Origin of the sequence: Stieleria bergensis, assembly GCA_007745635.1 — a bacterium.
GTDB classification, from domain to species: Bacteria; Planctomycetota; Planctomycetia; order Pirellulales; family Pirellulaceae; genus Stieleria; species Stieleria bergensis.
Genome location: CP036272.1, coordinates 2,696,458 through 2,754,128, shown reverse-complemented (window position 1 = coordinate 2,754,128; position 57,671 = coordinate 2,696,458). Strand labels below are relative to the sequence as shown.

Sequence of the window (57,671 nt, the reverse complement as noted above, 5' to 3'; positions counted from 1 at the left end):
TGACACGATTCGGCGTCGAACGGCCTGCTCACGCTCACCAGTCGCATTCAGGTCGTGGCACAGATCCCGTGCTCGCTCTCTGGCTTCCACTAATTCTGGGTCGAGGGCATCGTAAAGCTCTCCCGCCAACATCTTCTCTTTTTCTGTCATCATCGGGTGGATATCCCATGCCATGATTTCCGGTTGTCGGGTTACTGCTCCGACTTCAACAAGAGAAGCAGGCGAGGGTGATCTGTATAGATTCGTTCGACACCAGCGGCAAGCAGCCGCTTCATGGTGGCCCGGTCATTCACAGTCCATGCGCCGACCTCGATCCCTGCGGCATTGATCTTCTGCACCTTTTCGGTTGTGACGCCTTCATGTTGCACGACCAAAGCCTCGAAGCCATGCTTCTTGGCGATGGCAATGTCGGCATCGATGTTTGTGTCTTTGCCTCGGTCCCAGAACACGGGGATGTCAAGTGCAAGCCGTTTCACCTCGGTCATGTACTCAAGATTCCCGTCGTTGAATCCGACCCATCGCTCGGCTTTCATCTCTTTGAGTAACACCTCAGCATCGGCCACGCAGTCCATCTTGGGCTGGATGGATACTCGGGTGCGGTCCTGCTTCATGACCAACCGCAGAACATCTTTCAGCAGCGGAATTCGCTGTGGCGGACATTCTGCCACGGTCTTGCCGGTTCGTTGCCGAAAATCGGTGGCGACATCAACCTCTGCCAGTTCTTCGTATACGGCTTCTGCAACGACAATATCCTGATCTCCGACACGATTTGTCGTCCGATCATGTGTGACGACAAGCTGGCCATCCTTGGTGCGAAAGATGTCGAGTTCGATCCAGTCGGCTCCAACATCAATCCCGCTTTGGAATGCGGGCATCGTGTTCTCGGGATACTCGCCCGAATTGCCCCGATGTGCGGTGACGCCATTTGCAAGTAAAGCATGTCCAAGAACCTGACTGCGTTTCTTCTGAAACAACTCCAGCCAACTTAATGTGAGAGCCTCCGGGATCGTCTTTGCTGGGCGTATCTCGTCCGGTGTCTTGCCCCAGTAGAAGCCAATCCAGCCAGTAGCAAATGGACGTGATGCGTCGATAAATTCTTCCAGTTCGTCGGCACCGCATTTCAGGACGAAGGTTTCTTCAATGACGACCGGCTTGCCTACTGCCGCAAATCCTCTCACGGTCTCAATGGCATCAGCCACCTTCCCCTTTTCGGGATAGATGTGCATTGCGATAAAGTCGAGGTCGGCGGCGATCTTGTCAGGGACGAACCCAGAAGTCAGACCGGGCCGATCCAGACTCCACGGGACGAGGCCCACTGTTATGAGATGCCGTTTATCGTGCTTGCGGATCGCCATGACTAGGTTACGAATCCAATTCCGGGCAACGTCTGGCCGGTTCCTGTTTTTCCGGTCCAAAGCGATGAACTGCACGAAGTGCTTATCACCGAATCCCGGCCCGAGCCAATCGTCACGCTTCTTGTCTCCACCGGGAACAACCGGTTCGTTCATAAGGTCGTAGCAGAAGATGGCTGGACTGTCGGCGCATGTCTTGGCGACGGCTTCCCAGAAGACGGCCTGCGCTGCCCAGCGATCCTGCTCGGGCAGTTTGTCGTACCATTCCGGTACGTCCTGTTTGTGGTAGCAGCCGAGCCCGGTGAGATCGATGTACAACTCCGTTTGTTCGGCCAATCTCACGAGCCGGGCAAGTTGACTAAGAGAATGCTGCCGTGGTTCGGTCGGACTCTCCATGAACGTGCCGAACTGAAGATGAATGCGGACCACATTGGCCCCAAGCTCTTTCATCTCCCGAAATGCTGATTCAACCGTGGGCCATTTGTCGTCCCAATAGTCTTCGAGGAGTTGCCCGTCGCCTTCATGATCGTAGTTGAATCCCCATGGAATGAATGGTCTCCCCGAATCGCCAAGTACGAAGCCCCTGCCATCTTCCGAGACTCGGGCCCATTCCAAATCTGTCGCTGAGCTACGTACCGATGGTACGCAAGCAATGAGCGCAACAAAGGCAAGGGACTTCCACAGCGGGGACATTACCGCTTCTCCCTGAGTTCATTCACTTCATCACGCAGTCGCCCAACCTCGTGCCGAATCTCGTCCAGTTGTTTCATGATCGCATGGATCGGATCGCCGTCGTGATGGCGATGATGCTCGTGTAATTCTCGCTCTGTGGCCTCCGCTCTTTCTGCGACATGTTCTGCGATGTCGTGCAATCCAGCATGGTTGAGGTGCTCGACAGCGATCCGCATGTGTTCCAAACGGCGGGCAATATCTTCGGGCGAACTATCGTGTTCGTGGTGCTCATCATGGGAAATCTCATGTAATTCTCGTTCGACTCTTTCAGCTTCACGGCGAACGTCGCCAAGTCGTTCTTCCTTGCCGCCGATCCGGTCCAGTTCCCTCTCTTCCAATCGCAGCCTCTCCAGCCGTTCTTCCATTTCACGAATATCGGCTTCACGTTGATTCGGACGGTGACGCTCCAGATGTTCGGCTTCTTCGAGCAAAGCCATAGATTTGCGCTCAAGGTTCTCGGCTTCTTCTTTGTACCCACGTTCGGCGAGTTCGGCAGCTTCCCGCTGCATCGCTTTAGCCTTCGCTCGAATCCCTTCCGACTCCGAGGCCCAGACGAACGCTGTAACGGCAAAAAATGCGACGATTGTTGCAACGATTTTGATGTGTGTCATGTGGTTCCCTTTTGAAATCATTCTGAATCTGGATTTGATGTTTGAGGCGTCAACTGACTGGCCTTGATCCACTCGACTTCCAGCTTGAATGGTCCCGGCTTCTTGTCACTGAGTTGAATTCCCATTCCAGTTACGTTGCTGGGATCAAACTTCTCATTCGGAAACACTCGTCCTCGCCAAGTTGCCACAAACTTCTCCATTGGCAACGTCACTTCGATCCATTCGTCCTTCTTGGTTTTGAACGACTGTCGATAAGAAAGTCTCCCGATGCTCCTTGGCACATCGAGACGGAAGGTGTAATCACGACCGTCGCCACGAACTCGAATCACAATTGAATCGTCTTTTTCGAGCCCCAACTTGGCTTCTCTCGATCTCACCGATGCGAAGCCGCCGTTGTTCTCCAGCGACAGCGTTCCGAAGAACTCCATGTTCTTTTCATCGTTGATTTTGAAGCGGCCATCGGAGCGGCCACCCATCACGCCATCGTTGACGGTCTGCCATGCCTTGGCGGATTCTGGCTGGTCGAACTTAAACAAGATGCGATCCTCGGCCATGAGTGGCGAGCCCCCAAGAAAGACGATCAGCAGCAGCGTTCGTGGAATCATGTGTTATCTTCCTCTTGAAGTGGGTTCTTGCTCAGTTAATCGGCGATTCAGAAACTCCGAAAGCTGATCGGCGTCATCTGTTCCTACTCGTAGGATACCCTTTCGCAACCGCAGCACTACACAGTCTCGACCCCAGACATTCCAAACCCAGCCTCCTCGGAAACTCATGTGGATGCCCCAACCGTCGAGGATTGTTGTCCGCCCAATTTCGACGCTGGCGATGTTCTCGTACTTGATTGATCGTCGAAACAAAGGGATTGGCCCGAAACTGATCGTAAGTCGGTCTCCTTCGTCTTCGACCGTGAGATGATGCAACGAAGCGGCAAGAATGAGCATCAGCAAGCCAGTGAGTGGAAAAACCCATTGAATCACCGGCTCGTTGCGCAAGACGCAGCCCAACACGAGGAACATGACGGCTGTGCCGTAGACGAGCAAGCAGAGCGGCGCTCGCTGCGTATGTCGGTAGTTGCCATTCATGAAGTGATTGCCTTGGAGTAGACCTGCAACGCCGGTGTGCGGGAAGTTGGCGTTTCCCTGCCTGAGTAATCGATGCCAATGCGGAGGTCGAAGGTCATGATAACTTCGTAACAAATTTGATCGCCTTCTCAACGAATTCCGGTTCCACCCATCGTGGCGGACTTCGCTGGATTGAGACCCTGCCGCCGAAGGTGCCAAATACCTTTTGCATCTGTGGTGACAGCACCTTCAGCGGTTTTCCGGCTCGATCCTCCCCGACAGAACTGATTCGATGGGCCTTCTCCAGCAGGCGGCTTTCCGGGCCTCCTTTGACCAACACCAGATCATCATGCTGTTTTTCGAAGACGGTTGGGTAGCGAACATGGAAGTTCTTGCCAAACTCCTTCTTCAGTGTCGTCTTCGTGAAGTCCGCTGCCATGCCAGCCAGTTCAACCACGAAATAGCCAGCAAGGTATAGAGCAGGAGGCGTGTCAGTATGCCAGCCAGTTTCCTCGTCCCACTCCTGCAACCCGCAGTAAAAAATCAGGTAGTCACCTCTTTCCAGTTTTCGCAATGAGCGTTTCGGTGTAGTCGGGTCGCCGTAGGTGAAGGTCTCAAATTCCGGGTCAAGGTGAATACACTTCTTGGCAACCGATTCCTGCTTTCGGACTGGGAAATAGTCAGAATGAGGGCGACCGTTCTTTCCGACGAGGTTGCCGTACCTGTGGATGCTTACCTGCTTGTTGTCGGGAATACAGACAAATTCAAAGGAGCCGTCAGCGAACAGCGGACTCTGAATGCCGCCGCAGCCTGAATCAATCCCGACACGAAGAAGCACAGCCTTCCTGTTCATCTCGACGCCCTCAAATTGGAAACGAGTTCAGAGAATGACGACCATTTGTAAAAATTGCGGCAGTGGTTGCGTGCAAAGAAGATCAGCGGTTCGTCCCAAATGAAGGTCATGCTCGGATCAGCAACCAACAACGGCGGGTGTCTGTACCTGTCTGCGTGTCGATAGTTGATGTCGTTTCGCCAACCTCTGTCTCCTCGATGCTGGCGATGGGCATGTGCAGACGGTGTGATGTAACGATTGGGTGTGAATCGTGCGCTGCCCGTGGGCAGAGGCGATTTCGGCCTGAAGATATCACCAAGGAAGTGACGATCAGCGACCTTGGCATTACGAGTTCGAGCCTTCATCGCTTGCCATAGATCGGCGTGTGATTCGTGTGCTGAGTCGATCCTAGCGAGGTAGAACAGCCAGTGTTTCCCGTCGTAGATCGTGCGACTCGTGAAGCCAGCGATCCAGATACCCTGCCAATCGTCAGCGGATCGATTCGCTCGCATCTGGTGCTTACATGTGCAAAGTGTCAGCAATCCTCCCTGAAAGTTTGGTGCTGAACCGTGCTGCTCGAATCTGAGTTTGTCGTGGTCGGGTTTCACCGTGCTGAGAACATAGGAGTACGCTTTACCCGCTTCCATGCCGATCTGTTTTTCTAGTGTCGGGAGTGTCAATCCAAAATTCGTATAAATCTGGCCGCTAGTCGGAAAGGGTTGGACCGTTCGGAGGTCTTTGGTCGATGGGCAGCCAGTCACGGTCTTCGCCGTCGTACTTCCGCAGTGGCCTTTTCTCATCTGTACTGCCTCCATTCCGGCAATCCACGCCGCATGGTCTTGGTTGTTTCGCCAGCATCGAACTCTTTAGAATCGAAGTCGCCTGCCCATTCTACAAAATCATCATGCTGCTCGTGTTTCGGATTGGCGATGGCTTCAAGGAACTCGGCATAGCCCCAGACTCCACCAACATCTTCTGGTGGACAATTCCTTTCACCTTCAACACACACGGGATACCGACCACCTTTCTCGGCTTTCAAGCACCCCTCGAATAAGACTTCGTGTTCCCAACCGTCACCGAAGTCGTACTTGTAAAGGAATTGGAATCGATTGCCATCTTTGGGGATGATCTCGCTGATCTTCGTTACGGTCGAATCGACACACTCGAAGTCTTCGAACCCATCATCGAGTAGTTCAGGATCACCGTAGCGTTCGTTCTCGATCTCGAACCGATGAAGGTTTGAGTTCGTCCATCCCATTGCCGTCTGGATGCGTTCGTGGAACTTGTCCAACGTCGAGTCTTTGACCTGAATTCGTCGCCAGATTGGAGGTTGGGATTCAAGTAGCGTGATCTTGAATTGGTAGACACGCTCGGAGGCAGGAATCGAACCGATGCCTTCGACTTCTTCGAGGGCTTTGGTGACGGCATCGACGACATGCCGCAGAGAGTTTCGGATCATGCCGTTTTTGGCATGGGGGCGAGCAGCCGCAGCCTTATCTCGGATCGATTCAATTTCTTTTGAAGTGAAGGAGATCGTGCGAGGATTCTTCTCGTCGAGCTTCAGACGGTCGGAGAATTTCGGCAGAAGATCAGCAACGACTTTGCGCTGGGCTTGGGTGAGAAGGACGTTGATGGATGCCGGATCGCTCACTTAACTACTCCGGTGTCCAGTAAGTCGATTCATCGGAAAACACCTCAATTGAATGATCAATGGCTTGATACTGCGATTGCCGTACAGGTTGGGAACACGCAAGTCTTACCATCGTGGTGATACAACAAAGTCTCGAACCTACCGATTCGAATGAGTCCGTAATTGATCGAGCATTTCCCGATAGGCATCGAGGTAGTGATCGAAAACGTTTGGAACGAAACCTTGGACCAATTGATTGCCGTTCTCGTCGAACTTTGGCGTGCTCGATTCTTCAACAGAACGAAGAAGCTCTTGGAAATCCGCATGAGTCATCTCTTCAATGTACCCAGCCTCTTGTCCTGCGGCGGGAGAGTCTGGCCCTGTTGACATCAACAACATTTGTGATCGCTCGATGTCGTTGTCGTTCCATCGCACCATGTGTCCGAAGTGTTCATAGGGGCTGATCACACGAGTCACTGGGTCCATGTCATTCACGAAGAAAACATATTTGCCGCTTAGTTTCGGTCCAAGGTATCCCGCCAATTGGCTTCGAACAACTTTCGGTTGCCCAAAAGTCATCATGCCAGCAATTGGGTAAGTGGATTCTTCCAGCAATCGGTGAGCGCACACGACCGCCAATCCACCTCCCAAACTATGACCAGTCAGCCAAACACGCTTTGTCTGGTATCGCTTCAGAAGTTCGACCACTTGATCGTGCATCAAGTCGTAACCCTTGGCGAAGCCTCCGTGCATCGAGCCCTGTTCAGTATTCACTCCAATAAATCGGAGGTCTTGAACGATGTCATACTCGTGCCCCTCAGTGCCACGAAATGTCACGATGGAATCGTCACCAGCATCGATGACGTAACCTTGCATGGAACCAGCGTTGATCGACTCTGATTCCCATCCAAGTTCTTGAATTTTCGCTCTGGCTGTTGAAGGCGGAAGGTAGGCAATATCAGAAAGCTCAAGCATCAAGCTGGCGACGGGCCAATGGGCATTTAGATCGTATGACGACCAATCAAGTGCGAGTAGTTCTTGTGGACTCAATTCTTCTTTGGGCGGTTCCCAATCTGTTCTATCTTCGATGTCCACGCCGTCGTTTGAGGGGCTTGCGAACAAACCAGCCATGATCACCGCAGCCACACCCAGACATCCTCCGATGCCACCGACGAACATAACCCGTGATGTTTTTTCAGGAACGAATCGTATTAAAGAGACAAAAACTATGGCTGCGCAAAGTATGAGCACATAGGGCCACATGCCTGTGGCGTTGGCGATCAATCCGAAAAGAATCGCTCCTGCCACCAATGCCGCAAGATTTGATCGCCACCCTGTAAACGGCACTGATGAGTTTTCGCTTTCCATGAGTCTTCCTACTTTCCAGCCGCCTTCGCAGCAGCTTCGACCCACTCTGCCAACTTAGTCATGTTGTCGTATTTATAGACCTTTGCCCCTGCACTGGTCAGTTTTGCAGGAATCAGCCCTTCAGGATCGATGTTGCCGTCCTTGTCCTTCAGGTGATGAATTTTCAACCCGAGAATCCCATTTCCACGTTCAATCGACTTCTCGATCTCGTAATTGACATATTTCCTTCCCGCCGTCTTGTAGCCGATGCAGACAATCGTGACGCTTGTGTTCTTCAGCCCATCGTCAATCATTTTTTTGATCGCTGCATCACCTTTCTTCTTCGCCTCTTCCCAGAGTGACGCATCTGCCCATCCAGCAGCCGCAACGCCCGTTACGTTTGGAATGCTGCGAATCTGGTTTACTCGCCAAATATCACGTTGATAGTGAAAACTGAAAAATACACGTCGGGCCATTTGTCATTCCTCAAAAAAGTTTTGCTTCTGGATTCGTCTTCTGCTATCTGCCAGCAGCTTTTGCTGCTTGTTCGACCCATGTTCCTATGTTCCTGTAGCCGTCATTCAGTCCCCAATCATACAGGCTGTAATAGTCACTGAGATACCGCTGGTTCCCCTGAGCATCGTTGATCGTGAATGTCGCAAAAATGTTTTCACCGTTTGCGCTTGTGAGCCCCTGAAGGCTCTTTATTCCGTTGATCCGAATCGCCAGCATTCCATTTCCTCTTTTGTAGCTCTCTTCAAGCTCAAACCTCACCCAAGGACGCCGTGCTGTTTCAGAGCCGAGGAGAAAAACAGTCACAGAAGTACCGTCCAGACCGTTTTGAATCATTCGCCTAATGCCAGCATCACCATTCTTCTTAGCCGTCTCCCAGAGGGAAGCATCAAAGAATCCCGCCGACTCTCGATCTTTGTGAGTAAGCCAACTGTTGCGCACGACGTTCACACGGCTGATATCGTTTTGATAGTGGAATGCAAAGTAGACCCTGCGAGCCATATCGTCTCCCTCAACGAGAAATGCGTTTAAGAATTGCGATTACAGCGTCCACAATCTGCTCATCCGACTTGCGTTCATTGCCAATTGTGTCGAAATGGCCCGTAACTCCGCCGCCCGGAAAGTAGCTGTCTAAAGATGCGTGCATCCGTTCCCATAGTCGCTTTGCGGAGTGGCCGGTCGCCCCAATCGGAATTGGGAACTTCCCTTGTTTACAACAGATGTCAAACTCCTCGATCACGCCATCTGCCTCAACGACGTTGCCTGACGAGTCTTTCTTGTTGCCTGCAATGAAGACGCAACTGCCTGCGTTGGAAATCATACGATGACGATAGGCAGTCCAGTAATTAGCAAGAGACATGCCCGATGGTGGTTTCTGCGGGAACGGACGGAGTTGAAGACGGCTCTCGTCGTTATGTCCGAGGTTCTGCATAGCACCTTGAATGACTGATCCGCCTATCCCGAGGCCAAATCCTGAAACAATGTTGAATCCTTCACGGATTAGCTTCTCACCCAAGAGGTGGCTGAGGCGAGGTAATCGAACATCGCCAAACGGGGAGAAGTCCTCGGCACTTCCCGAGACAAACACTTCCTTCAAATGACTACGGCGATTCAATTCAGCAAGGATGCCCGTGATCTCGGAGTATTCGTCAATCATGACAGCTTGAATGGAATATCGCTTAAAATCCGCAATGCGGTGTTGCAGTTTATTGCACTCGTAATCGTAGCTCTCAGTCGCCTTTTTGCTGCGACCCGTGGGTTTCGCAACAGACTTCATGATGCAGTAGTGACGACGCTGGTTTTCGCCAAGCAAGTTGCGAATGCGACTCAAAATGTAGTCAATGTTTGGGTCTGTGAAGCTGAAGCCCAAGAACAGGAATGACTTGTCAACCAAATCGCCCCGAAGACTGGTTGAAAAAAGTGAACGCTTTGTGTCGTATGCCTCGTAGTCTTCTTTCGTTAGCACAGCATCTTCTGGCATCGTCTTGTCACCGTGCATCTTGTAGATGGTGACTTTCCTACCCGGAACAGTGACGGCAAGGTTCTCTTTGGTCAGGTTGACATCGATCTTTTTTCCCCCATCTGTATAGGCTCTCTCCAGCAAGTCGTCGTAATTGGTTGTCCAGACGGTATCGATGCTCAGAGAAGCCAAGAGGTGGTGGTTTTCTGTAAGCGTTGCGTCCTTTGTGAACTCGTCAATCAGAAGTTGATTCAGGTCTGATCGGGTGCCAACTTTGTTCAGGTGATACTGAGCGATTGCAACGAGATCCGTTTCCCGGTCAATGTCCAGTTTCAAGTCTTCCGCTATGTCTCGCAACAATTCACGCCAATCCACATAACCGGATGGCCTAGAAAGCCCAGCACCCACAAAGACCGCCGCAGTGTCATCTGCAATTGCCTTTGAATACTGTCGCAAAAACAGGTTTCGATCTACTCCTGTCATCTATTGTTCTCCATATTCACTCCACTCCCAACGCTTTAAACGCCACATCTCGTGGGTCGGAGTAGAAGCTGGTTTGAAACTTGGCAAACAGTTCTCCGGGGATGGTTGGAACGTCGGTCACGATTTCTTTTATTCGTTTCATGCTACAAGTCCATCCCCGCCCCATGAATCCTCAACCATTCCTTCCTGTCGCCGTAATCTGGGAGCACTTTGTCTACTTCGTTCCAAAATGCTTCGGTGTGATTGGCGTGGATTAGGTGGGCGAGTTCATGGACAACGATGTAATCAAGGACGGTTGGCGGGGCCATCATGCACTTCCAGTGGAAATTCAGCTTGCCTCCCGGCGTGCAGGAAGCCCAGCGGTTCTTTAACTCCATGACCGTGATGGATTTCGATTTGACGCCCATTCTTCGCTCAAAAAATGCGACCCGATCTGGAATTCGGTCCTTACCTTTGGTTCGATAGAACTCCTTGAATGCCGAATCTGCGTCTGGGACGGAACCGTTGTTCGACATCAAACAGAAGTAACCGTTCTTGAGCATCAACGGTTCATCCTGCTGATCGACCAGTTTCAACCGGTAGGTTCGACCGAGGTAGAGAAAGCCTTCGCCGTTGACGTACTCCCGTTGAACCCTCGTGGCATTCAGGTCGTGCCACTCAGCCTGATTGCGATAAATCCACTTGCGTTTGGATTCGAGCAGTTCTTCGATTCGAGCTTTGGAGAGTCCCTTCGGCACAAGAACAGACACCTGACCGTCCCGCTCGATATAGATACTGGCGGTCTTTCGGTCGCTGCGTTTCAGCGTGTACTCGATGTCCTTGAAGTTCCTCATGGCTTGAGAATGTCCCTTTCTCGGTTCTTCGCAAGCTGGGTGATCTCAGCCACGAGCTTGTCGGCGTTTTCAATCACCTGATCGACGCCTGTTGCCAGCATCAAATCGGACAACTCACCACGAAGACGACTGACTTCGGTGGGGCGATTCCAGAAATCGATTATGTCGATATTTGACTGCAAGTGGTCAATCACATCTGACACCAGTTGTTTCACTGTGTCCGCACAATCAGAAGGTACGGACTTCTCGGTGAAAGCCAGTTGACCAACCAAATCGTAGAACGGAGCCGCCTCAGCGCTCACGCCTTCGATCTCTTCCTTGCGTCCCGCCTCTGCTTCGCCTCGAAGACCGAACAAGTCGCCGACCAACTGATCCCAGTTGTCTTTGTGCTGTTTGATCAGGGCTTCCAGCTTTTCGCTTAGCTTTGCGTAAAAAGCCGGATCTTCGTCAAACTTCACTTTGCAGTGCTTGCGAATGGCGTGTTCCATTTCGCTCGCTTTGGCTTTCGGCGAAGTGTTCTTTTCCACTTCCTGAATGAACTGAGATGAAAACAATTCGACAGGCGGGATCTTCGGATTGATGCCGAGGCTGATCAGGTGCTCGTCGATCAGCTTCTTCACCTTCTCACCAGCGCCGGAAATCGTCAGAGTGTCATCTTTGTAGCGATCCCTGACCCTCACGAAGATATACCCGAACCGTTTGACCGGAATCTTGTAGGGATTCGCTGCGGCGTTTGGGAGAATGATATCCATGCTTTGCATGAATTTCTTGAAGTACACCTCAAAGTTCGACCGCTGCTTGATGTCCTCCATGCACTCGATGGCTTTTTCCAGAGCAGCGAACTCATCTGTGCGATTGCTGATCTTTTGCTCAACGAAATCCTCGATGTTCTTGACACCGTTGTCCACAAACAGATTGATCAGACGGCGGTAACGGTCCTGAAGAACGGGAAGTTCGACGCTGATGTTCTGGAGTGACTCTTCGAGGTCTTTCTGATCCTCGGACGCATAAATCGACAGGGCGTCCTTCAAGTGGTTCGACAATCCGATGTAGTCAACGATGAAGCCACGGCTCTTGCCTTTAGCGATCCGGTTCACTCGGGCAATGGTCTGTAGCAGATTGTGGTTCTTCACCTTCTTGTCGATGTACATGACCTGTTCGACCGGCGCATCGAAGCCGGTAAGCAGCATGTCACAGACAATCAGGAAGGCGATTCCCGTATTGGCCTTTTCGGGATCATCGTAGTTGAAGGCTCGCTTGAAGTTATCGACCGCACTCACTTCTCGGGCGTGTTTGCGAGCGGCAGTGATCACGGCAGCTTCATTGGTCCCGTCGCCGGAAATCACGACAACAGATTGCAACAATCGTATCTGCTTGCACAGTTCATCATCTCGACTGCCGAATTCGGATGAGGCGGGCGATTCGGCTGCGATCATCAAACCCTCAGTCGAACCTTCGGCATGAAGCGATGATTCGGGTTCACGGACGTAAACGCTCTTTGGTGGTTTCGCTTCCTCGAAAGCCAATCTTGCAGCCAGAGCCTTGTCGATGAACTCCTTGTACTTGATCGCCGCCATCTTGGACGTGCAAACGACCTGAGCCTTGAAGCCGTTGGGAAGGATGTTTTCGATGTAGTGATCCACGAGATCCTCGGCGATGGCTTCGATCCGCTCATCCGCTTCCAGAATGTCGCCCGTGGTTCCCCACTTCTGTTTCAGTGCCAGTATCTCTTCAGCCGTGCGTTCCTTGACCAGATCATCAAACGGCTTGGCGTCACGTTTAGCCATCCGCTTCAGGGCAGCGACATTCTCTGCCTTCCGAAGCTGCGACTCGATATGCTTTCGGGCGGCGTCATCGACCTTGGTATCGAACTCATGTTTCTTGTCGATGGCCGAATCGGCTGTCTTGCCTTCGTAGAGAATCTGAACCGTCGCACCATCATCGACGGCATCCTGCAACTTGTACTTGTCGATGTAGCCGCCGAATCGTTTGGCCGTCTTCTGTCCGACGATCTGACCATCTTTCACGGCAATGAGCGGTGTTCCCGTGAAGGCAAGGCGAGTCGCCTGTGGAAACGCCTCGAACAAGTTGTCGCCGAGATCACCAGCCTGAGACCGATGAGCCTCGTCAATCATCAGCAGAATTCGCTCGGACGAGTTCACCACACCGAAGTTCTCGTACTGAGGAATGTCCAAAGCGTCATCGAGGTAATCGGGAACATCCTTGTTCTGAGCCTCGTTGAACTTGTGAACCATGATCATGTTCAGATTGGACGTGTCGGTTGCAAGTTTCTCCTTCAGATCCTTCGTGCTGGTGATGTAGGTGACTTTCTCGCCGCTCAAAGTTGCCGTTTCACCGAGTTGCTGTTCGAGGTCACGGCGGTCATTGATCAGGCAAACCTTGAAATCCTTCAAGTCATCGCACATCCGCAGTTTGCGAATGACGAACACCATCGAAAGGGATTTCCCCGATCCTTGCGTATGCCAGATGACGCCTGACCGTTCCATCGGTGTATCGCCTTTGCGAAGACGGGCGATGATTTTCAACATGGCACGGTACTGCTGATAGCGGCAGACGATTTTGGCCCGTGTCTTGCCCACATCCATGAACACGGTGCAACTCCGCACGATGTCCAGCAAGGTTTCCTTGGGCAGCATCCCCTGAATCAGCAACTCCTGCTGCCGTTCTTTCCCAAGTGGCTTTTCGTAGGTGCGATATTTCTCGGGGTAGATGTCACGCCAAGGGTAGAAATACTCTTCTTCGGTGGAGGTGACAGTCCCGAACTCGCAGTGGTCCCCGCAAGTGCGAATAATGAACTGATTTGCATGGAACAGCTTCGGCTCACCCTCTCGCAGTCCAGCGTCGTGAGTGCCTTGTCGTTGCCCGCTGTACCGCATCAACTGGCGGAACGCTTCGTACATTGGGTTGGATTCGATCTGGTTGATGTCCTTGGCTTCCACCACCACCAACGGAATCCCGTTCACGAACAAAACAATGTCGGGAATGATGCACGACTTGACGCAACCCGGCGTGTCGATGCGAAACTGATTGATCGCCAGAAAGTTGTTGTTGAGTGGATTTTGGAAGTCGATCAGTTGGACGTTCGGGTATTGCTCGCCAGTCAGTTCGTTTTCGTCAACCTGAGTTCGATAGAGAAGCTGCTGAACGGCTTCATTGATCTCAATGAGGCTTCCGGTCGTCCTTCCAGAAACGTCCTCGTAAACTTCTTCAAGTTGCTTGTCCGTCAGCCAAGTTTGCCCGTCTTCCGTGGTGTTAATTTTGCGTACATACTCGAAGAACTTGTCTCGCAGGAAGATTTCCCGGAAATTGCTGCGCAGACTCTTCGCCGGATCAGTCGGGAACGCTGGCCCCTGATCAATGATGTCCCAATCCAGTTGCTTCAACTGATCGAGAAACGGCTTTTCGACGAAGTGGTATTCGGACATGCTTAAGAAACCTCAATCAACGATGTTTTCCACACATCCTTCACCAACTCGGCAAGCATCTCCTGTCGCTCATCGATACTTGCCGCCGTCCAATCAGCGAACGGCTTTAGTTTCTCGTTAATCCGTGTGATGCTGGAGTTCTTCCCGACCTCAGTAAGCTCAACGATGCTGCTGGTCAGGTAATGTTTGCACTTCCTGTATTCAGCCTTCTTGTCATCGAAAAACCCATTACTGGCCACAATGTTGATGGGCTTTTCAAGCAGCGTGAAGTTCCCAAGGCGAACCTTGTACTCGTCGTAGTCGCAATTCGGATTCTGAGAGGTGAACGATAGCCGAAGATCCGCCTCTGGATTGTTCGGCAGGATATGTTCCATTTCCAAAACCGTGTACTCGTGAAGACTGCCCGGCGTCTTCACACCCTTGTAAGCCATGTCCACATGCTGCGTGAGTTTGGCGAGCAAGTAACGAGTTCGGTACTGCTGCATCGAACGAATGGTGTACCGTTTGAGAGCATCGTGAAGCTCCTTTCCCTTCGAGGTCATGCTGGCTTGGAAACGGTTTTCAATAAACTCGTTCAGCTTTTGCCTTTGTTCTTTTTCATCCGTCAATTCAGCGACGGCCCGAAGTTCGTCGGCCCATTGGGAAAAGCTGCGTTCCAACTCCTTCGTCGGTGTCTTTGTGAAGATGTAATAGAACAGAAAGCTCTCTAGCTGCTGAACGAAATGATCAAACAGAGGTTTCGGTAGGTTCGAGACAGCAAGCAGCAGCACATAGTGCAAACTAAATGCACCACCGCACAGCTTCTTCAGGTTCTCCATTGGAGTGTTACTTTTGCCGTCGTTCCCACGACCTTCGGCAAAGTCGAGATACTGCTCAACATTGCGAATGATCTTTCTGACAAACACAAACGGCTCTTGCGTGTAGCCGCACAGCTTGGCGTTCTCTTTGTCAACGAACCAATCATAAATCTGGTCTTCACGAACAATCGAGTCCTTGTTCGTGATCTTGTAATTGGCCATCAGGAAGTAACGCAGGAATCGAAGCGGCTTTTCCTTGCCTTTTTCCAGCGGTCCCGTGATCTTCTTCCACTCATTCTTCAGCTTTGTGAACTCGCCCAGCTTTACATTTGTGAACAGCAAGTTCTTCAGCAAGTCCATTGGGTTCAGACCAACGCCACGCTCGTTGATCGTCTCGAAGATTTTCAGTGCGCTACTGACATCGGTTGAGATTTGGATGAAGACAACATTATTGGCAAGGAATCCCCACAGCTTCTTGAGTTCCTTTTCATCCTCGTAGTTGTCTTCCAGATACCGATAGATCGTCCCGTATGCGTTCAGCAAGTTGTCTAGCGAACCAAACCGTGGAATCCCGCTACTCTGAACTGCCGCACTGACCTTTTGCGGCACATCATCTTGCTCCACAAGGCACTTCATCAACTCGCTGGCGTTCTCGTAACGTGGGTCCAGCTTCAAACTCGTTTCGATGTCACCTGTCTTGGTGGCGTAACTGGTTGAGATCAGTTCGTTGACAAGCTGGTAGTGCTGCGGACTGCTCTTGAATCGATGCCGCATCGCACACAACAGCAGGAAAAATGTCGTGAGCCGCTGTTGACCATCGATGACCTCGAATTGATTCTTGCGAGCGCCCGGTGACACGAGAATCATGCCGACGAAGTATTCCATGTCGGAGCTAACATCGACCTGATCGTTGATGTCATCGAGAAGTTGCTGAACTTCCTTGTCGGACCAGACATATTCACGTTGGTAATCGGGGACGACGTAAAAGCACTCACGGAATGCTTCTTCGATGCTGTATTTGTGATTTTCGATTCTTGCCATTTGTCTATTCTTTTCCGACTTGATCCTGATTTTGTTTCGGTTTGGCCTCAGCCGTTTCGATTCGATCTTCTGTTCGTTTGCACCAGCTTTTGCCTGCCATTAGGCTCAATCGTCGTGTTTTCAATCGTTTCTTACCTTGGGCCGAACATGGGCCAGCATGGGCCAGCATGGGCCAATCACACGTCATGAGTCACTCTTTCTGGCTGGTAGACGCAACCGCTGATTCGGACTTCGAGGCGTTTCTGGGAGCGTGAATTCGATGAGCTTCACGTCGATGAGCCGATCAATCGCTCTTTTCATTGACCCCGCCCGGCTACTCACTCCCAGCCGATCCGCCAATTCACTTCGGCCAAGCTCGCCCGATTCCAGAATTTCCAGAATGTTCGATTCCATTGCCGATAGCGACAAAAGTTCATCAGACGAAGAATCAATCGAGAACTCTCGGTGCATCGGTAACACCACCAAGAAATGGCTGCGGATATCGTCGGTGCTGAAACTTGGCTCCGGCGACCCATTGGACACCATCACTCGCTTGATCTTCGGGATGCCCGTTCCACGCCCTTCGGTGAGTTCAAGCTCCTTAAAGAACTCGCCAATCCGCCGATTTCGATAACGCCGTGCGACCACCAAGCCGTCCCGTAAATGCTCGGGCCGAATCGACGGATCGGGGCCGGGGTAGCTGACGATCTCGATGCGATCAGGATTCACTCGCACTTCCACCGGTTCCGGTGTGTCATAGCCACGATGGTACATGGCGTTGACCAAAGCCTCCTCAATCGCAGCCAGAGGATAATTGAAAAACCGCTTCGCTTCAGGTCGATCCGGCAGCTTGATGACCTTTTCCACAACCACCTCATTTTGCACATATCGCAGCGCCGAACGAATCTGTTGATCAATCGGACCTTCAAACGTCTTCTCGATCAATTCATCGCCGCCAGCCCCATCGGGAAAGATCACGACATCAATCTGAGCACCGGGCAGGAACTTTGCAGGGTCATTGCTAAAAAACAGCACCCCGATATTCCGAGGCCGAACCACTTCGTCGCCGCCATCAACGATCTGCATCTGTCGGCAGATGTTCACCAGCGACAATTCATCCACTTCGCTCAATAGATCGCTTCCAACTTCATTCAAATACGAACGGATCAACGAAATCTTCAGATCGTCAATCGTCGCCCGTTGGCATTGCCGATCATCGAAGGGAACGGTAGCCGTCAGACTCAATAGTTCTCTTTGATCTTCGCTGTTCTCGACCACCTGCACCGTGCTCGAATACCGGCGGATGTAGTAGTGCTTTTCCTTGTGGCTTGCCGTCACATCTCGTGGCACCGAATAAGGACGATTCTGACCACCGGGTGCCCACAGCACGATTAGATTCCGATTCTCGACCGTTTGGATGCTCAGGATCGGGAAATAGGGTGGTTGGATTTGGTTACAGTAGCGCAGTAACTCCTGTTGAATACGATCCAGCGAATCCTCCGGCACACCAGCAGGAGGAAAAACCGGACGGCCTGATTCATCGCAGTCCTGACCAATGACAACATAGCCGCCACCGAGGTTCTCGAAATCGTTGGCGAAGGCACACAGCGTCCGCATGATCGGAGCCGGATTCCACCCAGTCTTGTACTCGATTCGCTCACCTTCGACCGTTCGCTGTCGCAGCAAGTCTTCGATGTTGATTGGCAATTCAGCCATCGCATTCGTCCTCGTTCGTCGATGCAGCCGACTGCAATGTTTTCAAACTCACACCATCCTTGTCTTTCCAATCATCCCGTCCATTTGCCGAACCGCCTTTAATCACCCCCGCTGCTGATGATGGCGAACTGAAGGCATAGCCTTCAATGAAAACGTATCGATCTGACCTCAACTCAACGACGCACTTCTCAATCAGATCCTTTCGCATCACCGACAGATAATTGTGAATCGAGTTGGTCTCATGCAGCACCATTTCGGAACCGGACATAACGACGAAACCTTTTGCATCTTCATAGCCAGTCGCTTTGATTCCCTTCGCTTCGATGTACAGCAAGTTCTTGGGCTTCTTTTTTGTTTCGGTCTTCTCAAAGACACCGAGCCCCAGCAGCGGGAAGATGCTGAGGATATCCAGCAAAAAACTCTCCATGTCGGCACGTTCGGCTTCCGACAACGTGGGTGGCAAGGAGGAGCCGGTGTTGTCGAGCTTGCACTGTTTGGCGGTTTTGGCGAGTTCCAGCAGTCGGGATTCGAGATGTTTGACGTGGGCTTTGTTCAAGCTGGTGTCTTTGGTGACAAAGAAGACCGCCCAGTCCCAGAAATCTTTCTTGCTGTAGTGTTGGTTGAGTCGCTCTTTGACCGGATCGCCTTCACCGATGTAGAGCGTGGGCAGCGCACTGTCTTCGCTGAACCCGACCAGCACATAGATGCCCGTGCGATCAAACTCGGGCCGACCGACCACCTGCTTGTAGCCGGTTCGTTTGAAGACGACACCGATGCCAGTCCAGTTCGATTTCTCGACCATTCGTAGACCATCGGGATCGCCGTCTGGCACGAAGATGCGGATGGAGAACGGTCGTTGTTGGAAGTCAGGCATGGGCAGCGACCTCCTCGGCTTCGCCTACTTTCACATGGACTTTGCCGGTGAGCAGGTCTTGCACGAGGCCGGATTTTACCGAACTCAGTTTATTGAGTTGCTTTTCTTCGGCTCGAATTAGACCCTGTATTTGCGAGAGCCGGGTAACGATCATCTGCTGCTCATCCGGCTTTGGTTTTGGAAAGTAAGTCGTTTTGAGGATGCCGTGATTGATGTTGACCTGTGCATCAGCCAATCCAATCTTGCGACCGTACCAGTCAGACTGAACAGCGTCCGAACCCAGTGCGAAGGGCACGAATGCTGGAAGGACATCTTTTTCGTTCTTGAGTCGAAGGCGGAACACTGTATCTGGAAACATGAGCTTCGGTCTTGTTTCGTGGACATGCACTACCACGCCCACTCGATCAAACGGTCCTTTGCGAGTAACCAGTATGTCGTCTTTCTGAACCTCTAAGTGCGGTCTGGGTTGAAAGTGACCTGGCAGACGTTTGTTTTCTGTTTCGTCGTAACCACTCCAAACGCAAACCGTGGTCTTCTGAATTGCCCATTGATCCTTTGTCGCTGGAACAGAATCGCAAAGCGGACTCCAACCACTTGTTATGGGACCGATCTCATCCGCAAGCCAACCTTCATCCCACTCCTTCGGAATCCATCCGAGCTCGGATTGCTTGTACAAGTCGGGGGCTTGTTCCTGGGTGGGGCGAAGTTGGCCGCTGGAGTCAACGCCTCGGCTGAACAGGTCGTGCATCATCCCCTGTTTGATCGCCTGATACTTGGCAATCAACGCTCCGGTCTTCTCAATCAAGTTGTCCAGCGTCGTCAGAATCCGAGCGATCTTCTTTCTCTCATTCGGACGTGGCCAAGGAACCTCAATGGCACGAAGCTGTTCGTAGTTCAAGCCTTCTCGGTTCCCGCCAGCGTTGAGTCGAAAAATCTGGTTCTGGCCAATGGGAGATGCCAAAGTTGAGGAAAGGAACTCGGCGTCTTGTGGCGTTGCTTCTTCTAGCCGAACGGTGCAGACATGTTGATTTACATTTGCTTCGCCCAACCCATCTGGAAGGACGCAACACCTGCCAATAGATGCCCCCGTAATGTTGAGCAGGACATCAAATGGCAACGCCTTGCTTCCGGCCATCGACCGATGAGTCTTTTGGTCGATGAATGCCACGTCCGAAAGATCGAGACCCTCAAATCGAACATTCTGGCTGCGAATAAAAAGCACACCCTCGGTTTGGTAAACGTCACTTCCACCACGAGGCGTGATTCCACTCCCGACTCTTGATGTCAAATCCCTCACCCGCTCAAGAGTCCATTCTGGAGGAATTTCGATGTCGTAACCGCTAAGTCGATTACTCATATCCCAACTCCTTCAAGAACTGATTGAGTTGGGCGGCTTCCTGATCTCGTTCTGCCAGAATCGCCGCAGTTGTTACAGCGTACTTCTCGCACAGGTTCTCAATTTCAGATGTCAAAACACGCTGATACTGACGCAGATACCCATCGAACCGTTCACTCAAAACTCGCTGGAACCGTTCCAAGATCAACTGCTTTGCTTCATCCACACTGATTTTGGAACGGGCGGCAGTAACCAGTTCGTCACGCTGTTTTCCGACTTCCTTGATGCCGCCCTTCAGCGTCTTTAGTTCGGTTTCCAACGCAGAGTGTCGTGCCAGTTGTTCGTCAATCTTCTCAATCTGCTCCTGAACGTCGATTCCTTCCGCTTCGTCGTCACTGGCTTCGGCAAGTTTTTCGTTGATCTCGGCTTTGGAATAATTGGCTGCCTCCATCCGCTTAGCGTCCTGACGCATGGACTTCACCTGCTTCTTGATCTGCTTGACTATGGCGGTTAGCTCCTTCTTGTCTGCCTTCAGTGATTTGACCAATTCCTTTGGCAGAACACCGTCCTCTGACTCTTCCGGTTCGTCACCCTCTTCACTCGCATCGGCAGCCGCAAACAACGCTTCGAGTTCAGCAATGCGAGCGTGATCCTGCTCGATCTTTTCCAACACTTCAGGAAACTGTGATTGCAGGATGTCTTCTTCAGGAATCAGTTCAGGCCCCCAACCGCTGGCCGCCACCGATTTGAAGTCTGCCGCCAGAGAGTTCATGTAAGCGGCCAAAGCACCATGAACCTGATGCAGATCGAGAATCCCTTGCGGCACCAACGCCTTGCCCAGACTGCCAAGAAACTGTCGCCGAAGATCAAACACGTTCTTGTTGTCGGGCAGTGCCTCGATCTCGCTAACGTGTTTCTTCCACCACTTATCGAGTGCCTGATGAAACTGTTTGTGCTTCTGCTGAACGCCATCTGCCGATTCGATCAACGGCTTGATGTCGTCCTTGCCTTGGATCGCCTCGGCAAAGTCGAGGTAGTTTTCGTCTCGTGGCTGAAACAGTAGTTCTCGCAGCCCAGCGTAGTTGTCAAAGTACGGGCCAAGTGCATCGACCTCGGACAACGGCACACCGCCATGCAGGTGTGCTCGCACGTCATGCGGTTCAGGTGACGGACTGTTATCGACGTAGCGACGAATGTTGAGGTTGAAATCTTCGTCCTCAAGTTCCTTGATCGGCACGTTGCGAGAATACTTCGTCACGTCCAGATGCTTGTGGTAGACGTGAGTAATCTTCTCGATGTCTTCGGGCCGCAACGAGTTCTGGTTCTTGCTCTCTTTGAATTCCAGATCGGCATTGATGAACAGCACGCTCTTCCGCTTGCTCGCTCCATCTTTGTTGATGACCAGCACGCAGGCCGGGATGCCCGTTCCATAGAACAGTCCGGCAGGCAAACCGATGACGGCTTCCAAGATGCCTTCCTTGATGAACCGCTTGCGGCAGTCTTTCTCTTCCCCGCTGCGAAACAAAACACCGTGCGGCATGACCACAGCCATCTTGCCATCGCTCTTCAGCGATGAAGCCATGTGCTGCACGAACATCAGATCGGCCTTCTTGCCTTTCGTGAACGTGTGATACCGTTCGGGGAATTCAACATCGGCCTTCTTGGGAGCGTTTTGAGCAAAAGGCGGATTGGCGATCACTCGATCAAACCGACGAATCTCACCCGTCGCTTTGTCTCGATGTTGAGGGTTCTTCAGCGTGCAACCCTGCCGGATGTCGGCACTGCGAATGCCGTGCAGGATCATGTTCATCTTGCAGACAGCCCAAGTCCCGCCATTCAATTCCTGACCGGCCAACGAGAGGTCTCGGGGATTGCCGCCGATCTCTTCGACATAATGCCGTGACTGGATCAACATACCGCCCGAACCGGCACAAGGATCGCAGACGCTCATGCCTTCCTGCGGTTCCAGCACATGCACCATCATGCGGACGACTTCGGCAGGCGTGTAGAATTCGCCACCCTTCTTCCCGGCACTGTCGGCAAAGTATTTGATCAGGTACTCGTAAGCCGCTCCTAGCAAATCGGGAAACTCGAAGTCGTCGTTGGACAGCGGGATCTCATCGAAGTGCTGGATGAACTCGATCAGAATGCTGTCGTCCATCGTCCGCTGGCCGACTTTGCGGTTGAAGTTAATCGCCTTCAACACATCTTGCAGCGTATCCGGGTTGGCATCCTCGATAGCCGCCAAAGCCTTGTTCAGCCCCGAACCAACGGACTGCTTCAGGTGCTTGATCTTGCTCCAGTGAGCTTTATCAGGAACGTAGAAGTCGTACTTGTCCGGGTTCTCAAGCTGCTTCGTGATCAGATCCTCACGCAGCTTGTCCTTCGTGTACTTCTGCCGCAGCTTCTCTCGGTCATGATCAAACTGGTCACTCAGCCGCTTCAGGAACAACATCCCAAAGATGTATTCCTTAAACTCCGAAGCATCCATGTTCCCACGAAGAATATCGCAAGCCTCAAACAGCCGCCGCTCCAACTTCGCCAGCGTCAGCTTTTCTGGCTTCTTGGTGCGCTGGGATGATGCTTTCCCATTGGCAGTCTTCTGAGTAGTGGCTTCGATGTCCGTCATGATCGCTTTCGCCCTAGATAAACCTGTGTCGCCGTCGTTTGTTTCATTTGCCATCGCTCAGATTGGTGCAAACCATTGGGTTATGAGGTTGCACAATTGTTCTTCCACCACTCTTCCATTCCCGTATTGATAACGTTCCCGCCCCGATAGCCCCACCCGTTCGTTGTCAGCAATGACTGATTGTGTTCATTGAGATTCTGGTAAAAGACATCTGAGACGCAGAGGTATGCAGTTTGCCAAGAAACCTCCTTTGCTTTTTTGCACATGTTCGCTCCGCCGTTGACAACGTCGCCCATCCACACCACTTCATTTACTCCGCTTCCCTTGTAGCCTGCCTTAATCATCAAGGCACGTCCCCAATCCGCTCCGATGCCAACGGAGATGCCTTCGATGCTTCGCTTTTGCAAGCGGCAGTTGAGAATCTTTACGAGGCTCGACAATTCTGCACACTTACTGAAAGCGGAGTCGAGATTTGACTTTGCTTTTCCTTCGTAGACCGCCCATACAGCATCGCCATGGATATTCACCTCTGCGCAAAGCGACGATCCATTCAATACAGCTACGGCCTCACTAATGAATGAGCGGTAGATTTTCGCCAACCTCGGTCGCTGGTGCTTGGCAGGCAACTCTGACGAGCCTTTTATATCCATGAAAATACAGGTGCAGTTCACATAGAATCCGTTGGTGAAGGTCAGGCTGTCACGGGACGGAATGGAATCTCGTTCTTCATAGTTGCCTGCCGGTGCGTCGAGGATTTCATCAATCCTCGTGACGCTGTCGAGATGGCTGTACGGCTTGTAGGAGCTTTGCATGTTATTGCCTCGTCAATTCATCAAGAACGAGCGTGACGAGAACCGATACTGTGCCGAAGCAAAAAGCCACTCTCAGCGCAAAGTCTGCAGTTCCCGCTGCCTTGTACTTGGCGACAGCAACTCGTGAAACGTTCCAGATTTGATCGACGAGATGTTGCAGTCGCTCTGCGCCTTTGAGACCGTGTGTGAAATCCCGCCACTTGTCTAAATCTGCAAATGCCGCCACTGACTGGAAGAAATACCAAGAATGGGTCTTGCTGTCTGGGGCTAACCGAGGCTTGACGACCTCTATGGATTTGTAGGCGGAGAATAATGATGAAGCGTAGAATGCGAGATGCGATGCAATCAGTATTGCGGGCACCCACCAGCTACTCGTCGAGACAAAATGCTGACAGACACGGACCAGAGCCGGGATTTCCGTCAGGGACGCACCGAGCATCGCAACGGCTATTGTCAGATAGAACGTGGCTTTGGAGTCGGCGTGGCTAACCCAGTTGATCACTAGATCGAGGTTGGCTTTGGCGACCTCAAGATCGAGTTCTGTTTCCTTTGTCGCCAAAAGCTCGACGCCTGTCTGTTGTTCAACAACGCCGTGATCGTCAGGCTTCTTTGTTGAGGTAAGGTCACTCATGGCTGGAAATGCTTTCCCTGAGAAGCGGCTGAATTGTTGCCATGACAAATTGATCCACACGGCGTGCCTGTACGAACACGTCGCAGTCCATCAGGTAGCCTCCCTTCGAGAACGTCCATGCTTTCAGGTTCTCTTCGCCAGTTGCATCCGGTGACTCCTCGTGAAAAGCCGTAAAAATGGTTGATGACTCGGGCACTCGCATGTTCCATCGTGCGGTGAGCTTCATCTGAGTTGCCGCATCATTCTGCACCGTCAATTGAACACGCAGCTTCTTCTCGGGTCTGTCCTCGTCGAACAGTCGCCTCTGATTCAGGCCACGACGTTCGCTCTCGGAATAGGCCATGCGAGCTTCGACATACAGAACCGGAGTGCAGAGTCGCCTCTGGCAGGCAAAAAGTGTCGATTGGAAACTGGCATAGGAGCAGAATGACTGCCGAACTGCGTCGATGGTCTCGAACGTCAGCAGCCCACGTTCCGCCAAATGCTGATTCAGCATGGGAGTGAACAACGATTCATAGAATCCGACGTGGCCCGCAATCTGATCCATCAGGCGTTCCAGCGGATCGTTGGTCGAACGAAAGACTTGTCGCTCACATTCCGGTTCAACCAGCAGGTGTGCAATTTCATGCCAGCGAGTGAAGAATCGTCGAGCGGCTTTGTCTCCCCGACAATCGATTACGGCGACGTGAGAACCATCTTTGAGCCGAACCATCGTGCCAAAAGTATCGGGAGTCAGGTCGTTTTCCACGATATGGGCGAAAACGATTTCGCCTTTCTCCACATACCGCTGCTTTAGTTCGTCAAGATCGGAGTCGTCGTTAATTTCTTCAAAGACGAGGGTCAGCCGAGTGGCGACCAACGCCTCTAATTCGCCGATGGACTTCACGCCACCGGCTTCTCGAACCCAAGTGTCTATTTGGTGCTGACAAAAATTGATAATTGCTGCGACAGGCGATCCAGAGAGCCCCAGTTTTTCAGCAAGATCAACAACATCTTGTTCCTGATCCAATGTGCTCATAGGAATTCCTTCACCGCTTCATAAAATTTTTGCCAATCGACCTTTTCAAGGTCGCCTTTCTTGGTGCTGCTGCGGTGAGCAATGATCTGGTTCTGCATTTCCAGCAAAGCAATCGCCTGCCGAAAACTCAGTCCCTCGTCGCCTGCAAATTCCGCCAGTGCCTTCGGTATCTGAACCTCTTTCTCGTTTTTTTTGGTCTCCGTGCTCTTGGCGTCTTTGCCTGTCATTAGGTAGTCGAGCGACAGACTCAGCGCACGGGCTATGTCAAGGAGCTTATCTGCTCCGACATTGCGTTTGCCGTTCTCAAGGTCTGACAGGAAGCTCTTGCTGATGCTGGCCTTGGTAGCCAAATCATCTTGAGTCCAGTCAAGCTCTTCTCGACGGGCTTTGATGCGTTCACCGACTGTCGTCATGGCGGCACAACCCTCTGCTGCAATTGCATAACCGTAAAACCACGCACATCCTACGGCTTTTCCCTGTCCGCTTCAAGCAGACGCATCGGCTTGCCGCCTCCTTGACTTCTTGCATAGCGAACAGATAGCATATAGCGACATTGACGATTGCGGAAAGTTTCCGCCCTGTGTTTCCTCGGTCTGCCACGGAGAAATCGAGATGGCTTGGAATGAAAAGCGTTCACGAGAGCGGGTTAAGAAGAATGATTTCGCTGATCTGGACCTGAATGTCAGAGACCTCGCCCGGTCAATGGACTTCTCAAACCTCGGAAGAAAAGACGTTCGGCGGGCTGAAGGCGTCCATCTATATGTTGATGTCCCCAACTTTCACCGTGCCGTAGCGGACGCCGGGAATGACAAACAAAAGCAGCGGAAGCTGGTGAGAGCATCCAGTGTCCTCCGACGTATTCAGGGCGAGCTGATGAAAGATGACGACGTTGGCGACATTCAGCGTCAGACCGTCCGAGCACACGGATTGGTCTTCAGACCATACGACGGCAAGGACAACCCAAATCACGGCGCTAGAACAAAGCAGGCTGTCATCCACGCCATCACACAAAACACTTACGTTCTTGACGTATTCAATGGTGTATTCAGCGATGTGCGGGACTTCAGTAGTGCCGTAGGCTTGGCCAGTGGAACGAGTTACATCTGCAACGTCGGTAAGACTGGAAAGCGAGAACTCATTTCACTCGGCACTTGTGCCAACCTCGCAGCGAAGATCATCGGTGGGCGGGATTCAATCACAATCACGGCTGAAATGTACGAAGCGTTGCCCGAGTGTCTTCAGGGCCACTTTGAGAAGAGCGAAGTCGTCGCTGACGTGCAAACTTATCGAGCCACCGGACTCCGCTGGAGTCGCAACTCTGGTTTGGCTGAAGAGCTTGGCGTCGAATGGAATGAAGAGAAGTTGAAGAAGGAAACCGAGAGGCATCGGGACAATCTCCCGCTCGACCAGATCAATATTTCTGAAGCGACGACACTGATCGATGTTTCAAAGCTGACTGAGCGCAACTGCAAACGAACCGAGGCGGTGACGTTTTACGCTGACCTCGATGGATTCACCCGATACGTCCAAGAGGCAGAGACCGACGACAAGGTTGTCAGCCTGATCCGACAGTTTCACATGATTCGGTCAGAGTTCCATTCTGTCGCCGGGACGGATTACGACGGATTGGTACTGCAACATCGTGGTGACTGCATCCTCGGGATCATGCACCTGCCTTCAGGGAGTGGCAAACACGATATTCGTTGCCAAGATGCTGTTGACCTTGCGATTGCCCTACAGTCATCGATGGAGCATGTGCTGAATGAACACCTTGCAGACCGTGAGGACATTCATGTTGCTGTCGGTGTGGATGTAGGAAAAGTCATTGTTTCACGACTGGGTAAACAGGGCGAACGTATTTCGATTTGCTTCGGACCGGAAGTCACCGAGGCCGAACGGCTCCAGATGATATCTGCGGCGAAGCAAATCCGTATTGCCAGTGAGATCTATTGCCAACTAGACGATGAAAATGTCACGGAGGAATTTACCAAACGAGGGTCGGCATACGTTGCCACTAATCTAACTTTTCCGAAGCTGGACGAAAAGAAAGAGGAGAAAGCGGCGGAAGAGGGATGTCTCGGTACGAGCTTTGAGAATAACCGAATGCAGGTGACGACGAAGTCGGCGGCTATCGCAGCCCAACCGTGGCAGACAAGCAAGCCATGGTTGTCGGAGTGAAACGGTGGTTTGGTACAAAGAAAACCCTCAGAGGTTGCTGCGAGAGCAGCAGATTGCTTCGGAGCTTCTAACGGCTTTCGAATCCAGCATTGATGGCAACGGAAATGCAAGTCTCTGCGGCGATCTTGAATTGTGTTCCGAGCATGGCCATGTCTACGAATCGGTACGCATCCGTCTCGTGTATCCTTCAAGGTTTCCGGCCCGAAATCAACCGCCATCCGTCTACCTTGAGAGCCATCGTGACCGCTGGAAAAAAGTCGCTAATAGCCACATTGAAAGCGACTGGAAGCTCTGCCTATTCGTGCCGGGTGACTCGGGGATTGCATTTGCCGACGATGACTCGCTCAGAAAATTGTTTGGCGTAATTCACACGTTCTTACTTAAGGAACGGATCTATCAGCGGCGACTTGCTAAAGCACAGCGGACTGGCGAAATCGCCGAATGGCCGGGGCCTGATCGGTCGCATGGGCTGGAGGGTATTCGTGAAGCAATTCGAGACATGGGCCGTGTTGGCAGAAACGATCCCTGCCCGTGCGGAAGTGGATTAAAGTTTAAGAAGTGTCATTTGGGAAAGCTGTAAATCAACGTGGGACGATTGGAGTCACCAGCGAATGATCGAACGATTTCAAGGCGACGATGGCAAGCGTCGGTTGCGTGACGCTTTCCTGAATCAAAAATTAGTCAATGGCGAACAGTTGATTGCTGAGCAGTTGATTGAGGTAGCGATACTAACGGAGTTGCCGACTGACACAGTGTTGATCTCGCAGGAGGGCGAGGATACCGACCTGTACTTTATCATCTCGGGAAGAATGCGGATCGAGGCGAATGGAAGGCCCGTGGCAATTCGGAATTATGGTACTCACGTCGGAGAAATGGCATTGATCGACTGCAAAGCTCGAAGAAGTGCAAGCGTGATCGCCGAAGAGACAACGCTCGTGGCTCAAATAACCGAGCCAGACTTTACTCGCATTGCTGATGAGTTCCCGGTCTTGTGGCGGCGAATTTCCATCGAACTTTGTGACCGGCTCCGTAACCGCAATGACATGATTCGCCGCCCTAATGAGTTGCCGAATGTCTTCATCTGCTCTTCAAGCGAAAGCCTGCATATTGCGGAGCAGATTCAACTCGGACTAGATCACCATGAGAGCATCGTCAGCAAATGGACAGACCAAGTGTTCGGTTTGACAAAGCAGACGATGGAAGACCTTGAGCGAGAAGTGATGTCTGCTGACTTTGCCATCGCCGTGGTCACTGGAGAAGATGTCGTCACCGCCCGAAAGAAGCGAAAGGTTGCCCCAAGGGACAATGTAGTTTTTGAACTTGGGTTGTTCATGGGGCAGCTTGGAAGGGAACGAACGGTGATGGTTACACCGAGAGGAATCGACCTGAAGCTCCCAAGCGACTTGCAGGGGTTGAATCCGCTTTCGTTTACAATGCCCTCCAACCCAGTCGACAAAGGGCAATGGGCTGCGGCAATTGGCCCTGTTTGTACCCAACTCAAAGCACTGTTCGATGACCGTGGGCCTCGATGACGAATTCGTATTTAGCGATTCTGAGTGGTTCTTTGTATCAAAGGATAACCGACCATCTCTACTAACAGTTTCCAAATCCGACAACTCGCCGACGAACTTCAGCCGCCTGAAACCGGCAAGCAGAGCATCGTGCTGACCGGCGACGACAATGCAAAAGTTGTATTGTTCGGTCTCAAAGAACATGTCGCACCGCTGCCAGCGATCATTCAAATCATCAATGGCGAGGCCGAACTGACTGTCGGCGAAGAGGCAGTGGCAGGCAAGCCGGGAACGTGGATTCAGATGGCAGCCAAAACGCCTCACAGCATCAAGGCAACGACGCCACTGGTCATGTTGCTCAAGCGACCTTAATTCTATTTAAGTCGAACCTGAATGGAGAACACAAGTGCCGTGCCAGCTATGCGGGAGCAACGAAGTTCACAGCGAACATCATTTGATCCCCCGACACTGCCATCGAAAGAATTGGTGGAAGCGGCACTTCACCAAGGAGCAGATGCAGCAAACGATCCTCCTTTGTAAGATGTGCCACGAGTCGGTGCATGAGTTGATTCCAGATGAGAAGGAGTTAGGACGGGATTTCTACACGATTGAGAAGTTACAATCGCATCCCGACATCGCCAAGTATTTGGACTGGAAGCGAAAACGCTTGAATTGATCAGGATTAACTTCGACTGGGCTATCTTGATTTCACGATCAATGGAGATCATCGACTCACTTTTATACGGTAAATTGACAGGACTGCGAACGATGAATGACGAGCCCACGAAATCCGATATTGCGAGCCTCCGACGCTGGAAATGGCAGTTGACGATGGTGGGCGTGCTACTCATTGGTGTCTGCGGTTACGTCTACGTCTCACAGGCTTGGTATTCGCTTTACAGGGCAAACCGGACTCCTGGCCGAGCATGGTCGGCGTGGGACGCCGCCGACCATAACGTAGACGGTAAGCTGACTCGTGAAGAAATGGACCTCTTTGGACGCCAACAGCCGCATCGCAATGTCGAGCAGCTTTTACGGAACTTTGATGCCGCTGACACAAATCAAGATGAAACCGTAACGCAGGCCGAAATCGACGACTACGGAACCGACATCGGAAGCAAAGACCCTCAGAACCATCGCAACGAAAGTTAGTTGTGAAGTCGGGGCTGACCACCATAGGTTGGCCGATCTTGAGCCACTGAAGGCGATGTTGGAAGCGTGCGAAAAACTGAAAAGTCAGAATCTCGTAACTGGAGAAAACGAATGAGCGAATCGACATGTCCAGATTGTGGAACAGCGATGGAGAAGGGCTTCGTTCCCGACTTTGCTTATGCAGCGATTGCACAAATGGTCTGGCACAGAGGAGAGCCGGAGCCATCACACTTGTTAGGAATGAAGACCGGCGTAAAGGTCGATAAGAAAGAGTTCGTCCCCATCACCGCCTACCGCTGCACTGGATGCGGGGTCTTGCGGTTTTACGCTCAGGTGCCTGACGATGAGTGACCGACGACTTCTCGCTGGTCACCGAGACGCTAATTGCAGTCGGCAACGATCACCGGTTGGCCGATAAAGAGCCGCTTGAGAAAATGCTGAATGCTTGCGAGAAATTAGCTTTGACAGCAAGCAAACAAAAGCATCTGTGAAGTGAATGGAGTGGGCACGAATAAATATTCAACCGACGATGCGATGTTCTTGTCCATCAGAACAAGACATGACGCTTATTGAGACAAAACCGAGCGACAGGATTTGCAGAAGTGAAGAGCATTCTTGATGATCCGGCAATCAGCGGACGCTACTTGTTTCCACAGGATCGAACCGTCGCCGATCCGTTCATCGTCAAATCTGATGCTGCTGAATTGGCGTGTTATCGGAAGATCCTCGATACCGAGGCTCTCACGATAATTCACTTCCACGGAAACGGAGAGGCAGTTGCGGACCACGTTCCATTCATGGCGGACGTGTTCGCTGACATGGGCCTGAATTCTCTGTTTGTTGAGTATCGAGAATACGGCGAATCGACCGGCGAAGCAAAGCTAGTTGCAATGCTCGGTGACGGTGAAGCAGCAATGACGGCTGCTGATGTTTCACCAGAGACAGCCATCGTCTTCGGTCGGTCCATCGGTTCGCTTTACGCCATCGAGTTGGCTCATCGTCAGCCGAACATCGCTGGCCTGATAATTGAAAGTGGCATCGCCGACCCCTCAGAACGATTCCTGACCTATGCGGATTTGGAGTCGGCAGGATTCGATGAAGCTGCCGTAAAGACGGAAGTGAAGCGATACTTCAATCACAAAAAAAAGTTGTCGGGGTACACGCATCCGTTGCTCACGCTTCACACCGAGAACGATGGCTTGATCGACATCTCGCACGCCGAACGCAGTCACAAATGGGCGGGCTCACGTCAAAAGCGGCTAGTTCGATTCCCGAGAGGCAACCACAACACGATCTTTCGAGCGAACGTGAGCGAGTATCTTGATGCGCTCAAGAAGTTCGTGGAGTCGATTCGGCCATGAGCACCGACGAGCAAGAATTTGACCAGAAGGCAACAGGCTTTCACTGTGCCACTTGCGGCATGTGGCACGACCTTCCGATGGAATTCGGCGCAAACGCTCCGACGATCTACAACAACATCCCGGAAGACGAACGAGAATCACGCTGCGAGTTGACTGAAGACCTGTGCGTGATCGATGATGAGTTCTTCTTCATTCGTGGTTGTTTGGAGTTGCCGGTCATTGGCAACGATGAGCCTTTCATCTGGGGTGTGTGGGCTTCGCTAAGCAATGACAGCCTGAAGCGTTGTCACGAAATTTGGGAGCAGGAAGGCCGTGAGTCCGAGCCGCCGTTCTTCGGCTGGCTGTCCACATCGCTGCCTCTTTACCCGGAGACGATGAGCTTAAAGACGCAAATTCATACTCGCCCCGTTGGGCAGCGACCGTTCGTTGAGTTGGAAGCAACGGATCACCCATTATCAATCGAACAACGTGATGGCGTTACAATGGATCGTGTGCGGGAAATCGCCGAGGAATTGCTCTACCCCTGATTGTGACCAAGGATTTCGACGATGACCGCTATTCAATCTGTGCTGTTTCTCTTACTGCTCGCCCCCGATCCACTTGGTCCCGGCGATCACACACGGACATTGACGGTTGGCAACATCGAACGCAGCTACATCGTTCACGTCCCGCCAAACTACGACCACGACAAGTCATCGCCGGTGGTGCTGGTCTTTCACGGCGGCGGCGCTAATCCACAGTCGATGATCCGCTTCAGTGGGATGAATGCGAAATCCGATGAAGCCGGTTTCATCGCCGTCTATCCCGCTGGGACCGGACGGTTTGAGAAGCTGCTCACGTTCAATGGTGGCAACTGCTGTGGCTACGCCATGCGTAACAAGGTGGACGACGTTGAATTCACGAGTCAGTTACTCGACGACCTCGCAACCGTGGTCAACGTCGATGAGAAACGGGTCTTTGCCACGGGGATGTCGAATGGAGGGATTATCACCTACCGACTTGCCTCGGAGCTTTCAGAACGGATCGCCGCCATTGCTCCAGTTGGTGGGCCGATGGGAACCCAGACCTGCAATCCGAAACGGCCAGTGCCAGTTATTCATTTCCATGGGACGGATGATGAGAACGCTCCGTTCAAGGGCGGCAAAGGTAAAGGTGTGTCGGGCACCGACTTTTACTCGGTTGAGCATTCGATCAACGCTTGGGTGAAGGCAAACGGATGCAATGAAGAACCCGTAGTCACGAAGCAGCAGCCAAAAATAGACGACGGCACATCAATCATTCGCAAGACATATGGCGACGGAAAGGATGGGGCCGAGGTCGTGCTAATCGAGATTGTTGGCGGCGGGCACACATGGCCGGGTGGACCCTCAAGGGTCCGTTTTCTTGGGAAGACAACAAAGAACATTTCTGCCAATGATGCCATGTGGAAGTTCTTTCAAAAGCACCCGATGAATTAGGCACAGGGAGTCTTGCCGATGAACCACCCAGCAACCATCCGAAATCCCGGCGAAGGCAGAAGGATCGGCATTGTCGGTGACGTTTACCGATTCCTTGCCACGGGGGAGGAGACGGACGGGAAATACACCACGTTCGAGGCCATCGTGCCTCCCGGTAGCGGTCCTCCACCGCACATCCACAGCCGGGAGGAAGAATCGTTCCTCGTCCTTGAGGGTGAGATGACATTCCAATTTGGTGACGATCGAATCGTTGCCGGTGAAGGAACCTTTCTCAACATGCCGGTCGGAAGCCTGCACAGTTTCAAGAACGAAAGCGACAAGACCGCTCGTTTGCTGATCTCACTCGCACCAGCCGGATTGGAGGAGATGTTCTTCGAGGTTGGAACGCAGCTTGATGACGATGCGACGACAGCGCCGCCGCCAAGTGAAGCTGAAATCAAGAAGCTGCTGAAAGCTGCACCCCGCTACGGCGTCGAGATCAAAGTGCCGTAAGAGAGTGTTATAAAATGCGAAAATGGCTTTCTAAACTTCTCGGCAAACCGAAGGCGACTGCGACCGACTCCAGTGGCGATTCTCTCGTGCCCGACGCAGAATACCAGTTCAAATTTGGTACGAAGCCAATGCTGCCTGATGGACTGCGAGAACTTCGCATCATACAACTTCGTAGCGGTCTGCTCATTCTCGAAAACTTCGATATCGATTTGACGGTGGATCAGCACTGGATGGATGACAGTCCTGAGAAGATTGCGGCGGCATCCCGCTGCCTTCGGTGGGCAAAGCAATACCATGATCTGGATGATCCACCGCAGCCTCCCGTAAGACTTCATTGTGGGAACGTGTTGATCTCCAGTTCCCACTACACCGCTCAGCAAAAGCCCGAAGATGACATTTCAGCGTGGCTTCAACATTTTGGCTGGGACGTGAATCGTCCCTTTTTCGCCCAGCAATCGATGACAGAAAAGCCGCTTGAAGACGGGTTTGTATCCTGCGTCAGAATATGCTGTGGGGAAACTTCAACTGAAGACAGTCTCTCACTCACATGGTCTGATCGTAGTTGCGATTCAAACGTTGTTGGCTGCTTAGCTGGGTTTGTTGAAGAAGAACTGAATCGGATCGGTCAGTTCTATTCTTGTGAAGGATTCCTTGAACACTGGTACGAACAGATTCCGAGAGAGGCACTGACCCATCCCGTATTCTCATTCCTTGATTTTCCTGTGTTCGACATGGGTACTATTAAGCTGACATTTTCAGGGTCGGTGTTGTCTGCGAATGAACTACGATTCTGGAGTCGCCCAACGTATTACCACAAGTGACCGCAATGGGCCTCAAGAACCCAAACTTGACTGAGAAAACCTGGGTGTTCTGTGAAAACAGGTTGCGTCATTGTCTCCCGTTTAACTCCATCCACACTTAATCCCTTACCCATGCCTGCCAAAATCTTCATCCACCTGCCCGTTGCCGATCTCCAGAAGTCCATTGAGTTCTTCACGGGCCTTGGTTACGCATTTGACACACGCTTTACGGACGAAACCGCCACCTGCATGATTGTCAGTGAAGAAATCTGCGTCATGCTTCTCACGCACAAGAAGTTTGAAGAGTTTGTTCCAAAGAAGATTGCCGACGCCAAAGAAAGCACCGAAGTTCTGCTGTGTCTCTCGCTTGACAGCCGAGAGCAAGTTGACGACATGGTCTCAAAGGCGGTCGAGTTGGGCGGTTCGACATACAAGGAACCGAAGGACCACGGCTTCATGTACGGGCACGGATTCCAAGACCTCGACGGACATGTCTGGGAATTGATTCATATGGCCAGTGGAGAAGATTGATTGGGTGCCAAAATCATGTCATTAGACTTACTATCCCGCAAATAGCAGCGGCGATCATCAAGCCGATGCAGATTAGACTGCCCCACATTGCAATGTCTGGAGTGCCACCAAGACCATCCTTGCTCTTTCGTCGTGCATGAATCACGGATCGGAGCACTTCGGTCAGGATCATTACGGAGATGGCAGCGAACACCAGAATTGCTGCGGCGGTCATCCAAGTGCTCAATCTGCTTTATCCCCTTTCCGAAGAGCACGATCACGGAACGCCCGATACTCCTCCACGCTCCGTACTGGCTCCTGCTCGAAATCGACAACTTCCCCGCTCTGGTGATCCACCATCCTGAGATCGAGCTTATCGCAGACGGCCCGAATGATGGGTACGCAATCCTCATTGCCATTGGAAACTACACCGATTGAATCAACGGTTCCGATTCCTTTTCGGTTCCCGTAGTTAAACCGAAGATAGGCGTGACCGTCTTGAACGACTGATTCATCTGCGTGATGCTGAGCGTCTGGGAAGATCGACGTAAGTGCTTCTCCAATCTCGGTGACTGATCCAATCGGTGGCACTTGCCAACTGTCGCCATATTGTTCGGCGATTTGACTGATGGTCATGCCTTTGGGAAGTCGCATCAGGCTCGCACCCCATGTCATTGCTTCGGTTCCTGGATTCAATCAAAAATTGTGGTCATCAACTCTCTCAGGCTTGCGAGAGAATCGGCGACAAGATGACCGAGTCAAGCTCTTAGGTCTGTTGGCGAAGATGGTTATTGGCGATTGACGCCAACAACGTTCTTCTTGGTACATCATGACTCGAAGCCTAGCCATCGATAATGGCACACCGGTCGAACCGCTGCGACTCAAAATCGTCGTCCGAAACGCTGAAATACAACTGATGTCCATCTGCCCAGCACCATTCCAGAATCTCTTCCGAAGCCACCGTCAGCAGATGCCTGAAACCGTCATCGACAGGATCGTCAGCGGCTACCTGTGGATGTGACCAACCTACAAGATGTGAGCGTTCTTCTCGCTCAGGCATCAGAGCATCGATCACAGCTTCGTATGCATCGCTGTGCTCTCGATTCAACCCCATTGCTTTTGCACGTCTGCACGACGTGAATTGGTCCCAATAATCTCGTTCTAGGTCATAAACGTTGATGTTGGGAAGATCAAGTGTTTCGCTGAACTTGATGACGCATTCGGGTGCGACTCGGTTGTATTCATCAAATGCCTTCGGCGGCTCAAGCCGAGTCAGACCTTCAGCGTCGGGTGAATAGACGACCTGCCAAGCGCCTTCTGCCCCTTCCGCAGCCGGTTGCCCTGTCTCTTCGGGATCATCGAATACGAAGAAGTAGAGCATGCCTTTGTCAGGAAGAGATTGTGCTGCCACGGTTCCTTTCATTTCTTCCAGCCGAATCTGCCCCAAAAACGTGTGGAGCTTTTCTTCATAGGAAGGCCACTCAAATCCATCGAGCACATCAGGCTTGCCGCCATATTTGCTCGTCCCGATTGGCATCTCACCGTCAGCCAATTCTGGTTCTATGATCAGCGCCGGCCGTGCCATCGCAATGATTGATGGTGCAACAGAATCCAGCTTTTGCTCACGGAGTTTTTGTAAAAACGTGATCCCACAAGTCTTCTGCCAGACCATGTCGATAGTCTCGTCGCTGGGCAATGCTCCTTCGCCTTGTTCCCACGCATCTACTACAGCAGCGAGAAACTTCCCCCGTGTTTCATCCACTGAGGTCAACCAGTCGGCGTACTTCCGCATACGTTTCTGATCGCTGAGGTTTGCCACAACTTCCGATAGTTGGTCGAGTTCGCCATCAAGTTTTGCAGCACGGGCTACAGATGATTGGTTTGGCATGGGGCTACTTGGTAATGAAGTTGAGATTTGCAAAGTGAGCAGTTTAGCAAATCCGATCACACGTAGTGCTCCCTCTTCCCAAACCTCCTCTCCATCGTCTTCTTTTCCGAATCCAAAGCCCGCTCAATCTGACCCAAAGCAACATCATCATCACGCTCAGCAAAAAACTCACGAGCCAATTGCTTGATGGCGATGACCATTTGCTTGATCCGGTACGAAGTTGGGCCTCCCAATTCCACGCTCCCGACCAAACCCTTCACTTCGTCACCGTCAAGCTTCGATTTCAATACAGCCGAACCCAACGGACCAAGTCTCGAATGAACGAACTTGGCGAACTCGTCAGTCAAACCCTGATCAACGGTCCCGACAGTCTGGCCAGCTATCTGACTCGAAGGAATGCCGACGCCCTCTTCATCAGAAATCGGGATCGAAGGAATTAGTCGCTGACGATTGTTCTGCTTAGCGACCACGTTTCTGATCGCATTTGCCACACTTACAGAGAATCGTTTTCCGAATGGGATGACCGCTGGATCAAATTCAAATAATGATCCAAGTAGAAGCTGAGAAACGAGGTCGTGCGTGATCTGATTCGCTTGCTGCTCATCCTTGAAGCCAGCAGAGCGAACAGATTTCAGAATGTACCGAGTGAATTGGAAGTTGTCGGCAAGGTCTTCAAGCTGAACCTTTGACTTCCTGTCATTGGTCTGCATGGCCAGCCGTTTGAGTTCAGTTGCGAAGAGTTGATCGTAGGCTTTGTGATTGAGGTCGTAGACGTTTTCGCCAAGAACAAAAAGTTGTTCTTCGAGTCGAAGATGGTGAATGTGATCGATGAATGTGTGCATGAAGGTATGTAGTCGAGACGGCTTGAATTCTTCGCCGGTTCTGAACGCTGAGAATTTCGGCAACTGGTAATTCGACTTACCAATTCGCCCTCCCCATTGCACCGATGGTTTGTTCCGGTACACCACGAAAGGAATGATCCATGAGAGCAACGCTTAAAGAACAATCCGACCGCATTCACGATGGCAGTCTGCTTTTCCACTGCTTCACAAAAAGCGGAGTTCATTACCTCGCATTTCGACGTGGTTCAGGAACCACTGTGATCGACACGAATGGAAACGATTACGGCTCCTGGCTGTCCCAGGAGAGTTTTCTGAAGCATCTCAAACAAGGCGACATCAAGCCAATTGGCGTTATGAGACGGATCAGCATTCGGAGCGAGAGTTCGTCGCAATAGAAATCCTTGAAAACTGAAGCAGTTTCAACTCACAAATCTGGCTTTGGTGGGTATTCAGTCCTTCAGGCCCACCTTTGCCGCTTTGCGGCAAAGGTGGGCTTTCCTCAATCGAGTCCTATTCACCGCCCTCCGTCTCAACCAAGTCGGTTCTTTCCAGCACCAACCAACAAAGGGAGAGAACGAAATGGGATTCACAATTAGGCAGGTCAAATCGAAGGCGGGCGACTGCAAATCAACTCACCGCTGGGCCAGGGTTCGCTGCGATGTGACCGGCGATCTATTTACCTACAGGATCGTCGGGATCGGAACCAAGTTTGTGCGCCTAATGCATCCCGGTCTTGGCACGATCTATCGTGAAAAGCCCAAGAACTTCACAAGAGTTTGGTGAGCTTCGTCCTTCTGCTCATGGCAGTTGTTCATTCGAGCAACACGGAGAACGCACATGATGTCAGAACAATTATTTGACCTTGGCCAGATTGTTGCCACACCCGGCGCATTGGCAGCGCTTGAAGGGACCGATGAAGCCCCAATGGACTTTATCAAGCGGCATGCGTCGGGAGATTGGGGATGCGCCCACGAAGACGACAAAGAACTGAACGACGATGCGATCTGGGACGGAACCAGAATCTTCTCGGTCTACGTCACGAAGAACGATGAGACGCTGTACTGCATCACTGAGGCGGATCGGTCATCGACGTGCCTGCTGCTTGCGGAGGAATACTGAACTTGCTCATTTTGGAGTGTTAAGCTCACAGAATTTCGACGAACTGGTATTCAGTGATTTCCCAGAGGATGGAGTTCGTTCGTGAATACCCGCCAACAGATCATAAACGAATACGTTGCTGCTCTGCAACGAAACGACCTGCCGCCGTGCTATCGAGCGTGGGACATAAAACCCTGGTTCACAGCCGACGATACGGCCAAAGACAGCTACTTCAAAACAGTCGAACCCGTGCCCATCGCTGATGCTCTAATCAAACAGACGGGAGCGAAAGTAGAAACTCGACGATGGGTTGGGCGATGGGAACCAGAGGTTGACACAGTGGTCATTCCAGAGCGATTCCGCTTTTACACAACCGGCCACTTCTACGAGACACTTTTCCGTCTGCTTTCGTATTGGGCTGAACAACGAGTTGGCATCTTTGAGCACCACGAAAATCGTGATTGCCCGTTTTGGAATTTGGTTGCCAGTCTGAATTCATCATTCGTGTGTAATGAGCTTAACATTCCCGCTGGTCAGCCACTTGAAGAGAAAGCGGCATGGCTCCAGAGCTTCTTGGAAGAACGCAGCACCGACACTGATTTGATCAACTACGCAGCCGAAAAAGCGAACGTCATCGCTGACTTCTTGTTGTCGTTTCGTTCACCAGAAAGCAATTCAAAAAGTGACAACTAATTTCGTCCTTCAGCGCATCACAGCAGTCCTTTCTTTCAGTCACGGTAAGCAACTCAAACACGAACTGGAAGAACGAAAGATGCCAACGCAAACCGAGATTCGCCAGGACATCACCAATCGAATCGTTGCCGCTCTTGAACAAGATTTGTTGCCTTGGCGAAAGCCTTGGTCAACGTCGCCGAATGTTGGTCGTGCTGCGAATTTCACTTCGGGCAATAACTACTCAGGCGTCAATCCTTTGTTGCTTGAGCTTCACCGCATGAAGTTCAACTTTCAATCTCGATGGTGGGGAACCTATCGCCAATGGGAAGCCAAAGGCTGCATGGTGAAGCGCCGTCCTGATGGCGTGAAGTCTGGTGAATGGGGTTGTCGGATCGTGTTCGCCAAGCCCGTCACGAAGAAGAAAGAGAAGGACGGCAAGCAACTTGAAGATAAGTTCTTCATGCTCCGCAACTTTACCGTGTTCTCTGCGGACCAAGTCGAAGGCGAGTTTGCTGAATCGCTTAAAGTTCAGGACGAAGAACCGACCGGTACTGTTCCTGATTTTGCTCCAGCAGATGAACTGATTGAAGGCACCGGCGCTGACATTCGGCACGGCGGTGAATCGGCATTCTATCGCCCATCTGATGACTACATCCAAATGCCTAACAAGCATCGTTTTGATCCAATCGGCAGCTACTACGAGTCGCTGTTTCACGAACTTGCGCACTGGAGTGAGTCACGTCTTGGCTGGACCGCATCCTACGCCATGAACGAGCTTGTAGCTGAGATGTCGGCGTCGTTTATTTCGACCGAACTAGGCGTGCCTCAAGGCGAGTCGTTCGAGAATCACGCCGCTTACATCAAGTCGTGGCTCAAAGCCATGAACGATGATCCGTCTTTCATTTTCAAAGCATCAACGCAGGCGTCCAAGGTCGCTGACTACTTGTTGGCGTTTTGTGATACCGCTGTTGTTGCTTCTGTTTGATCAAACCCGAAAGGAACCATTCTGATGGAAACCAATGTTGTGCCAACGCTCGATCATGTGATCGGGCAAAAGAGAGCGGTGGGCGTTTTGCGCACCGCCCTGGACGCTTACTTCAATGAGAGATTGAAGGGCGGTGAAGTCAAAGCATTCCCCCACCTGCTTCTGTCAGGTCCAGGGGGAACAGGGAAGACTTTGCTGAGCGAAATCGTCGCCAGAGAACTTTGTTGCAACTTGCATACGGAACTTGCTCAGAATCTTCATTCGCCACAACAGGTTCATGGATTGCTCATGTTGTTGGAAGCAGGCGACTGCCTGTTTCTCGATGAAATTCACGAACTCTCGCCAACGATTCAAGTTTGTCTGTACCGAGCGTTGGAGGACGGCAAGCTGTTTCTGGGCGGCAACAAGAAGGCCGTTCAACTGCCGCCGTTCTGCTTGATCGGCGCAACGACTCATGAATTCATGCTCGAAACGAGCATGCTGCATCGATTCAAGATTCACTGCCGGTTGACTCACTACGCATCAGACGAACTTGCAAAGGTGATCAGGCAACGTGGAATTCGTCTTGGGTGGTGCTTGTCAGATGAAGCAGCGCACCAGATCGCAAAACGAAGTAGGGGTGTACCCAGGTTGGCCGTTCGCCTTCTCGATTCTGCCCGTCGATGTTCACTTGCCGAAGACTGCGACGAGATCACATCCCGCCATGTCGAACGCATGTGCGAGATCGAGGGAGTTGATCGACTCGGCTTCGATGAAGTCGAGCAGCGTTACTTGCAGCTTCTTCGAGAAGGTCAGGGGCCAGTGCGACTCAATGTTCTGGCAACTCACCTTGGTTTACCCCGTCAAAGCATCGAATGCTTTGAAGCCGACTTCATGCGGCTTGGCTTGATCACCAAGAACGACAAAGGACGGATGCTGACCCCATCGGGTATTGAACACCTGAGTGCTTCTGCCGCTGTTTCGTGATTTCTTTTTGTCCGTACCTGTCCTATTCCTGAAGGATTGATTTTCGATGACCACATCAACTCAAAGTGCAAAGCAAATGAAAGCCGTCGTGTCACTGGCAGAGATGTGTCGCATGCTCGGAATGAGTCGCAGCCATTTTTACTGGCATCTGAAACGCAGCAACTTCCACCAGCCTTTGAAGCTGGCCTCCAACGGTCGCCCGTATTTCACCGCTGAGATGGCGCAGCAGAACATGGATGTCAAAGAGACTGGCATCAATGTCCAAGGCGATTTCGTCATCTTCTACGAGCGACGACCTGAGTCAGAGAAGCGACAAGTTGAATCGAAAACACGCCCACGTAAGCCGACGCCACAACCAACACCAGACTCGCCGTTGGCTGCTGGCCTTCAGTCGCTTGGCATGACTGTTAATTCGGATCAGATCGAATCAGCTTTGATCGCATGCTTTCCGAATGGGACCGACGAAGAAGACGAAGCAAACGTTCTTCGGACAGTGTTTCGCCATCTGAAGCGTGCTGAGATTGCTTGATCACTCAGTGATGATCGGGGCGTGATCGGATCAAGAGCGTTTATATCTGATCCAGAACTGATTGAGAGTTGATCAAGTGTTGCCTGAAGACACAGAAAAGACCGTTCCAGAACTGTCTGATTTCAATCAAAACCCCGTTACTAAGACCGTCAGAATTTACGAAGCATAAGGTGCGTTATGTTGCATTCAAGCGAATCTAAAACCGAACTGGTGGCGACCGAGCAGCCGCCTTCATCCCTCCGGCCACAACAGGCCGACAACGACGCCCATCTCGTTGAGCTTTGGTTGCATGGCCGTGGTGAGAACACGCTCGAAGCATACGAACGAGATGCGGCGCAATTCTTGGACCATGTTGCCAAGCCGCTGCATTCAATCACGCTGAGCGATCTCCAAGGCTTCGCCGACAACCTTTCCGCCCAAGACCTAAAGCCATCGTCGATCTACAGAAAATTGTCGGCAGTCAAGTCGCTGTTTGCCTTCGGCCACCGGCTTGGCTATCTGCTTTTCGACACCGCTCGCCCACTTGTCCTGCCATCGTTTCCCAACGAGTTGGCAGAGCGGATTCTTGAAGAGACTGAAGTGCTGCGGATGATCGCCTTGGAAAACAATCCTCGGAACAAGGCGATCCTGCTCACCTTCTATGCTGGTGGCTTTCGTGTGAGCGAAGTAGCTGCATTGAAATGGAAGCACCTGCAAAGCCGTGATGAAGCTGGTCAAATCACAGTCTTTGCCAAGGGCGGGAAGACCAATTCGGTTTTGATACCAGCGACAGTTTGGAGTCAGTTGGTAGCATTGCATGCTGATGAATCAGGAGAATCGCCCGTCTTCCGCAGCCGCAAGAAAGGCCATCTATCTGAGTGTCAGATTTGGCGGATCGTGCGTAAAGCTGCGGAACGTGCTGGGATCGAGAAGGCCGTTTCGTGTCACTGGCTGCGACATGCCCATGCTTCGCACTCGCTGGATCGTGGAGCACCGATTCATCTTGTTCAGCAAACACTCAACCACTCGTCTGTCGCTACCACATCGAAGTATCTGCATGCCCGCCCCAACGATTCGTCTGGCAACTATCTGCCGTTGGGCGGATCGTAAATGGTTCAAGGAGGAAACCCAATGTCTGCAAGTTCGGATGTACCCAAGAAGCGGTTCAAGATTCGATACAGCGACCTGCTAATTGACGGGATTCACATCGAATGCATTACGTGGCGGCTTCGGTTTGCGGTGCAGGTCGGCGAGCAGAATCGAGATGACAAGAGCATGACTCAGAGACAACTTGTGAAGCCAGACGATGAGTTGATCGATTCATTGTCTCAGATCGGAATTGAAGCGCATCCTGTTCGAGAGGGTCTGATGCTCGAAGCACTGGCCGAGTTGAAGCATGGTCCTGCGGGGCTAGGTTTACTATTGGATGCTCACTTGGAGTCGAATAGGATGACGGAGGACAAAGGCCCAGCACCAACCACAGTGCTTCAGAAGTCGATGGTGTTGTTCACTACAACTTGAGGATTCAACGGAAACCGATCAACAAATAGAACAGTGGTTTCTGTAAATCAAATGGTCATTAGCCGCTCAACGGCCTTTTCGCCCTTCTGATAAGGGCAGTCGAGCTTGAGGCCACTGTGATCGTCGGGCGCATGCACAATGCACAATGCACAATGCGCCAATGCGTTACCCGCTTCACTTTCTCCGGTAATGAACTGTCTCAGACGGCCAAGCCAATACCAATTCCTGTTCGTTTAAGGCGATGACTCGCACCACCAACGGCTCCGCATTGTCATGCATGAGGTTCAGGACCATTTCCTTGTGAAGGAATTCTCCCTTCGCCGTGAAGTTGTCGCTACGATGAACGCCAACGGAATCTTTTCCGCCACGAAAAGCTTGGTTGGGATCATCGGCGGTAATAAGCACGTCAGCATGATCTTCATCGGCTGCTTCCCAGCTTCCGCACAGCAATCGAATCCTCGCTTGCTCACGCAGTCCCCCCAGGCCGAGAGTCCAGTCCGCAGCCTGCTTTGCTGACTCAAGTACCTTTCTTTTATCGACGGAAGCCACTTTTCTGTAAACCGTCGTTCCCTGACTTGATTCAAGCACCAATTGCTTTGGCGTTAACGAAAGCACCTTCAACGTCCCTATTTCAGGATTACTGAGCATCGTGATTGTCAGTCCCTTTGGGTCGAATTCGCAAGCTCCCATAATCCCATCACTTTTAATTAGCGTGTACCGATTGCTTCGGAGACCAGGACTTTCGGCGACGAATTGCAGCGATGTAGCTCCATCATTCGCTTCCCAATTCCCACCTAGCCAGATCATCCGTTGCTGTTGCTCAATCTTGCCTGGGCCGACTCTCTCGCTTATCCAGCCGAGTGCCTTTTTGGCTCCACCCGCAGCTTGAGCGACGGACTTGGCGGCGTTGTTGCCAAGTTGGTCAACATTAACTGCTGGCTCGCCGGACAACCGATCAGGAAACAGTCCTTTCACTTTCGACGCTTTTGCCCACTCACTCATCCCTTCCTTCCAAACAAAATCAGTAGGTAATAGCTGGCCAGATTGAGCCAACTGTTTAAGTTGGTTCGACGTGACCGGACCTTGTTGCTGCCCATTTCGACCGTAGTACCATTCGCTTGCCATTATTTCACCTATTCAATACTCGCTGCCATAAACGCTCTGGTGGATTGTCCGTATCCAATGCAACTTCATTCCAGATTTGTCTTGCGGTCTCTGAAGAGAACGAAATCTTCAGGTTCCATTCACTTCTGGCCCGCAGGCACCAGTCTCGTGCTTCGCCAGGGTCACCGTATTCAGCTTCAAACTCAATGACTCGCCGATACGCCACGCCAAGCTCATCACCCAGGTAGCTACTTCCGTCCTGTTTCAAGATGAGTTTGTATCGGGCAACGGCTTCCGATGTCCTCTCTGCCGCCCACAACGAATGAGCTTCTTCGATTGCTTCTACATGGGGCGCAGCAGCTAGCTCATATTCTCGACGCTGCTTTTCCATGTGCTCATCCCAAGGATTTGCGTCATCCTTGTTGAAGAACGAATAAACACTGAGGATGATCACCGAGAGCACAAGCACGGCGACTACTGCGATTCGAGTGTCTCCCATTTCCTAATTCCCGCCCAAGTGTTTGATTGCTCGGTTTCGCAGGTAGACTGCTATCGGGAAGAACACAATAGAGAACAGGAACAATAGGAAGCGGGCCATGAAGTCGCCTTGGGATCGGGACGAATCACCAATGGCGAGCATGCCGACGAAAGTCAGGAGCAGTCCAGAAGCCCCGGCAATAGCGACTTGAAATCCGTAAACGCCAAGTGGAGACATCGTTCGGGATGCGCCACCAGAAAACGCTATCTTCAGCCCTTTTGCTGTAACCCAAAACCCGCATACAGTAAATGCAGGGACTAAGAACAGTGTGAGTCGAGGGACAATCAATCCAACAAGCACCATTACTGCTGCTGTAGACATCAGAACCAGCAAAGCCATTGGAATGGGTTTCACAACATCGTCATAGTTTTCGCTATTGGTCTCAACGGACAACGACGGAGCGTGACTTGGCATCGGAGGCGGTCCAGCGGGCTGGCTGGATGTGGGCATTGGGTTTCTTGGTGGTTGCCCAGGCATAGGCGGTGGCCCTGGCTTATCACTCATCGTTGTTTAGCTCCTGTTCAAGTAAGGATTGCAATTCAATTTCTTCGAGTCCGCTGACCTGATTCGCTGGCTTCAAGGTTTCATCAACCTCGTGGAAGATGGTTGCGACTTCGTTAAGTTCTTCATTACTGAGTTTGCCGTATTCGACTGTTCGCTCACGATCATCACGCCGCAGAATTGATTCCACACGGACGATTGCAGCGTCGAGAGAATCGACAGTTGCTTTCAATGACTTCTGTTCTTTGATGACCTGCTTCAGTTCTCTTGCATGAACTGTCCAATGAGGAATTGAACGCAAGTCATCGATTGATTCGATTCCGTCTGACCGGAGCCGATGCATGATCTGATTGCGCTCCTTTTCAAGGCGACTGATCGTTAAGACGATCTTGTCTCGCTTGAATTTCAGTTCTCCAAGTCGCTGCCGGTAGCTCGGTGGTGCATGAGATGGCTGTTTCGTTTCAGCCCCACCGCAACCGACAACTGACAGAAGAAGGACTCCCACCAGAATTCGCATCAATTCGCCCCAAGAATCGCATCGATCTCAGCGAGCTTGTCCTCAGTCCCTCTGGTCGCATTGATGAACGAGTCCACAGAATCGATTTGCTCCATCGCCGAAACTTCGTCCCACTTTTCATCTTCTGACAACAGGCTCGCCTCGACATCGGCGTATAGGTCAGCAACCTTGTCTTCGAGGTCTGCCACGTTGTCAGCAAGTGTGGCTTCGCTGTCGCCAATCGAGGAGGAAGCATCTTGCATGGCTTTGAGTGCCAAAGACTTCGCATCGATCTCTGCTAGAGTCGCCTCAAGCTCGGACAAGCTCTTTTGGTATCGCTGTTGCTTCTGAGCAAGGGTTGCTTCGACTTTTGCGAGGCTCGTCTTTGATGACTGGAAGCCTTTGACTTGCGTTTCAAGCGACTTTCGCCGTGAGAGAATTTCGGTGGCAAGTTCCTTTAGCTCGACGGGTGAATAGGACTTGCCTCCAGCGGCGTAGGCTTCACCGCTGGCCAACGGATCACGAATCTTGCTGAGCGTATCGTCGATCTCTGACATGCGATCTTCGATAGGCTGAATCTTGCGATCAATCTGATCAACTTTGACCTTTGCTTTAATCTTGGCCTGTCGAATTCCGTCGATGCCCTTCTTGAGAGCAGTTACGGACTGGTTGATTTCCTCTCGCTTGACATCCAGTTCACCGAGCATGGAGTCAATCTTTTCGAGGGCTTTTTTCTTTGCGACTTCGAGACGTGAGCCGCAGCCCACGATAGAAACGGCACACAGCAAAACGATCAGGTATCTCACAACGACATCTCCCAAAATGCAGGTTTGTTTTTGGTTCCACAAATCTCTCTCCGAGCAAAGAACCATTGAGGGGCCAACGAAAGTTGAAAATTATTCCTGGCCCCTGATTCGCCCGCTGATCGGATAGAGGAATGCACAGGAAACTCAGCATTTCATCGGAGACTTGCCTTGCTTTTTGAACAAAACGCTGCCGGTTACGATGGTGGTCATGAACCCTGGCCACACCACCAAGCTGAACGACTTGCTCACCTTGTTAAGGCAGGGAGACACGGATGCGGTGCGCACCGAACTGATCGAGCATTCGTGTCAGCGTCTTCGCCTGCTGGCCGCAAAGATGCTCAATCGATATCCGATGGTCCGTCGCTGGGAACAAACCGACGACGTGTTCGTGGAACTTGCCACTCGGCTGCATCAAACCCTGGAAGATGTAAGACCGGAATCAGCGAGGCACTTTTACAACTTGGCAGGACAGAAGGTCCGCTGGGTGCTCATCGAGATGGCTCGTCGGCACTACGGCCCGCTTGGTGTCGGTCGCAACCACGACACTGGCGAGCAAGCAGAAACGTCGTCCCAACCGAGGAACGTGTCCGAGTGGGTCGCTTTTCACGAAGCTGTAGAGAATCTTCCCGACGAAGCGAGAGAAGTATTCAACCTGACTTGGTACGAAGGTCTTTCGCAGGACGAGATCGGCGAAGTGCTTGGCTTGAGCGTGCGAACAGTCAAGCGTCGTTGGCAGGCTGCACGCTGCCAACTGTACGAAGCTCTTGATGGGGAGCCACCGTCATGAGCGTTGAAGATGAGACTCAGTTAGCTGAACTGCTTGATCTTTGGGAGTCAAAATACGAGGAAGGTACGGACGTATCTGTTGCCGAACTTGCCGCAAACTACCCACAATTGAAAGAGACGCTCGAAAAGAGAATCAAAGCACTCAAGGCAACTGCATGGCTCAATGAGCCTGTCGAAAAGGAAGATACACGTCAATGCCCAGAAGATTACGGACTGCCGGAGAAGCTTGGACGATACGAACTTCAGTCCCTCATTGGCTCAGGCGGTTTTGGTCAAGTCTGGAAAGCGTTTGACTCTGAGCTTCACCGATCAGTTGCGATCAAGGTTCCGCATCCTGATCGGATTGGCTCAGATCAAGACGCTGAGAGATTTGTTCAGGAAGCACGCAGAGTTGCGCAACTGAGTCATGTTGGCATTGTTCCGGTTCACGACGTTGGGCGACAAAACAACGTTGTTTTTATTGTCAGCGAATTCATTGACGGAAAGAGCCTTCTCGAACTGCTTCACGAAGGCAGTGCCTCAGAAGAAAAGGCAGTCAACATTGTCCGTAGTGTTGCCTTGGCGCTCGACCATGCCCATGAAAAAGGTTTCATCCACCGAGACATCAAACCAGCAAACATACTGATTGCGAATGATGGCACCCCGAAGCTCGCAGACTTCGGTATTTCCATTTCGACGGATGATGAGTCCAATCAGCTAGGAACTCTGGCATTCATGCCGCCAGAGCAACTCAGAGGGGAGAAAGTTGATTCACGATCTGACATCTACAGTCTGGGCGCCGTCCTTTGTCAATTGCTCACTGGCAAATTGCCCAGAACCGAGACAACGCCAAGCCAACTTCGTCAATCGTTTTCTGATGATCCAGTTGCGACCATTCCAGGCTCAGTGGCATCATCGCTGAGAGGAGTTCTTGCAAAGAGCCTTCACGTTGATCCTTCGCAGCGATTTTCGTCTGCGAGTGAATTTGCGGAAGCCCTGTCAAAAAAGAAGCAGTCAGGACTGTTTGGTGTTTCGATTGTCACCGGATTAGTGCTGCTGGCTGCGCTGGGCGGCTTGCTTCCACAACTTTGGCCAGACAAATCAACCTCGAACCAACCCGATGAAATTACTTCTCGCCCCGATGAAATCGAAGGTGTTGATAAATCTGAGTATCCCGTTGGTATCGAACTCTTGACCCAGCATGAGAGTGCAATCGTTTCGCTCACTGCTTTGCAAGACGGTCGTGTCGTTTCAACAGACGGTTTTACTGTTTCGATTTCATCGCAGGCGGACACTGCAAAGCAAATCGATACAGATTCAAATGCAACGTGTTTGTCTGAGATTGGTGAGAACGTCGCAATTGGGACAGAATCGGGAGCCATCGAACTGTGGGATGTTGCAAGCGGAATTCCAACCAAAGCAGAAACACTAACTTCGCTCGTCAGTCCCGTAACAGCCATCGCCGGAAACGCTGACTACATTGTCGCTGCGTCAGACAATGGCGAAGTCGTGGTCTACATCATGACAACAGAATCGGCTATAGCGGTTCGGCTCCACGCAGCACCAGGAAGAGTTCAGTCGATCCAATTCACAGATCAAAACGAGTTCTCGATCTTGATCGGTAGCAATGGAGAACAGCCTGCTACGTTTCGGTCTTATCGATTTGACTCCTCGTCAGGCGAACTTCATCCAACAAGTAATACGCCGCTTGATCAGGCAGCGAACGTAACGTCGATGGCGTTTTCCGACGATGGACAATATCTAACTGCCGCCTGTCGAAGTCGTGGAGTCGCAGTCTGGCGACTTACCGACGACGGACAGCGTTTGATGGCGGAAGGAGAGTTTGCTAAGCACACGGCTAATGTCACTTCACTGAGTTTTGTTGACGGCCAACACATGGTCTCCGCTGACGCTGATGGACGTTTGAGATTTTGGAGCATTTCAGATCAGCGAGAGATTGATCGAGTTTTCGGACTGAAGCCTGTCACCGTAACGACGGTTTCCGGTGGTACAGTTTTCATCGGTACTGAAGATGGTGAGATTTTTAGTTGGAAAGTTGCTGAGCCTGTGACAACTTCCGAACCTGAACCTGGGAGCCTCCGCTTGTTCGACGGGAAAAGCTTTGCTGGCTGGAAATTGGGCGAAGGCTGCAAATTTCCTTTGCATGAAGCTGCCTCGATTCAGCCAGACGGTGTCCTTCGTGTTCATCACAAACCAGAAATGAAGCGAAACGACTCAGTGCTTTGGTACGAGTCCGAGTTCGATGACTTCCGACTCAGGTTACAATGGCGACAACTGGACAAGACGAAAGAGGTTGGCAAAGGAACTGGTGTCCTCGTTCGTGCCAATCGGCTGAAGACAGGAATCGAAGTAGGCATTGGCTCTGTGGTTGCCACGGGAGCATTCTTTGTACCCAAAAGTTGCCGCCTGGACACGCCACCAGAGAAAGTCAGCCCGCATGTTTCCGAAATGCGTTGGGCAAAGAAGTACACGTCCAGACCAGTTGGCGAATGGAATCACATGACCATCGTATGCGAGCGGGACACAATCACCGTCGAGTGCAACGGTGTGATGGTCAATCGTGGCGAAAATTGCAGCGAGCGACTGGGGCGGATTGGAATCTTGCTTCAGGGTTCTGAATACGAATTCCGAAACGTCGAAATCACGCCACATGCTGAATCTGAGAACTGAAAGCCTGTTGCAGAGTTTCTTTTTCCGAAACCAACTTCAATTCCCTCAAGGGAATTCGGAAATTGGGGGCCTGTCACCACACATCTACGCTTTTGTTTTTCATTCAGGAGTCCCAGAAAAAATCCCGGCAGAAATTTCTCCGTAGCTAGGTTGCACGGCTTCGGGAGGCATCTTGGTCAATGGACGGAATCAACGGAAACCGATTTGAGGATTCCTCAAAAATGTACGGTTTTGGCCACCTTTAAGACAGGAATAAGACATACGAGAGCGGAAGTCAGAATCGCCGTAAACCATTGCCCCCAAACAAGAAACGTGCGTTATAAAGGGTTTTCGGTGACTCCTCGAACCAACCTACGGAACCGAAGGTTAGAGGTTCGAATCCTCTGGGGTGTACTCTCTCTCACCAGCGAACCGGGCCAGCCCCGCAAGTTCGCTCTCTGCCAATTTCTGGCCGGTCAAGAAAAGACCCACAAAAACCCCGTGTTCTAGCTGTGTTCCCGCGCACACCCACCAAACACCACTCTCGCGCGAGTCTGCATTGCACGCCTGCAACCACCCAACTCCATCCCCACCACCCCAAAACTATCCAACTCTCGCGCCACCCAACGCCCACAAGTTACCATGCCGGTTGCTCCCACCCCACCAAACGCAACCCACCTGCGAAGTGCAACTATCGCATTCACCGATGCAAGGCAGCAAGACGGCATTTAGACGCCAAGGTTGTGAAACAGACATCTTCCTCACCTCGGTGACTCGTCTCTTTGCAAACAGTTATTGGTTCGTTGCGGCCTGAAAAGCTTGATCACTGAATCCTTCACTCCCTGTCTTGGCACTCGCTCCAGTAAACTCGATGATCAGGATATTGCGGGTGTTTAGATGGCCATCTCACCGGCCGAAATACGCTACTTGGCAAATGCGTTGAGACGCTTTTTTCGGCTCGACCAAGAATCGGAGATTTCGACAATGACGCTAGAAGTCACCGCGGAAGATCCGGAGTGCGTCTCCCACGCGAAGCTGCAGCGTGGCGAGCAGCGGATATAATTGGAGTTAAGGACTCGCGAGGGTGATCAGAGTTTCGCGTGCTACGCCTACCTTTAGCCGGTTGCGTAGTACGATATCCATTCGCCGTTTCTTATTCGAGTGGTTCATGGCTGAGTAGGTCGAAGAGCAGCAGACTCAACGCGAACTTAATCGATGACGTTAAAGATACCTTTCAGCCGCATCAGGACAGGCGTACACCTCAATGACCAATCCGCACAGAACCACTCATCTTCTATTCGCAGTATCGTTGATCGTCCTGCTCGCCATTATCACCAACGGCTCTTCGTCCGCAGACGAATCACGCCCGAATGTTCTGGTGATTGTCGCTGATGACCTCGGTTACGCCGACATGAGTTTTCTGCGGAAGTCTCCGCAGGATGTGAAGACTCCGGGCATCGATCGACTAGCGAAGGAGGGTACGTATTTCACGAATGCCTATTCCACCAGTCCAATCTGCAGCCCTTCACGTTGTGGTTTGATCACCGGTCGTTATCAGCAGCGATGGGGTAATTACTGGTACGGTCAGGGTGGCCTTCCGAACGAGGAAACGACGCTGCCTCAGGTGCTGAAGATGCTCGGCTATTTCACGAAAAAAATTGGCAAAACGCATCTCAACGGCGGCCCGGCCGAACACCCGCTGGATCATGGCTTCGAAGAGCACATCGGTTTTCGGCATCACACCTGGGATTACATTCGCCTGAGCACTCAAGACCTGAAAGCCTATCGCGAGCGCTCGGGCGGAAAGAGTCTGGGTATCCTCAACGTGGGTCCGCTGGAACGTGGTCGAGGCGAAGTTGCTTCGTACGACGATGGATTCACGACGGAAATCTTCACAGACGAAGCGATCAAAACGATTGAAGCCAGCGCGGGGTCGGACAATCCATTTTTCATCGAGCTGGAATACAACGCGGTCCACATGCCGACCTACATCGCGGACCCCGCCTACGCAAAGAAGGCCGGTTACGATCAACCGGACTGGGACCGCAACGCTGACAAGTGGGAATTCCCGTTCTGGGATCCGCGCGATATCGCATGGGCAGCGTGGCACAAAAAGTGGGGCCATCTGGAAGCCGTCGACCCGCTCGGCCGCAAGCGTTATCTCGCCAATCTGATGGCACTGGATGACAGCGTCACCCGCCTGCTTAACAAGCTGGACGAGACGCAGCAGCGGGACAACACCATCGTCGTCTTTCTTTCAGACAACGGCGGGACCATCAATACGTACTCCAACAACACTCCCCTGAGAGGCTTCAAATACATGTTCGGCGAAGGCGGCGTGCGGATTCCGCTGATCGTCTCATGGCGTGGAAAGCTGCCGGAGGGAACGACCTGTTCGCGACTCACTTCGGCGATGGATGTCTTTCCGACGGTTGTCGATCTTGCAGGCGGAGAGGTCCCAGACAACCTGGACGGCCGCAGCCTGAAAGGCCGCCTACACTCGCCCGACAAAGATCATGGTCATGGCCACCTCTGCTGGGCCGACGGAAAAGGAACGTGGAGCATTCGTCAGGGCGACTGGAAGCTGATTAACTCCGAGGGCTGGACTCACAGCAACTATCGACTCCAGTCAGACAACACGGCCGTGCCCGCAGGCAACGTGACTTATCCGGCCGGGCGGCTCCTGTTTAATCTGAAGGACGACATCGGCGAGACCACAGACGTTGCTAGCGATCATCCCAACCGCGTGAAGAACATGACGGCACTGTATGAGCAGTGGCAAAGCCAGATGGGGAAACCGCGTCGCGGGACTGCGAAGTACAAGAATAAATAGAAGACTTATTCCGGCACATCATTGCCGGACTCAACATCAGTGTGGCTCACCAGACATCGATCTAACCGTGAGGTCCCAAAAGTCGAACGAGCTTTTGGATTGAGAATCTGTGTGCTTTGAGGTGATTCCGATGGCTTGATCTCGGCCGAGGTGGTGGTCGGCGGGTGGCGGTTTTGGCTCGAATTGGAGCTTACTGGCACTGATTGCGCAGCGGTGAACTTACCGGCTCTGGCCCGGTTGTTCGAAACATTTTCGGGAAAGCAGGTTAAGCTGCGCGGCAATAGAAACGAACAACGGCGCCAAGCTTTTCGTTAAGGACATCGTTTTCAGTACCCAGGAAATCGATGGCTTCTTGCTGTTGCCGATTTACCAAACCGTCAAGCAACATGGCAAGCTGGAATGCCCCCGAAACTTGGTCCAGGGTTATGAAGGTAGGGATTGGGTTACTGAATCACATTCGTTGTGCCGCTTCGACGTAAGGAGCGCAGCGACTGGAGTTGAAGCGGCACAACGGGTCGCGAACTCCGCAGGAGTAAGCCCGCTCAGCGAGCTGTGGGGACGTCGATGGTTGTACGTCGATCTCCATTGCCCGATTACCTGTTGCGCTTCGGCAAGCGTGCTGAACGCTTCGCAGGACAAGCACTCGTCACGAAACCGGCTGTGGAAGCTCTCGACATAGCCGTTCTCCCAGGGGCTACCTGGTTCAATGAACGATGTGCCGACATCAATGCGTCCAAGGAAATCGCGGACGCGGCGACTGATGAACTCTGGTCCGTTGTCACTTCGGATAAATGCCGGAATGCCTCGAATTGCAAACACATCCACTAGAAGGGCAACCAAGTCATCGCCGGTGAACCGGCGTGAGACCTCCAAGGCGATGCATTCTCGTGAGTACTCATCGATCAACGAAAGGATCTTCACTGACCGCCCATTGATTGTTCGATCAAAGATAAAGTCAATCGACCAAACGTGATTGATGCGTTCGGCGCGGCGACGGCAGATCCCTCCTGAAACGCTTCCAAGCCTGCGTTTCTTCGTCTTTCTTCGTGGCACTCGAAGACCTTCTCGTTTCCAAAGCCGATAGATTCGTTTGTAATTCACTGTCCATCCTTCGCGGCGTAACATCCGCGTGATCATCCGGTAGCCGTAGCGGGGGAATTCTCGAACCAGTTCGTAAATGCGGCGAAGCAATCGCTCTTCGTCGCTCTTGGATTTCGCTTGGTACCGATGAGTACTCCGCGGTTGGCCAAGCGTTTTGCATGCCCGACGTTCTGACACTGCAAAGGATTTCTGAGCCTTTGCAACAGCCTCACGTCGTCGCGTCGGGCTCAGAAGTTTCCCTCTGCAGCCATCTTGAGGATCTTCTTGTCTAGCTCGGCCTCGGCGAGAAGCTCTTTGAGTCGTTGATTCTCGACTTCAAGCTCACGAAGTCGTTTTGCTTCATCCGACTTCATTCCGCCATACAGTTTCTTCCAACGCTCCCAGGTCGTTACGCTGATTTCAAGCGTTTGAAACACCTCGGCCTCTGTCTTGCCCGCCGCCATCATCGCATCGCCTTCTTGAATCGCCTTCACGATCTGCTCGGGTTTCCGTCGTTTGCGTTTCTTAGTCATAAAAAGTCTCCTTTGGCCAGCTCGGCCGGTAAACCTTCATAACAGATGGATTAGTTTTTGGGGAGCACGCCAAAGCAGTTGCCAGGGTTGCAGAACAAATTCCATCAGCGTCTCAGCAGTCAGACAAATCCAATACAATCATTTGAGTTTTTGCCCCCACGGGTTTGGATTGAAACGTTGTCCCCCCGTTTCCTCTCATCCCAGCGATTAGAGTATCGATCGACATTGTTATCGGATTCTTCGTGATTCAGACGATACGTAACATGAAGCACTTTACATCACTCATGCCCTTGTTTTGTTTCGTACTAGTCGCATATTGCACTGGTGCTGATTATTACATCGATTCGGTTAACGGATCCGACAACAATGACGGGCTCTCAATACACAATGCGTGGAAGTCGCATACGAAAGTGGAATCAGCATCACTGACGCCGGGAGATGTAATCCACTTCAAGAAGGGTTCTGCCTTCTCCGGCAACATTCGTATCAGTGTATCCGGCACAGCTGCAAAGCCGATACGGCTAACTTCTTACGGGACGGGCGAGCTGCCCAAGTTTACCAATCCCACGACCCGTGATGCCAGCGGCAATGCGATTACCCTGGGGGGCGACTACATCATCGTGGAACACCTGCATTTTCACGACACCCCGGGGGAGCACGTATCGGGGACGCTCATCATGACGAAACTGGCCGCACTCCGCATTGAACACGGTGCGAATCATTGCGTTATCAGAAACAATGAATTCATCAAAACCGGCCAGGGCATCATGTCAGCTGGCGAGCATGCCTTGATAACTAGGAATTATCTGGATGGACCGAGTTACGCATTGTGGCGAACGTCGAAAAGCAGCTGGGGACCGATGGGGATACACTTAAACATCGGCAACCAGGAAGTCTCGTACAACACCATTAAAAACTTTGGAACCAAAGACAGCCCATGGGGGTCAGACGGCGGTGCCATCGAAATCGATTGCGGCAGATTTCATAAGAAAAACATCTACATTCATCACAACTATTCAGAAGGGAATGCTGGGTTCATTGAATCCAGCTGGGATTACGATTGGCCGCGATATCGACAGGAAATCTATAACTGGAGAGTGTCCTTCAACGTGTGCTACGATGGACAATCATGGCTGTTCATGTTGGCCCCATGTAATGGCGTCTATTTTGATAACAATACAATCGCCAGATACAACGGATTCGGTAGAGCCCAGAATGCCTGCGTACGGATTGATGTTCGGGGAGGGAACCCTGTCGGCAAGCCTTCTGGAGCCCATTTCAGGAACAATCTGTTTATCTATTCGTCCTCTCCTTTTACCGGCAATCGATCGGGCGGCGCCCTGAAAACAGCTAACTGGTACTCAAAGTATCAATCCGCCAGCGCAAAATATCAGGGTGACAGCAATCAGGCAGGAAGCGGCGATCCGGGCCTTGTCGATCTCGACAAACAAGATTATCACCTCAAAGCGGATAGCCCATTGCGCGGTAAAGGAATCAACCTAAGCGAGTTCTATCAATCGGACTTCGACGGTCGTCCGTTGCCTAAGAATGGCAACTGGGATATCGGCGCGATCCAATACGACCCGACGATGCCGACCAAAGCATTGCAGCCGCACCGGCGAAATGCTTCTCCTTGAGCTCGTAAGGTCAAAAGAGTCGATTGAACTGTGCGACTGAGGATTGCAGAGCTTAATGGTGGCTCCGAGGGCTTGGTCTCGGCCGCCGTTGTGTTCGGACAGCGGCGGCATTGGCTTGAATGGACGCTTGCTGGCCTTGACTGCGCAGCAATCAACTTGGCGGCTCCGGGTGGAACAAGAAATCACTGTCTAGAAAGCAACTCAGCCCGAGCGGCAACAAAGACAGACGGGCACCAAGCCTCCCATCGCTGATACCTCGTAAGCACTCAGGACTTCATCAACAGAAGAAGATCAGTACTCAGTAGTCCAAACGTGAAAAGGCTATTTGATTTTCAGCTTCCGCACGGAAGGAATGTTGGCACCAGTAGAAGCGGCAGGATCCCGCTTCTCATTGGGGCTGGTGAGCTTGACGTTGTCGATGTCGATGGTACCTTCGTTGGCGATGATGCGGAGAATGATTTGCCAGACGTCGTGCGACTGGTCGCCGGTCGGGGCAGGTGACTGCACGCTTACGCTGTGCTCCAGCCATTGTGCGCCCGCCTGGATCTTAAAGTCCTTTGCGGAATCCTTGATTTCGTTGCGGTACTGTTGGTCGCGAAATTCAACTCGAATCGTTGCTTGACACTTGTCTGCTGATCGAAGTTGGAAGTGAAACGTACACCGCTGAGCCGAATGGGCTGGATTCGGTTGGTGCGTTTCGCTCCCTTCTGGGATTCGTAAGAACCATTCCCCTGCTGGACTTTGCTCTGGTGAGTGCACTCGGGTGATTCCATCTTGGAAATATCGCCAGCCAAATCCACCCAAGGGAGCGACTTGTTCAAAGCTGCCGTTGGCTACATCGCCGTCCTTGCCATAGCCATCGACGACGTCCATTTCTCGCACTGGTTTCCAGTCGGGATTGATTGTTGAAAGATGATCGCAAAGCACTCTGGCCATGCCTGCGTGGTCGTATTCGCAGCCATGCCACTCATTAAACCGCCAAGGGAAAACAACACGCGACATATTCTTGTCAGCGAGTTTATTCACGACTTCCAGTGTATAGTTGGCTGGTTCGTCTCGGTCCCAACCAAAGCCGTTCATGACAACAATGTGTGCATGAGGGTAAGCTTGCCGAATAGCTGACAATAAGGTCAGGTAGTCATTGATGATGCTTGTCTTGTCACTTGGGCCAACATTGTTCGCTCCAATGTTGACGACACAGATATCAACAGGGAACTTAGTAAACTGCCATTTGGGTTCGTCGTGATAAAAGTCTAGCTTGTCGTAGAACGATAGGACCGAATTGGCGCGGCCCAGTATCCTTGCGCCTCCAACCGAAACGTTCTGGTATTCAGCATCCAGCATGCGGGCAGTGATACCCGCACAAGTGAAGTGGCAGCCTGTAAATTCAAGGCCGCCATTGTTCTTTTCATGCTCCAACGAATGCCCCACAAGATTGGAGTCACCGTAGAACTGGATTTTCAGTCTGCGTTCCGGTCGCTGAGTAGGCACTAACTTACCATCGGTAACAGAAAGTCTCTCTAGGTACATTCTGCTTTCGCCGCCATAGGTTTCCTTCACCACTTCGACACAATGCAGGCCAGTGGTGAGGTTGGCAACAAGCTGATATCTTCGGCGGCCCGGTTCGAGCTT

Annotated in this window: 57 protein-coding genes and 1 pseudogene (1 of these 58 running past the window's edge); 26 read left to right on the top strand and 32 right to left on the bottom strand. The window is 51.9% G+C overall.

Translation table 11 applies throughout. The features are described from left to right. The 4 genes in view from SV7mr_RS09405 to SV7mr_RS09390 are tightly spaced (at most 38 nt apart) and all read right to left on the bottom strand, a layout consistent with a single transcriptional unit that may run on beyond the window. Nucleotides 1-153: the start of a sugar O-acetyltransferase gene (locus SV7mr_RS09405; protein WP_145271375.1), read on the bottom strand. The gene continues 417 nt to the left of window position 1, outside the view; 153 of the gene's 570 nt are visible here — the first part of the coding sequence; the start codon lies at nt 151-153; its stop codon lies beyond the left edge, outside the window. A 38-nt stretch (nt 154-191) separates the two neighbouring features. Further along, nucleotides 192-2,045, bottom strand: a complete 1,854-nt coding sequence (locus SV7mr_RS09400; RefSeq protein WP_145271373.1) for a glycerophosphodiester phosphodiesterase family protein — start codon at nt 2,043-2,045, stop codon at nt 192-194. Beyond that, entirely contained in the window at nt 2,045-2,695 is a 651-nt protein-coding gene (locus tag SV7mr_RS09395; protein WP_145271371.1) for a hypothetical protein, read from the bottom strand. Before SV7mr_RS09395 ends, SV7mr_RS09400 begins: the two co-directional genes overlap by 1 nt. Nucleotides 2,696-2,712: 17 nt before the next feature. Further along, nucleotides 2,713-3,300: a CIA30 family protein gene (locus SV7mr_RS09390; protein WP_419188316.1), complete on the bottom strand. Its 588-nt coding sequence runs from the start codon at nt 3,298-3,300 to the stop codon at nt 2,713-2,715. 306 nt (nt 3,301-3,606) lie between these two features. Between SV7mr_RS09390 and SV7mr_RS09385 the strand changes: the two genes are divergently transcribed. Continuing rightward, nucleotides 3,607-3,798, top strand: coding sequence for a hypothetical protein (locus SV7mr_RS09385; protein WP_145271369.1), 192 nt, complete (start codon nt 3,607-3,609; stop codon nt 3,796-3,798). A 73-nt stretch (nt 3,799-3,871) separates the two neighbouring features. Here SV7mr_RS09385 and SV7mr_RS25250 read toward each other — a convergent pair whose 3' ends face one another. From SV7mr_RS25250 to SV7mr_RS09300, 18 genes are all read right to left on the bottom strand, one after another. Beyond that, the gene (locus SV7mr_RS25250) at nt 3,872-4,609 is read right to left on the bottom strand and encodes an Nmad3 family putative nucleotide modification protein (RefSeq protein WP_419188315.1); all 738 of its coding nucleotides are present in this window, start codon (nt 4,607-4,609) and stop codon (nt 3,872-3,874) included. 775 nt (nt 4,610-5,384) lie between these two features. Continuing rightward, on the bottom strand, nt 5,385-6,239 hold the full coding sequence (locus SV7mr_RS09375) for a plasmid pRiA4b ORF-3 family protein (RefSeq protein ID WP_419188314.1): 855 nt from the start codon (nt 6,237-6,239) through the stop codon (nt 5,385-5,387). Between the two features lie 138 nt (nt 6,240-6,377). Then, nucleotides 6,378-7,349, bottom strand: coding sequence for a lipase family protein (locus tag SV7mr_RS09370; protein ID WP_419188313.1), 972 nt, complete (start codon nt 7,347-7,349; stop codon nt 6,378-6,380). A gap of 245 nt (nt 7,350-7,594) precedes the next feature. Continuing rightward, nucleotides 7,595-8,041, bottom strand: a complete 447-nt coding sequence (locus tag SV7mr_RS09365; RefSeq protein ID WP_145271363.1) for a TIR domain-containing protein — start codon at nt 8,039-8,041, stop codon at nt 7,595-7,597. A 43-nt stretch (nt 8,042-8,084) separates the two neighbouring features. Then, entirely contained in the window at nt 8,085-8,579 is a 495-nt protein-coding gene (locus SV7mr_RS09360; protein WP_145271361.1) for a TIR domain-containing protein, read from the bottom strand. Nucleotides 8,580-8,589: 10 nt separating this feature from the next. Beyond that, a complete protein-coding gene (locus SV7mr_RS09355) occupies nt 8,590-9,873 on the bottom strand; it encodes an SIR2 family protein (RefSeq protein ID WP_419188312.1) in 1,284 nt (427 codons plus the stop codon). 163 nt (nt 9,874-10,036) lie between these two features. Further along, entirely contained in the window at nt 10,037-10,162 is a 126-nt protein-coding gene (locus SV7mr_RS25240; RefSeq protein WP_419188522.1) for a hypothetical protein, read from the bottom strand. Between the two features lies 1 nt (nt 10,163). After that, nucleotides 10,164-10,853, bottom strand: coding sequence for a M48 family metallopeptidase (locus tag SV7mr_RS09350; RefSeq protein ID WP_145271356.1), 690 nt, complete (start codon nt 10,851-10,853; stop codon nt 10,164-10,166). Next, on the bottom strand, nt 10,850-14,299 hold the full coding sequence (locus SV7mr_RS09345) for a type I restriction endonuclease subunit R (RefSeq protein ID WP_145271354.1): 3,450 nt from the start codon (nt 14,297-14,299) through the stop codon (nt 10,850-10,852). Before SV7mr_RS09345 ends, SV7mr_RS09350 begins: the two co-directional genes overlap by 4 nt. Nucleotides 14,300-14,301: 2 nt before the next feature. After that, nucleotides 14,302-16,137 (bottom strand): DUF262 domain-containing protein, encoded by a 1,836-nt coding sequence (locus tag SV7mr_RS09340; RefSeq protein ID WP_145271351.1) that lies wholly within the window; start codon nt 16,135-16,137, stop codon nt 14,302-14,304. Between the two features lie 183 nt (nt 16,138-16,320). Further along, the gene (locus SV7mr_RS09335) at nt 16,321-17,832 is read right to left on the bottom strand and encodes an ATP-binding protein (RefSeq protein ID WP_145271349.1); all 1,512 of its coding nucleotides are present in this window, start codon (nt 17,830-17,832) and stop codon (nt 16,321-16,323) included. Continuing rightward, on the bottom strand, nt 17,825-18,706 hold the full coding sequence (locus SV7mr_RS09330) for a GIY-YIG nuclease family protein (protein WP_145271347.1): 882 nt from the start codon (nt 18,704-18,706) through the stop codon (nt 17,825-17,827). The genes SV7mr_RS09335 and SV7mr_RS09330 overlap by 8 nt, the downstream gene beginning before the upstream one ends. Continuing rightward, on the bottom strand, nt 18,699-20,063 hold the full coding sequence (locus SV7mr_RS09325; protein ID WP_145271345.1) for a restriction endonuclease subunit S: 1,365 nt from the start codon (nt 20,061-20,063) through the stop codon (nt 18,699-18,701). Before SV7mr_RS09325 ends, SV7mr_RS09330 begins: the two co-directional genes overlap by 8 nt. Then, the gene (locus SV7mr_RS09320) at nt 20,056-22,725 is read right to left on the bottom strand and encodes a type I restriction-modification system subunit M (RefSeq protein WP_419188311.1); all 2,670 of its coding nucleotides are present in this window, start codon (nt 22,723-22,725) and stop codon (nt 20,056-20,058) included. Before SV7mr_RS09320 ends, SV7mr_RS09325 begins: the two co-directional genes overlap by 8 nt. A 26-nt stretch (nt 22,726-22,751) precedes the next feature. After that, the gene (locus tag SV7mr_RS09315) at nt 22,752-23,483 is read right to left on the bottom strand and encodes an adenylate/guanylate cyclase domain-containing protein (RefSeq protein ID WP_145271343.1); all 732 of its coding nucleotides are present in this window, start codon (nt 23,481-23,483) and stop codon (nt 22,752-22,754) included. A 1-nt stretch (nt 23,484) separates the two neighbouring features. Further along, a complete protein-coding gene (locus SV7mr_RS09310; protein ID WP_145271341.1) occupies nt 23,485-24,114 on the bottom strand; it encodes a Pycsar system effector family protein in 630 nt (209 codons plus the stop codon). Next, a complete protein-coding gene (locus tag SV7mr_RS09305; RefSeq protein WP_145271339.1) occupies nt 24,107-25,132 on the bottom strand; it encodes a hypothetical protein in 1,026 nt (341 codons plus the stop codon). Before SV7mr_RS09305 ends, SV7mr_RS09310 begins: the two co-directional genes overlap by 8 nt. Continuing rightward, a complete protein-coding gene (locus SV7mr_RS09300; protein ID WP_145271337.1) occupies nt 25,129-25,545 on the bottom strand; it encodes a helix-turn-helix domain-containing protein in 417 nt (138 codons plus the stop codon). The genes SV7mr_RS09305 and SV7mr_RS09300 overlap by 4 nt, the downstream gene beginning before the upstream one ends. A 460-nt stretch (nt 25,546-26,005) precedes the next feature. On the opposite strand from SV7mr_RS09300, the gene SV7mr_RS09295 reads away from it, so the two are divergent. From SV7mr_RS09295 to SV7mr_RS09235, 14 genes are all read left to right on the top strand, one after another. Beyond that, nucleotides 26,006-27,310, top strand: a complete 1,305-nt coding sequence (locus SV7mr_RS09295; protein WP_419188310.1) for an adenylate/guanylate cyclase domain-containing protein — start codon at nt 26,006-26,008, stop codon at nt 27,308-27,310. A gap of 34 nt (nt 27,311-27,344) precedes the next feature. Continuing rightward, nucleotides 27,345-27,890, top strand: coding sequence for an SEC-C metal-binding domain-containing protein (locus tag SV7mr_RS25235; RefSeq protein ID WP_419188309.1), 546 nt, complete (start codon nt 27,345-27,347; stop codon nt 27,888-27,890). 115 nt (nt 27,891-28,005) lie between these two features. After that, complete coding sequence (locus tag SV7mr_RS09285) at nt 28,006-28,842, top strand: TIR domain-containing protein (protein WP_419188308.1); 837 nt, start codon at nt 28,006-28,008, stop codon at nt 28,840-28,842. A 129-nt stretch (nt 28,843-28,971) separates the two neighbouring features. Beyond that, nucleotides 28,972-29,193 carry a cupin domain-containing protein gene (locus SV7mr_RS09280; RefSeq protein ID WP_145271331.1) on the top strand — a complete coding sequence of 74 codons (222 nt, stop codon included), beginning with the start codon at nt 28,972-28,974 and terminating at the stop codon, nt 29,191-29,193. A gap of 142 nt (nt 29,194-29,335) precedes the next feature. Further along, on the top strand, nt 29,336-29,497 hold the full coding sequence (locus tag SV7mr_RS25230) for a hypothetical protein (RefSeq protein ID WP_419188307.1): 162 nt from the start codon (nt 29,336-29,338) through the stop codon (nt 29,495-29,497). Nucleotides 29,498-29,589: 92 nt separating this feature from the next. Next, on the top strand, nt 29,590-29,973 hold the full coding sequence (locus SV7mr_RS09270; protein ID WP_145271327.1) for an EF-hand domain-containing protein: 384 nt from the start codon (nt 29,590-29,592) through the stop codon (nt 29,971-29,973). A gap of 111 nt (nt 29,974-30,084) precedes the next feature. Then, nucleotides 30,085-30,324 (top strand): PF20097 family protein, encoded by a 240-nt coding sequence (locus tag SV7mr_RS09265; RefSeq protein WP_145271325.1) that lies wholly within the window; start codon nt 30,085-30,087, stop codon nt 30,322-30,324. Next, the gene (locus SV7mr_RS25225) at nt 30,321-30,464 is read left to right on the top strand and encodes a hypothetical protein (RefSeq protein WP_419188306.1); all 144 of its coding nucleotides are present in this window, start codon (nt 30,321-30,323) and stop codon (nt 30,462-30,464) included. The genes SV7mr_RS09265 and SV7mr_RS25225 overlap by 4 nt, the downstream gene beginning before the upstream one ends. A gap of 111 nt (nt 30,465-30,575) precedes the next feature. Beyond that, nucleotides 30,576-31,334, top strand: a complete 759-nt coding sequence (locus SV7mr_RS09260) for an alpha/beta hydrolase (protein WP_145271323.1) — start codon at nt 30,576-30,578, stop codon at nt 31,332-31,334. After that, nucleotides 31,331-31,861 (top strand): DUF2199 domain-containing protein, encoded by a 531-nt coding sequence (locus tag SV7mr_RS09255; RefSeq protein ID WP_145271321.1) that lies wholly within the window; start codon nt 31,331-31,333, stop codon nt 31,859-31,861. The genes SV7mr_RS09260 and SV7mr_RS09255 overlap by 4 nt, the downstream gene beginning before the upstream one ends. Nucleotides 31,862-31,882: 21 nt before the next feature. Further along, entirely contained in the window at nt 31,883-32,791 is a 909-nt protein-coding gene (locus SV7mr_RS09250) for an extracellular catalytic domain type 1 short-chain-length polyhydroxyalkanoate depolymerase (protein WP_145271319.1), read from the top strand. 18 nt (nt 32,792-32,809) lie between these two features. After that, a complete protein-coding gene (locus SV7mr_RS09245; protein WP_145271317.1) occupies nt 32,810-33,283 on the top strand; it encodes a quercetin 2,3-dioxygenase in 474 nt (157 codons plus the stop codon). A gap of 14 nt (nt 33,284-33,297) precedes the next feature. Next, nucleotides 33,298-34,104, top strand: a complete 807-nt coding sequence (locus tag SV7mr_RS09240) for a hypothetical protein (protein ID WP_419188305.1) — start codon at nt 33,298-33,300, stop codon at nt 34,102-34,104. A gap of 111 nt (nt 34,105-34,215) precedes the next feature. Then, nucleotides 34,216-34,614 carry a VOC family protein gene (locus tag SV7mr_RS09235; RefSeq protein WP_145271313.1) on the top strand — a complete coding sequence of 133 codons (399 nt, stop codon included), beginning with the start codon at nt 34,216-34,218 and terminating at the stop codon, nt 34,612-34,614. A gap of 222 nt (nt 34,615-34,836) precedes the next feature. On the opposite strand, the gene SV7mr_RS09230 is transcribed toward SV7mr_RS09235, so the two are convergent. The 3 genes from SV7mr_RS09230 to SV7mr_RS09220 all read right to left on the bottom strand — a co-directional run bounded on the left by SV7mr_RS09230 (nt 34,837) and on the right by SV7mr_RS09220 (nt 37,323). Beyond that, the gene (locus tag SV7mr_RS09230) at nt 34,837-35,268 is read right to left on the bottom strand and encodes a hypothetical protein (RefSeq protein ID WP_145271311.1); all 432 of its coding nucleotides are present in this window, start codon (nt 35,266-35,268) and stop codon (nt 34,837-34,839) included. A gap of 166 nt (nt 35,269-35,434) precedes the next feature. Beyond that, nucleotides 35,435-36,541: a DUF1963 domain-containing protein gene (locus SV7mr_RS09225; protein ID WP_145271309.1), complete on the bottom strand. Its 1,107-nt coding sequence runs from the start codon at nt 36,539-36,541 to the stop codon at nt 35,435-35,437. Beyond that, nucleotides 36,538-37,323: a hypothetical protein gene (locus SV7mr_RS09220; protein ID WP_145271307.1), complete on the bottom strand. Its 786-nt coding sequence runs from the start codon at nt 37,321-37,323 to the stop codon at nt 36,538-36,540. Before SV7mr_RS09220 ends, SV7mr_RS09225 begins: the two co-directional genes overlap by 4 nt. An 837-nt stretch (nt 37,324-38,160) precedes the next feature. Here SV7mr_RS09220 and SV7mr_RS09215 point away from each other — a divergent pair. The 7 genes from SV7mr_RS09215 (at nt 38,161) to SV7mr_RS09185 (ending at nt 43,076) form a co-directional block, all read left to right on the top strand. Then, nucleotides 38,161-38,442: a hypothetical protein gene (locus SV7mr_RS09215; RefSeq protein WP_145271305.1), complete on the top strand. Its 282-nt coding sequence runs from the start codon at nt 38,161-38,163 to the stop codon at nt 38,440-38,442. Nucleotides 38,443-38,523: 81 nt separating this feature from the next. Further along, nucleotides 38,524-39,114: a zincin-like metallopeptidase domain-containing protein gene (locus SV7mr_RS09210; RefSeq protein ID WP_145271303.1), complete on the top strand. Its 591-nt coding sequence runs from the start codon at nt 38,524-38,526 to the stop codon at nt 39,112-39,114. Between the two features lie 79 nt (nt 39,115-39,193). Continuing rightward, entirely contained in the window at nt 39,194-40,081 is an 888-nt protein-coding gene (locus SV7mr_RS09205) for an ArdC family protein (protein ID WP_145271301.1), read from the top strand. Between the two features lie 24 nt (nt 40,082-40,105). Continuing rightward, the gene (locus SV7mr_RS09200; protein ID WP_145271299.1) at nt 40,106-41,047 is read left to right on the top strand and encodes a Holliday junction DNA helicase RuvB C-terminal domain-containing protein; all 942 of its coding nucleotides are present in this window, start codon (nt 40,106-40,108) and stop codon (nt 41,045-41,047) included. Nucleotides 41,048-41,093: 46 nt separating this feature from the next. Beyond that, nucleotides 41,094-41,576 (top strand): helix-turn-helix transcriptional regulator, encoded by a 483-nt coding sequence (locus SV7mr_RS09195; protein WP_419188304.1) that lies wholly within the window; start codon nt 41,094-41,096, stop codon nt 41,574-41,576. Nucleotides 41,577-41,753: 177 nt separating this feature from the next. After that, on the top strand, nt 41,754-42,665 hold the full coding sequence (locus SV7mr_RS09190; RefSeq protein ID WP_145271297.1) for a tyrosine-type recombinase/integrase: 912 nt from the start codon (nt 41,754-41,756) through the stop codon (nt 42,663-42,665). Between the two features lie 21 nt (nt 42,666-42,686). Beyond that, a complete protein-coding gene (locus SV7mr_RS09185) occupies nt 42,687-43,076 on the top strand; it encodes a hypothetical protein (RefSeq protein ID WP_145271295.1) in 390 nt (129 codons plus the stop codon). Nucleotides 43,077-43,250: 174 nt separating this feature from the next. On the opposite strand, the gene SV7mr_RS09180 is transcribed toward SV7mr_RS09185, so the two are convergent. The 5 genes from SV7mr_RS09180 to SV7mr_RS09160 all read right to left on the bottom strand — a co-directional run bounded on the left by SV7mr_RS09180 (nt 43,251) and on the right by SV7mr_RS09160 (nt 46,521). Next, nucleotides 43,251-44,201, bottom strand: a complete 951-nt coding sequence (locus SV7mr_RS09180; protein ID WP_145271293.1) for a DUF4339 domain-containing protein — start codon at nt 44,199-44,201, stop codon at nt 43,251-43,253. Nucleotides 44,202-44,205: 4 nt separating this feature from the next. Continuing rightward, nucleotides 44,206-44,679, bottom strand: a complete 474-nt coding sequence (locus SV7mr_RS09175) for a hypothetical protein (RefSeq protein ID WP_145271292.1) — start codon at nt 44,677-44,679, stop codon at nt 44,206-44,208. 3 nt (nt 44,680-44,682) lie between these two features. Beyond that, nucleotides 44,683-45,132: a hypothetical protein gene (locus SV7mr_RS09170; RefSeq protein ID WP_145271290.1), complete on the bottom strand. Its 450-nt coding sequence runs from the start codon at nt 45,130-45,132 to the stop codon at nt 44,683-44,685. Between the two features lie 82 nt (nt 45,133-45,214). Next, a complete protein-coding gene (locus SV7mr_RS09165) occupies nt 45,215-45,724 on the bottom strand; it encodes a hypothetical protein (RefSeq protein WP_145271288.1) in 510 nt (169 codons plus the stop codon). 11 nt (nt 45,725-45,735) lie between these two features. Continuing rightward, nucleotides 45,736-46,521 carry a hypothetical protein gene (locus SV7mr_RS09160; protein WP_145271286.1) on the bottom strand — a complete coding sequence of 262 codons (786 nt, stop codon included), beginning with the start codon at nt 46,519-46,521 and terminating at the stop codon, nt 45,736-45,738. 208 nt (nt 46,522-46,729) lie between these two features. On the opposite strand from SV7mr_RS09160, the gene SV7mr_RS09155 reads away from it, so the two are divergent. From SV7mr_RS09155 to SV7mr_RS09145, 3 genes are all read left to right on the top strand, one after another. After that, complete coding sequence (locus SV7mr_RS09155) at nt 46,730-47,308, top strand: RNA polymerase sigma factor (RefSeq protein ID WP_145271284.1); 579 nt, start codon at nt 46,730-46,732, stop codon at nt 47,306-47,308. Further along, nucleotides 47,305-49,977 carry a protein kinase domain-containing protein gene (locus tag SV7mr_RS09150; protein ID WP_145271282.1) on the top strand — a complete coding sequence of 891 codons (2,673 nt, stop codon included), beginning with the start codon at nt 47,305-47,307 and terminating at the stop codon, nt 49,975-49,977. The genes SV7mr_RS09155 and SV7mr_RS09150 overlap by 4 nt, the downstream gene beginning before the upstream one ends. A 1,243-nt stretch (nt 49,978-51,220) precedes the next feature. Further along, complete coding sequence (locus tag SV7mr_RS09145) at nt 51,221-52,789, top strand: sulfatase family protein (protein ID WP_145271280.1); 1,569 nt, start codon at nt 51,221-51,223, stop codon at nt 52,787-52,789. A 525-nt stretch (nt 52,790-53,314) separates the two neighbouring features. Here the strand turns inward: SV7mr_RS09145 and SV7mr_RS09140 are convergent. Then, nucleotides 53,315-54,402 (bottom strand): annotated as a pseudogene (locus SV7mr_RS09140) (IS3 family transposase); the annotation flags it as partial. Nucleotides 54,403-54,665: 263 nt separating this feature from the next. Here SV7mr_RS09140 and SV7mr_RS09135 point away from each other — a divergent pair. Continuing rightward, the gene (locus SV7mr_RS09135; protein ID WP_145271278.1) at nt 54,666-56,039 is read left to right on the top strand and encodes a right-handed parallel beta-helix repeat-containing protein; all 1,374 of its coding nucleotides are present in this window, start codon (nt 54,666-54,668) and stop codon (nt 56,037-56,039) included. A gap of 321 nt (nt 56,040-56,360) precedes the next feature. Here SV7mr_RS09135 and SV7mr_RS09130 read toward each other — a convergent pair. Continuing rightward, nucleotides 56,361-57,671 (bottom strand): SGNH/GDSL hydrolase family protein (locus SV7mr_RS09130; protein ID WP_419188303.1); only part of this gene is annotated, 1,311 nt, incomplete at its 5' end.

Coding starts and splice junctions, on each gene's coding strand:
- SV7mr_RS09185 (WP_145271295.1), top strand. CDS start 42,687: ATGTCTGCAAGTTCGGATGTACCCAAGAAGCGGTTCAAGATTCGATAC.
- SV7mr_RS25250 (WP_419188315.1), bottom strand. CDS start 4,609: ATGAACAGGAAGGCTGTGCTTCTTCGTGTCGGGATTGATTCAGGCTGC.
- SV7mr_RS09295 (WP_419188310.1), top strand. CDS start 26,006: ATGAAAGATGACGACGTTGGCGACATTCAGCGTCAGACCGTCCGAGCA.
- SV7mr_RS25240 (WP_419188522.1), bottom strand. CDS start 10,162: ATGAAACGAATAAAAGAAATCGTGACCGACGTTCCAACCATCCCCGGA.
- SV7mr_RS09245 (WP_145271317.1), top strand. CDS start 32,810: ATGAACCACCCAGCAACCATCCGAAATCCCGGCGAAGGCAGAAGGATC.
- SV7mr_RS09250 (WP_145271319.1), top strand. CDS start 31,883: ATGACCGCTATTCAATCTGTGCTGTTTCTCTTACTGCTCGCCCCCGAT.
- SV7mr_RS09310 (WP_145271341.1), bottom strand. CDS start 24,114: ATGAGTGACCTTACCTCAACAAAGAAGCCTGACGATCACGGCGTTGTT.
- SV7mr_RS09215 (WP_145271305.1), top strand. CDS start 38,161: ATGATGTCAGAACAATTATTTGACCTTGGCCAGATTGTTGCCACACCC.
- SV7mr_RS09370 (WP_419188313.1), bottom strand. CDS start 7,349: ATGGCTGGTTTGTTCGCAAGCCCCTCAAACGACGGCGTGGACATCGAA.
- SV7mr_RS09240 (WP_419188305.1), top strand. CDS start 33,298: ATGCGAAAATGGCTTTCTAAACTTCTCGGCAAACCGAAGGCGACTGCG.
- SV7mr_RS09360 (WP_145271361.1), bottom strand. CDS start 8,579: ATGGCTCGCAGGGTCTACTTTGCATTCCACTATCAAAACGATATCAGC.
- SV7mr_RS25230 (WP_419188307.1), top strand. CDS start 29,336: ATGCAGCAAACGATCCTCCTTTGTAAGATGTGCCACGAGTCGGTGCAT.
- SV7mr_RS09265 (WP_145271325.1), top strand. CDS start 30,085: ATGAGCGAATCGACATGTCCAGATTGTGGAACAGCGATGGAGAAGGGC.
- SV7mr_RS09390 (WP_419188316.1), bottom strand. CDS start 3,300: ATGATTCCACGAACGCTGCTGCTGATCGTCTTTCTTGGGGGCTCGCCA.
- SV7mr_RS09315 (WP_145271343.1), bottom strand. CDS start 23,483: ATGCAAAGCTCCTACAAGCCGTACAGCCATCTCGACAGCGTCACGAGG.
- SV7mr_RS09305 (WP_145271339.1), bottom strand. CDS start 25,132: ATGAGCACATTGGATCAGGAACAAGATGTTGTTGATCTTGCTGAAAAA.
- SV7mr_RS09395 (WP_145271371.1), bottom strand. CDS start 2,695: ATGACACACATCAAAATCGTTGCAACAATCGTCGCATTTTTTGCCGTT.
- SV7mr_RS09180 (WP_145271293.1), bottom strand. CDS start 44,201: ATGGCAAGCGAATGGTACTACGGTCGAAATGGGCAGCAACAAGGTCCG.
- SV7mr_RS09230 (WP_145271311.1), bottom strand. CDS start 35,268: ATGACATGGGGTGCGAGCCTGATGCGACTTCCCAAAGGCATGACCATC.
- SV7mr_RS09190 (WP_145271297.1), top strand. CDS start 41,754: ATGTTGCATTCAAGCGAATCTAAAACCGAACTGGTGGCGACCGAGCAG.
- SV7mr_RS09235 (WP_145271313.1), top strand. CDS start 34,216: ATGCCTGCCAAAATCTTCATCCACCTGCCCGTTGCCGATCTCCAGAAG.
- SV7mr_RS09155 (WP_145271284.1), top strand. CDS start 46,730: ATGAACCCTGGCCACACCACCAAGCTGAACGACTTGCTCACCTTGTTA.
- SV7mr_RS09325 (WP_145271345.1), bottom strand. CDS start 20,063: ATGAGTAATCGACTTAGCGGTTACGACATCGAAATTCCTCCAGAATGG.
- SV7mr_RS09175 (WP_145271292.1), bottom strand. CDS start 44,679: ATGGGAGACACTCGAATCGCAGTAGTCGCCGTGCTTGTGCTCTCGGTG.
- SV7mr_RS09220 (WP_145271307.1), bottom strand. CDS start 37,323: ATGCACACATTCATCGATCACATTCACCATCTTCGACTCGAAGAACAA.
- SV7mr_RS09330 (WP_145271347.1), bottom strand. CDS start 18,706: ATGCCTGACTTCCAACAACGACCGTTCTCCATCCGCATCTTCGTGCCA.
- SV7mr_RS09255 (WP_145271321.1), top strand. CDS start 31,331: ATGAGCACCGACGAGCAAGAATTTGACCAGAAGGCAACAGGCTTTCAC.
- SV7mr_RS09385 (WP_145271369.1), top strand. CDS start 3,607: ATGATGCAACGAAGCGGCAAGAATGAGCATCAGCAAGCCAGTGAGTGG.
- SV7mr_RS09340 (WP_145271351.1), bottom strand. CDS start 16,137: ATGGCAAGAATCGAAAATCACAAATACAGCATCGAAGAAGCATTCCGT.
- SV7mr_RS09300 (WP_145271337.1), bottom strand. CDS start 25,545: ATGACGACAGTCGGTGAACGCATCAAAGCCCGTCGAGAAGAGCTTGAC.
- SV7mr_RS09205 (WP_145271301.1), top strand. CDS start 39,194: ATGCCAACGCAAACCGAGATTCGCCAGGACATCACCAATCGAATCGTT.
- SV7mr_RS09350 (WP_145271356.1), bottom strand. CDS start 10,853: ATGAGGAACTTCAAGGACATCGAGTACACGCTGAAACGCAGCGACCGA.
- SV7mr_RS09135 (WP_145271278.1), top strand. CDS start 54,666: ATGAAGCACTTTACATCACTCATGCCCTTGTTTTGTTTCGTACTAGTC.
- SV7mr_RS09150 (WP_145271282.1), top strand. CDS start 47,305: ATGAGCGTTGAAGATGAGACTCAGTTAGCTGAACTGCTTGATCTTTGG.
- SV7mr_RS09400 (WP_145271373.1), bottom strand. CDS start 2,045: ATGTCCCCGCTGTGGAAGTCCCTTGCCTTTGTTGCGCTCATTGCTTGC.
- SV7mr_RS09195 (WP_419188304.1), top strand. CDS start 41,094: ATGACCACATCAACTCAAAGTGCAAAGCAAATGAAAGCCGTCGTGTCA.
- SV7mr_RS09170 (WP_145271290.1), bottom strand. CDS start 45,132: ATGCCAAGTCACGCTCCGTCGTTGTCCGTTGAGACCAATAGCGAAAAC.
- SV7mr_RS09365 (WP_145271363.1), bottom strand. CDS start 8,041: ATGGCCCGACGTGTATTTTTCAGTTTTCACTATCAACGTGATATTTGG.
- SV7mr_RS09200 (WP_145271299.1), top strand. CDS start 40,106: ATGGAAACCAATGTTGTGCCAACGCTCGATCATGTGATCGGGCAAAAG.
- SV7mr_RS09270 (WP_145271327.1), top strand. CDS start 29,590: ATGAATGACGAGCCCACGAAATCCGATATTGCGAGCCTCCGACGCTGG.
- SV7mr_RS09345 (WP_145271354.1), bottom strand. CDS start 14,299: ATGTCCGAATACCACTTCGTCGAAAAGCCGTTTCTCGATCAGTTGAAG.
- SV7mr_RS09335 (WP_145271349.1), bottom strand. CDS start 17,832: ATGGCTGAATTGCCAATCAACATCGAAGACTTGCTGCGACAGCGAACG.
- SV7mr_RS09320 (WP_419188311.1), bottom strand. CDS start 22,725: ATGGCAAATGAAACAAACGACGGCGACACAGGTTTATCTAGGGCGAAA.
- SV7mr_RS09145 (WP_145271280.1), top strand. CDS start 51,221: ATGACCAATCCGCACAGAACCACTCATCTTCTATTCGCAGTATCGTTG.